At 54.0% G+C, this 57,671-nt stretch carries 48 protein-coding genes, 1 tRNA gene, 1 other RNA gene and 2 pseudogenes (1 of these 52 running past the window's edge); 29 read left to right on the forward strand and 23 right to left on the reverse strand.

What is annotated here, in order from left to right; translation table 11 throughout:
• A pseudogene (locus RHK62_RS04115) lies at positions 1-252 on the reverse strand (IS630 transposase-related protein); the annotation flags it as partial.
• A gap of 139 nt (positions 253-391) precedes the next feature.
• Here RHK62_RS04115 and phoU point away from each other — a divergent pair.
• Positions 392-1,030: a phosphate signaling complex protein PhoU gene (gene phoU, locus RHK62_RS04120; RefSeq protein ID WP_206201030.1), complete on the forward strand. Its 639-nt coding sequence runs from the start codon at positions 392-394 to the stop codon at positions 1,028-1,030.
• A 132-nt stretch (positions 1,031-1,162) separates the two neighbouring features.
• The gene (locus tag RHK62_RS04125) at positions 1,163-3,040 is read left to right on the forward strand and encodes a caspase family protein (protein WP_206201031.1); all 1,878 of its coding nucleotides are present in this window, start codon (positions 1,163-1,165) and stop codon (positions 3,038-3,040) included.
• Here RHK62_RS04125 and RHK62_RS04130 read toward each other — a convergent pair.
• Together RHK62_RS04130 and yqeK are read right to left on the reverse strand one after the other, a co-directional pair.
• Positions 3,037-3,882 carry an ABC transporter permease gene (locus RHK62_RS04130; protein WP_310453316.1) on the reverse strand — a complete coding sequence of 282 codons (846 nt, stop codon included), beginning with the start codon at positions 3,880-3,882 and terminating at the stop codon, positions 3,037-3,039. The genes RHK62_RS04125 and RHK62_RS04130 overlap by 4 nt on opposite strands.
• Before the next feature lie 51 nt (positions 3,883-3,933).
• Positions 3,934-4,584, reverse strand: coding sequence for a bis(5'-nucleosyl)-tetraphosphatase (symmetrical) YqeK (gene yqeK / locus RHK62_RS04135; RefSeq protein ID WP_399377962.1), 651 nt, complete (start codon positions 4,582-4,584; stop codon positions 3,934-3,936).
• Positions 4,585-4,952: 368 nt separating this feature from the next.
• On the opposite strand from yqeK, the gene RHK62_RS04140 reads away from it, so the two are divergent.
• Positions 4,953-6,524 carry a serine/threonine-protein kinase gene (locus RHK62_RS04140; RefSeq protein WP_302678822.1) on the forward strand — a complete coding sequence of 524 codons (1,572 nt, stop codon included), beginning with the start codon at positions 4,953-4,955 and terminating at the stop codon, positions 6,522-6,524.
• Positions 6,525-6,561: 37 nt separating this feature from the next.
• On the opposite strand, the gene nrdJ is transcribed toward RHK62_RS04140, so the two are convergent.
• The gene (gene nrdJ / locus RHK62_RS04145; RefSeq protein ID WP_310453318.1) at positions 6,562-10,926 is read right to left on the reverse strand and encodes a ribonucleoside-triphosphate reductase, adenosylcobalamin-dependent; all 4,365 of its coding nucleotides are present in this window, start codon (positions 10,924-10,926) and stop codon (positions 6,562-6,564) included.
• Positions 10,927-11,082: 156 nt separating this feature from the next.
• Here nrdJ and RHK62_RS04150 point away from each other — a divergent pair, with 156 nt between their 5' ends.
• Positions 11,083-12,321, forward strand: coding sequence for an aspartate aminotransferase family protein (locus RHK62_RS04150; RefSeq protein WP_206201034.1), 1,239 nt, complete (start codon positions 11,083-11,085; stop codon positions 12,319-12,321).
• Here RHK62_RS04150 and RHK62_RS04155 read toward each other — a convergent pair.
• Entirely contained in the window at positions 12,318-15,299 is a 2,982-nt protein-coding gene (locus RHK62_RS04155; protein WP_302678824.1) for an FHA domain-containing protein, read from the reverse strand. The two genes, RHK62_RS04150 and RHK62_RS04155, sit on opposite strands and share 4 nt — an antisense overlap.
• A gap of 232 nt (positions 15,300-15,531) precedes the next feature.
• On the opposite strand from RHK62_RS04155, the gene RHK62_RS04160 reads away from it, so the two are divergent.
• From RHK62_RS04160 to RHK62_RS04175, 4 genes are all read left to right on the forward strand, one after another.
• Positions 15,532-16,284 (forward strand): response regulator transcription factor, encoded by a 753-nt coding sequence (locus RHK62_RS04160; protein WP_206201036.1) that lies wholly within the window; start codon positions 15,532-15,534, stop codon positions 16,282-16,284.
• Positions 16,285-16,319: 35 nt separating this feature from the next.
• Positions 16,320-17,495 carry an 8-amino-7-oxononanoate synthase gene (gene bioF / locus RHK62_RS04165; RefSeq protein ID WP_206201037.1) on the forward strand — a complete coding sequence of 392 codons (1,176 nt, stop codon included), beginning with the start codon at positions 16,320-16,322 and terminating at the stop codon, positions 17,493-17,495.
• Between the two features lie 81 nt (positions 17,496-17,576).
• Positions 17,577-17,783 carry a glycogen debranching protein gene (locus RHK62_RS04170; RefSeq protein WP_206201038.1) on the forward strand — a complete coding sequence of 69 codons (207 nt, stop codon included), beginning with the start codon at positions 17,577-17,579 and terminating at the stop codon, positions 17,781-17,783.
• A 131-nt stretch (positions 17,784-17,914) separates the two neighbouring features.
• Positions 17,915-18,229 (forward strand): DUF5132 domain-containing protein, encoded by a 315-nt coding sequence (locus RHK62_RS04175; RefSeq protein WP_190278082.1) that lies wholly within the window; start codon positions 17,915-17,917, stop codon positions 18,227-18,229.
• A gap of 56 nt (positions 18,230-18,285) precedes the next feature.
• Here RHK62_RS04175 and RHK62_RS04180 read toward each other — a convergent pair whose 3' ends face one another.
• A complete protein-coding gene (locus RHK62_RS04180) occupies positions 18,286-19,176 on the reverse strand; it encodes a universal stress protein (RefSeq protein WP_302678825.1) in 891 nt (296 codons plus the stop codon).
• 560 nt (positions 19,177-19,736) lie between these two features.
• Here RHK62_RS04180 and RHK62_RS04185 point away from each other — a divergent pair.
• Together RHK62_RS04185 and RHK62_RS04190 are read left to right on the forward strand one after the other, a co-directional pair.
• Positions 19,737-20,024, forward strand: coding sequence for a Mo-dependent nitrogenase C-terminal domain-containing protein (locus tag RHK62_RS04185; RefSeq protein WP_149820949.1), 288 nt, complete (start codon positions 19,737-19,739; stop codon positions 20,022-20,024).
• Positions 20,025-20,042: 18 nt separating this feature from the next.
• Entirely contained in the window at positions 20,043-20,756 is a 714-nt protein-coding gene (locus RHK62_RS04190; protein ID WP_310438049.1) for a ComF family protein, read from the forward strand.
• Here the strand turns inward: RHK62_RS04190 and cobS are convergent.
• The 6 genes from cobS to RHK62_RS04220 form a co-directional block, all read right to left on the reverse strand.
• Positions 20,687-21,418, reverse strand: a complete 732-nt coding sequence (cobS, locus tag RHK62_RS04195) for an adenosylcobinamide-GDP ribazoletransferase (RefSeq protein ID WP_310438050.1) — start codon at positions 21,416-21,418, stop codon at positions 20,687-20,689. The two genes, RHK62_RS04190 and cobS, sit on opposite strands and share 70 nt — an antisense overlap.
• A complete protein-coding gene (locus RHK62_RS04200; RefSeq protein WP_310453319.1) occupies positions 21,415-23,046 on the reverse strand; it encodes a pitrilysin family protein in 1,632 nt (543 codons plus the stop codon). Before RHK62_RS04200 ends, cobS begins: the two co-directional genes overlap by 4 nt.
• Entirely contained in the window at positions 22,935-25,772 is a 2,838-nt protein-coding gene (polA, locus tag RHK62_RS04205; protein ID WP_302678828.1) for a DNA polymerase I, read from the reverse strand. The genes RHK62_RS04200 and polA overlap by 112 nt, the downstream gene beginning before the upstream one ends.
• Before the next feature lie 81 nt (positions 25,773-25,853).
• Complete coding sequence (locus RHK62_RS04210; RefSeq protein ID WP_310438052.1) at positions 25,854-28,994, reverse strand: FHA domain-containing protein; 3,141 nt, start codon at positions 28,992-28,994, stop codon at positions 25,854-25,856.
• A 40-nt stretch (positions 28,995-29,034) separates the two neighbouring features.
• Positions 29,035-29,274, reverse strand: coding sequence for a hypothetical protein (locus RHK62_RS04215; RefSeq protein ID WP_206201046.1), 240 nt, complete (start codon positions 29,272-29,274; stop codon positions 29,035-29,037).
• Positions 29,271-29,942: a PHP domain-containing protein gene (locus RHK62_RS04220; RefSeq protein WP_225901640.1), complete on the reverse strand. Its 672-nt coding sequence runs from the start codon at positions 29,940-29,942 to the stop codon at positions 29,271-29,273. Before RHK62_RS04220 ends, RHK62_RS04215 begins: the two co-directional genes overlap by 4 nt.
• 120 nt (positions 29,943-30,062) lie before the next feature.
• Here RHK62_RS04220 and ffs point away from each other — a divergent pair.
• The 4 genes from ffs (at position 30,063) to nadA (ending at position 33,434) form a co-directional block, all read left to right on the forward strand.
• Positions 30,063-30,159, forward strand: an RNA gene (ffs, locus tag RHK62_RS04225) — signal recognition particle sRNA small type.
• 23 nt (positions 30,160-30,182) lie between these two features.
• A complete protein-coding gene (gene hisIE / locus RHK62_RS04230) occupies positions 30,183-30,827 on the forward strand; it encodes a bifunctional phosphoribosyl-AMP cyclohydrolase/phosphoribosyl-ATP diphosphatase HisIE (protein ID WP_149820934.1) in 645 nt (214 codons plus the stop codon).
• 78 nt (positions 30,828-30,905) lie between these two features.
• Positions 30,906-32,402, forward strand: a complete 1,497-nt coding sequence (gene crtD / locus RHK62_RS04235; protein WP_302678829.1) for a C-3',4' desaturase CrtD — start codon at positions 30,906-30,908, stop codon at positions 32,400-32,402.
• A 72-nt stretch (positions 32,403-32,474) separates the two neighbouring features.
• Entirely contained in the window at positions 32,475-33,434 is a 960-nt protein-coding gene (gene nadA, locus RHK62_RS04240; RefSeq protein WP_206201049.1) for a quinolinate synthase NadA, read from the forward strand.
• Between the two features lie 19 nt (positions 33,435-33,453).
• Here nadA and RHK62_RS04245 read toward each other — a convergent pair whose 3' ends face one another.
• The 6 genes and pseudogenes from RHK62_RS04245 to RHK62_RS04270 form a co-directional block, all read right to left on the reverse strand.
• Positions 33,454-34,341: a hypothetical protein gene (locus RHK62_RS04245; protein ID WP_302676834.1), complete on the reverse strand. Its 888-nt coding sequence runs from the start codon at positions 34,339-34,341 to the stop codon at positions 33,454-33,456.
• Between the two features lie 10 nt (positions 34,342-34,351).
• On the reverse strand, positions 34,352-34,852 hold the full coding sequence (locus tag RHK62_RS04250) for a hypothetical protein (RefSeq protein WP_302676832.1): 501 nt from the start codon (positions 34,850-34,852) through the stop codon (positions 34,352-34,354).
• 53 nt (positions 34,853-34,905) lie between these two features.
• The gene (locus RHK62_RS04255) at positions 34,906-35,610 is read right to left on the reverse strand and encodes a lipoate--protein ligase family protein (protein ID WP_225901641.1); all 705 of its coding nucleotides are present in this window, start codon (positions 35,608-35,610) and stop codon (positions 34,906-34,908) included.
• Positions 35,607-38,270 (reverse strand): annotated as a pseudogene (gene adhE / locus RHK62_RS04260) (bifunctional acetaldehyde-CoA/alcohol dehydrogenase); the annotation flags it as partial. The pseudogene adhE and the gene RHK62_RS04255, both read right to left, overlap by 4 nt.
• A 33-nt stretch (positions 38,271-38,303) precedes the next feature.
• A complete protein-coding gene (pflA, locus tag RHK62_RS04265) occupies positions 38,304-39,068 on the reverse strand; it encodes a pyruvate formate-lyase-activating protein (RefSeq protein ID WP_206201054.1) in 765 nt (254 codons plus the stop codon).
• Between the two features lie 489 nt (positions 39,069-39,557).
• The gene (locus RHK62_RS04270) at positions 39,558-40,223 is read right to left on the reverse strand and encodes a 1-acyl-sn-glycerol-3-phosphate acyltransferase (protein WP_302678833.1); all 666 of its coding nucleotides are present in this window, start codon (positions 40,221-40,223) and stop codon (positions 39,558-39,560) included.
• Positions 40,224-40,296: 73 nt separating this feature from the next.
• Here RHK62_RS04270 and RHK62_RS04275 point away from each other — a divergent pair, with 73 nt between their 5' ends.
• Complete coding sequence (locus RHK62_RS04275) at positions 40,297-42,240, forward strand: ABC transporter ATP-binding protein/permease (RefSeq protein WP_206201056.1); 1,944 nt, start codon at positions 40,297-40,299, stop codon at positions 42,238-42,240.
• Here the strand turns inward: RHK62_RS04275 and RHK62_RS04280 are convergent.
• Positions 42,237-43,622, reverse strand: coding sequence for an NAD-dependent succinate-semialdehyde dehydrogenase (locus RHK62_RS04280; RefSeq protein WP_310453320.1), 1,386 nt, complete (start codon positions 43,620-43,622; stop codon positions 42,237-42,239). The two genes, RHK62_RS04275 and RHK62_RS04280, sit on opposite strands and share 4 nt — an antisense overlap.
• Before the next feature lie 162 nt (positions 43,623-43,784).
• Between RHK62_RS04280 and RHK62_RS04285 the strand changes: the two genes are divergently transcribed.
• Positions 43,785-44,234 carry a fasciclin domain-containing protein gene (locus RHK62_RS04285; protein ID WP_302678835.1) on the forward strand — a complete coding sequence of 150 codons (450 nt, stop codon included), beginning with the start codon at positions 43,785-43,787 and terminating at the stop codon, positions 44,232-44,234.
• A gap of 4 nt (positions 44,235-44,238) precedes the next feature.
• On the opposite strand, the gene RHK62_RS04290 is transcribed toward RHK62_RS04285, so the two are convergent.
• Positions 44,239-44,478, reverse strand: coding sequence for a hypothetical protein (locus RHK62_RS04290; protein WP_310453321.1), 240 nt, complete (start codon positions 44,476-44,478; stop codon positions 44,239-44,241).
• Positions 44,479-44,621: 143 nt separating this feature from the next.
• Between RHK62_RS04290 and queF the strand changes: the two genes are divergently transcribed.
• The 5 genes from queF (at position 44,622) to hisG (ending at position 48,093) form a co-directional block, all read left to right on the forward strand.
• Entirely contained in the window at positions 44,622-45,020 is a 399-nt protein-coding gene (gene queF / locus RHK62_RS04295; protein WP_149820908.1) for a preQ(1) synthase, read from the forward strand.
• A 19-nt stretch (positions 45,021-45,039) separates the two neighbouring features.
• A tRNA-Gly gene (locus RHK62_RS04300) sits at positions 45,040-45,111 on the forward strand.
• Between the two features lie 168 nt (positions 45,112-45,279).
• Positions 45,280-46,221: a DnaJ domain-containing protein gene (locus RHK62_RS04305; RefSeq protein WP_302678837.1), complete on the forward strand. Its 942-nt coding sequence runs from the start codon at positions 45,280-45,282 to the stop codon at positions 46,219-46,221.
• A 6-nt stretch (positions 46,222-46,227) separates the two neighbouring features.
• The gene (locus tag RHK62_RS04310) at positions 46,228-47,454 is read left to right on the forward strand and encodes an ATP phosphoribosyltransferase regulatory subunit (protein ID WP_206201061.1); all 1,227 of its coding nucleotides are present in this window, start codon (positions 46,228-46,230) and stop codon (positions 47,452-47,454) included.
• A gap of 3 nt (positions 47,455-47,457) precedes the next feature.
• A complete protein-coding gene (gene hisG, locus RHK62_RS04315; protein WP_206201062.1) occupies positions 47,458-48,093 on the forward strand; it encodes an ATP phosphoribosyltransferase in 636 nt (211 codons plus the stop codon).
• Between the two features lie 2 nt (positions 48,094-48,095).
• On the opposite strand, the gene btpA is transcribed toward hisG, so the two are convergent.
• The gene (gene btpA, locus RHK62_RS04320; RefSeq protein ID WP_149820900.1) at positions 48,096-48,986 is read right to left on the reverse strand and encodes a photosystem I biogenesis protein BtpA; all 891 of its coding nucleotides are present in this window, start codon (positions 48,984-48,986) and stop codon (positions 48,096-48,098) included.
• Between the two features lie 69 nt (positions 48,987-49,055).
• Here btpA and folK point away from each other — a divergent pair, with 69 nt between their 5' ends.
• Complete coding sequence (folK, locus tag RHK62_RS04325) at positions 49,056-49,637, forward strand: 2-amino-4-hydroxy-6-hydroxymethyldihydropteridine diphosphokinase (RefSeq protein ID WP_206201063.1); 582 nt, start codon at positions 49,056-49,058, stop codon at positions 49,635-49,637.
• Here folK and tadA read toward each other — a convergent pair.
• A complete protein-coding gene (tadA, locus tag RHK62_RS04330; protein ID WP_302678838.1) occupies positions 49,558-50,052 on the reverse strand; it encodes a tRNA adenosine(34) deaminase TadA in 495 nt (164 codons plus the stop codon). The two genes, folK and tadA, sit on opposite strands and share 80 nt — an antisense overlap.
• Before the next feature lie 79 nt (positions 50,053-50,131).
• On the opposite strand from tadA, the gene RHK62_RS04335 reads away from it, so the two are divergent.
• Together RHK62_RS04335 and RHK62_RS04340 are read left to right on the forward strand one after the other, a co-directional pair.
• Positions 50,132-50,272, forward strand: coding sequence for a photosystem II reaction center protein K (locus RHK62_RS04335; RefSeq protein ID WP_011056031.1), 141 nt, complete (start codon positions 50,132-50,134; stop codon positions 50,270-50,272).
• 85 nt (positions 50,273-50,357) lie between these two features.
• A complete protein-coding gene (locus RHK62_RS04340) occupies positions 50,358-51,110 on the forward strand; it encodes a YebC/PmpR family DNA-binding transcriptional regulator (protein WP_310438055.1) in 753 nt (250 codons plus the stop codon).
• Between the two features lie 290 nt (positions 51,111-51,400).
• Here RHK62_RS04340 and recJ read toward each other — a convergent pair whose 3' ends face one another.
• Entirely contained in the window at positions 51,401-53,653 is a 2,253-nt protein-coding gene (recJ, locus tag RHK62_RS04345) for a single-stranded-DNA-specific exonuclease RecJ (RefSeq protein ID WP_310453322.1), read from the reverse strand.
• Positions 53,654-53,798: 145 nt separating this feature from the next.
• Between recJ and RHK62_RS04350 the strand changes: the two genes are divergently transcribed.
• The 5 genes in view from RHK62_RS04350 to RHK62_RS04370 are tightly spaced (at most 23 nt apart) and all read left to right on the forward strand, a layout consistent with a single transcriptional unit that may run on beyond the window.
• Positions 53,799-54,248 carry a hypothetical protein gene (locus RHK62_RS04350; RefSeq protein ID WP_206201067.1) on the forward strand — a complete coding sequence of 150 codons (450 nt, stop codon included), beginning with the start codon at positions 53,799-53,801 and terminating at the stop codon, positions 54,246-54,248.
• Positions 54,249-54,260: 12 nt separating this feature from the next.
• On the forward strand, positions 54,261-55,250 hold the full coding sequence (locus RHK62_RS04355; protein WP_310453323.1) for an o-succinylbenzoate synthase: 990 nt from the start codon (positions 54,261-54,263) through the stop codon (positions 55,248-55,250).
• A gap of 23 nt (positions 55,251-55,273) precedes the next feature.
• On the forward strand, positions 55,274-56,587 hold the full coding sequence (locus tag RHK62_RS04360; protein ID WP_310453324.1) for a nicotinate phosphoribosyltransferase: 1,314 nt from the start codon (positions 55,274-55,276) through the stop codon (positions 56,585-56,587).
• Positions 56,584-57,144, forward strand: coding sequence for a nicotinate-nucleotide adenylyltransferase (locus tag RHK62_RS04365; RefSeq protein WP_302676822.1), 561 nt, complete (start codon positions 56,584-56,586; stop codon positions 57,142-57,144). Before RHK62_RS04360 ends, RHK62_RS04365 begins: the two co-directional genes overlap by 4 nt.
• Positions 57,141-57,671: the 5' portion of an NrtR DNA-binding winged helix domain-containing protein gene (locus RHK62_RS04370; protein ID WP_206201071.1), read on the forward strand. 180 nt of this gene lie beyond the right edge of the window; only the first 531 of its 711 coding nucleotides appear in the window; the start codon lies at positions 57,141-57,143; the stop codon falls past the right edge of the window. The genes RHK62_RS04365 and RHK62_RS04370 overlap by 4 nt, the downstream gene beginning before the upstream one ends.

The following is a 57,671-nucleotide window of genomic DNA, read 5'->3' on the forward strand; positions in this document are numbered from 1 at the left end:
GCCCATCCGGTTGAGGGCGTAACTAATGGTGGAAACTTGGACGCCAAATCGCTGGGCACGGTCGATTAAACGGTCATCGGGATGGGCAGCAACATCGGCTGCTAAGGCCGCCCAATCCAGTTTCCAAGGACGACGGGGGACAACCGTGGGCGCTAAGTTCTCTCGCTTCAGCCAGCGATGGATGGTGGCGCGGCTCACCTGAAAAATTTGAGTCGCTTCACTGATTTTGCCACCTTGCTGGATGTAGGAGACAACCCGCTCTCGTTAGTCCAAGCTATAGCTCATATTCTTGAGTAACATTCATGACGCTTTGAGTATAGCCTATCCCTCTTGAAAATATCTCACTCTCTTTCGAAATAGCTATAATGTTACAAAGAGCTGGTCTGAGGCCGTGGCCACCCATTTTGAACGGCAATTACAACGTCTGCGCAGTGACTTGCTGCGACTGGGAACACTGGTGGAAAGTGCCTGTCAGTTGGCCTATGGTGTCTTGATTGAGCGACATCTCCTCAGTGTCGAGCAGTTGATCCAAAGGGAGCGGGACATTGACCGCAGCGCCCAAGAACTCAATCGTGAGGCGATCGCCCTGCTGACATTGCAAGCTCCTGTGGCCGAGGATCTCCGATTTTTGGTCATGCTCTCGCACCTCTGCCGCGATCTAGAGCGGATCGGCGATTATGCCCTTGAAATTGGCCGTGCGGGTCAAACGCTGCTGCGCTATCCACCCCCACCCTACCTTGAGGACATCCGCTTGATGTTCCAGCGATCGCAACTGTTACTATCGGAAGCCCTATCCGCCATTGCCAATTTGGATCCTGAGGTGGGGCTAGCCCTTGCCAACTGCGATGATGCCGTCGATGCCGACTATCAACGTCTTTATGAGCGACTCTGCACCCCTTTGGATCCGCAAGAACCAGTGGAATTGCGCTTAATCCTCCTGCTGCTGATTCGCAACCTAGAGCGCATTGGTGATCATGCGGTAACCATTGGCCAGCGCGTCTGCTTCATTGTGCGGGGGGAAGACCCCTAGGAAAAATTGACGTTTTATGCTCGCTGTGCGCTGAATTGCGTCCACAACCTTTGAGAATAGAACTAGTCCTAATTCATAAGTGTTGTCGTGCCTGTGCTCGAATCTGAGGATGGGCCTGTTGGGAGGTAAGGCATGAGGTTAAGCCGTCGTTCTTTTTTGTACGGTGCTGCGGCACTGACACTGATGCCGTGGGTTTGGCAAACGGCAGGCGGCTCCTTGGCAGACTCTCTTCGTCCGTGGCGAGCACTCCTGATTGGCATTAACCACTATCCCCAGTTAGTGGGTGTGCCCCCTTTAGGCGGTTGTCTAACGGATGTTGAGCTAGTGAAAAACCTATTGCTAGATGGCTGGGGGCTAGCGGACAGTGACATTACGCTACTGACGGAACAGGCGGCAACCCTCGATGCGGTTCAAGAAACCCTAGGGGTGCTGGAGCACGCGGGTCAGCCCCTGTTAGTTTACTTTAGTGGCTACGGCACGCTTTGGCAGCAACAACCAGCACTGGTTTTCGCCGATGCCACAGCAGCAGGTGAGGGCATCTTACCGCTTGCTGAATTACTGCGTACCAAAGGGGTACAGGTATGGCTCGACACCCGCTTTAGCCCGCCACCCATTGAGGGGGAGATGTTGCGCTGGCGATTTGTGCCGTTGCAGCCTGTAGAGAGCCGTGGCGCAGGCCGAGTTCCCAAGGATCATCTGCTTTGGGCCGATTTGGGGGTAGAAACGCACCTGAATGGCGTTCCTATGGGACTCTTTACTGCTAGTTTGAGCCATTATCTAGCGGCTTTGGGGGGCGATCGCCCTTTGGCGACGAGCCTGATGTACACCGCCGATGAACTGCGCTGGCAAACCGGGGCAGAAATTCATCTCGTCAGCGATAGCTTGCCGGGGAATGTCCCCCTATCCCACGGCTTTGACGGTGTGGTGCAAAGTACCGGTCACGACCGCGCCCTTCAGGTTTGGTGTGGCGGCCTCAGTCCTTGGCTATTAGCCCATTGTCATCCCCACAGTCGTTGGAGCACTGCTGACGGTGCCACGGTCGTTGACATGGTTAGTTTTAATGGCATCATGGCTCAGGGGGTAAGTGGTCAGCCCCTGCAAGTGGGCGATCGCCTCTATGAGCAACAACGGCGCCTAGGGAAAAATCTGCAGGTACAAGTGGCACTAGACCCCAAGCTGAGCAAAATTGAGCGCGTAGATGCCATCAATGCCCTGACCAACGAAGAGAACGTTGCTGTGCTCAACGGCAGTGAGTCGCTGCCAGATGTGGTTCTCACCAGAAGTGCCACAGGGGGTAGCTATGGATTGGAATGGCCGGTGGGAACATTGCTTCAACACAGTTGTAGTGGTACCAATGAAGCTGCTAAAGCCGGCATCCGCCGCTTGAACCCCCTGCTGAATGCCCTGCTAGCTCAAAAATGGCTGACACTGACCTTGAACCCCACCTCTAGTCAGGTGGCCGTGTGTACAACCCTTGAGCAACTATCGCCAATGGCAAAACTCTTAAGCCGCCAATCCCCACCCCGCAGCCCCAATCCCCTGCCAGATGTCCTGAGCACCAAGCTGCCAGCCACGAACTTAGACACGCCCCTCACCTTGGCCAAGGGGGATACTTGCCGCTGGAGCCTCTACAACTATGGCGATCGCCCCCTCAACATTGTCGCCTTTGCATGGGATAGCAGTCAGGGCATTCTCCTCCTGCCGCTGCAAACACAGTCGTGGCAGTTGGCGGTTGCGCCGGGCTTGAATATTCCCCTTTATACGTGGACGCTGAATCGCCCTTGCCAATGGCTGAAGGTTTTTATCATCAGCAGCCACCGCCCCCTGACTCGTTTTAGTCAACTGAGTAGCCACCCTAGCCATTCAGAGCCATTGCTAATTTCTGGTGAGGATAGTCTTGCCTTGGTTCTCGGTCTGCTAGGGGATCTCAGCAGTGAACCGGAAGGGAATGAGTTTTGCTTGGATGTGCGGGAGTGGTGTACCCAAGGCTTCACGCTGCGGGTGGTCTAGGCCAAGCGCCGCCGCAACAGGGGTTGAATGAGTAGGCTCATCCCCACGGCAACCGCCAAAAGAATCAGCAGCGCTGCTCCCAAGCTTAGGGATCCCCAAGGCGCCACCATGACCACATCACTAAACTGCCAGTCAGGATGTAAATAGACATAGCGAATCGGTTCAATCGCCAAACTGAGGGGGTTGAGGCTGGCAATCCACTGCAACCAGCGCGGCATAAACGACAGGGGCACCAAGGCAGTACTGGCAAAGAGTAACGGCAGGTTGATCACAAAAATCACCGCCAACAGTTCAATGTGACCGGGCAAGGCAAAGGTGAGTCCCAGACTCAAGGCTGTCACACCAAAAACCAAGATTAGTACGGTGGCCAAGACAACTCCAATGCCCGCTAAATTCGGTAGCCCCGTTCCTAGCAGCACCCCTAGGCTGGCGATCGCCACCACCTGAATCAAACTCAGGGTTGTGATGAACAAAGCCGAGGCCAACACAATTGAAAACCGCGAAGCCAATGGCGCCACCAACAGCCGATTCAAAAAGCCAAACTCACGGTCAAACATCACCGGCAGCCCCGCATTGAGGGCACCACTAAAGGCGGTAAACACAATAATGCCGGCGCAGAGAAACTGGCCATAGTTGGAACTCTCGCCAAACAACCCCTGCGGCACATTCTGGAAGAGAGCCCCAAAGAGGATCAGCCAAATCAAGGGTTGTACCACCCCGGCCACTAGGGTTGAGGGGCGGCGCTGTAGTTGGATAAATAGGCGACGGGTTAAAGCGAGCGTTTCCTGAACAAATTCCCCTGAAAAGATACCCGGAACAGCCGTTGCTGAAGAAGGGGTCATAACACAACTCCCAGATCGAACCTGCTTTCTAGGGTAGCAAGGGGTGCGGTTCTAAACCTTGGCCGTGCCCTTCTTGGCGGTCTTTTTCGGCTTGGCGGGTGCCACCTGCATTGCCCAGTTGCGGGTGAGGATCATGCGGGGGTGAATTAAGCGGTGCTGGTCAACCAACCACAACAGCGTGCGATCGCACACCCGCCACACTGCCTCCTGTAAATTTTGGTGAGCCACCTTGCGCAATTCCTCTAGCTCCACTGTCTGGCCTCGCCCCGGCTCCAAGCTATCCGCGAGAAACACAACACAACTCAAGGCATCCATTCCCGGTTGACCCAAGGTATGGTTGGCGACGGCTGCTAAGACCTGTTCATCGGTAATGCCAAATTGCTGTCGCGCCACAAGGGCACTCACATCCGCGTGAAGCAGGTGGGGATCCGCCTCATCCACCTCCGTAATTGGCAGCCCCGCCTCCCGTGCCATGCTCAATAGCCGCTCCGGCGGAAAGTACTTTGCCAAATCGTGTAATAACCCCGCCCACGCCGCCCGATCCACATCCAAGCCATGGTGGAGAGCCAGCTCCGCCGCCATTGTTTCTACCCGCAGGATATGTTGGAGTCGGGGTGCCGGCACATTCTCCGTCAACCACGCCAAAACCTGCTGGCGATCGCACAGCGAATCTTTAGCATCAGTTGTCACAAGCGGGGTCATAGCCAAAGCCACAGCAGGGATGATGAAGTGCTACCCTTGTATCATAACTAAGGTTCTTTTCACAAGAACGGAGGATCGTCAAAGCCCCCAAAACACCCTAAGAGAGGCTGAAATCTGCCTTACGGATTTCAAGTTCATATAAATCTGTAGAAGGAAGTGTAAAGTTTTTGAAAAAACTTCCGTAGTTTTACGGATGGGGTCAGGCAAAGCAAAAAGAGTATTGTAAAGATGAGTTACTCATTCTAAAGCGCAAGATAATTCTATGAGTATGGGATCGACCTAAATGCAATGGTTCCTGCAAGCGCTAACTGCAAAATAGGTCACCTTTTCCTCCCTGCTAACTGTGCTGTTCGTCCCCTTGGCTGCCTATGAGTTACTGCCTAAACCCAAACTGTGTCAAGCCAGAAAACCCCGATGATTTAGAGGTTTGCCAATCCTGTGGCAGCAAATTGTTGCTCAACGATCAATACAAAGCCATTAAAGTGCTGGGGCGAGGGGGGTTTGGCACGACCTTCTTGGCGATTGATACAAAGTTGCCCGGCAATCCCAGTTGTGTGATTAAACAATTACGGCCAGCCGCCACCGCCCCCCATATCTTGGCTATGGCGCGGGAACTCTTTTTGCGGGAAGCGACCACCCTCGGCAAAGTTGGCAATCACCCCCAACTGCCGCGTCTGCTTGGCTACTTTGAAAATGAAAATGAGTTCTATCTCATCCAAGAATATGTGGGTGGCCTCACCCTGCAACAGGAGGTCAAACGCTTTGGCCCCAAAAGCGAAGAAGAGGTGAAGCAGGTTTTGCAGGAAGTGCTGCCCATCCTTGATTACCTACACAAAAATGGTGTGATCCACCGTGACATTAAGCCTGCCAACTTGATCCGCCGTGATATTGACAACAAGCTAGTGCTCATTGACTTTGGTGCAGTCAAAGACAAAGTCACCCAGGCGATGGTGGAAAATGCCCCAGAGCTATCCACATTTACCAGCTTTGCCGTGGGAACGCCCATGTATGCGCCGCCGGAGCAAATGGCCATGCGTCCCATCTATGCCAGCGATATTTACGCTCTGGGTGTCACCTGTGTTTATCTCCTCACTGGTAAATCACCCAAAGAGATTGAGCGAGATCCGCACACGGGGGAATGGCATTGGAAGCGGTACGTCAAAAATATCTCCCCTGAGTTTGCCGCTCTCCTCGACAAAATGCTGGAGGATAGCGTTAAAAACCGTTACCAAAGCGCGATCGATGTCCTAGCCGATCTCCAGCTCCTTGATTGCCAAGAAACACCTGCGCTGGCTGCCCCTACCGTTACAGCAGAGGATGATGACCTCAGTAATGCCCTTGCAGCCCCTCCCAGCCAAGGCCGACCCCGTGGATCAGCTCAGTCCTCTAGTTATGCCTCTTCTGTGCGTCAAAATGCTGCAGCAGCTCGGTTGCGCCAATCGCGGATGACAGGATCTCCATGGGGTGGGCCGCCAGTTGTGGGGGTAGGCTCGGGTCAGCATCTGCGCCCCAAAGTCACCGTACGGATGACGGCTGCCCAAGTGCTAACGGCCTATAAGCGGGGAGAACGGGATTTTGTGGATGTCGATCTCTCCAATGTGGTATTGCGCAATGCCGATCTCTCCGGTGCCAATTTTGCCAATGCCAATTTTACCAATGCTGATTTGAAGGGTTGTATCCTCACCAATGTGGTCTTGCGGGAAGCCAATCTTCAGGGGGCCAACCTGAGTGATGCCAATCTCTGCGGTGCCTATCTGGTGCAAGCCAACTTTGAGCGGGCAAATTTGAAGGGAGCAAAATTGCAGGATGCCTCGATCTCAGGAGCCAACTTTACCAGTGCCGATATTTCTGGGGCAGACTTCAGTATGGTCTCTGGAATGGTTCAAGGCCAACTCGATCGCGCCAAAAAGAATTGGTTTACAAAGTTGCCTAAATACTAAACCCGAACTCAATCAGGGGGGCATCCCCCCAGCTGTCCTAGGATGTGAGACACTTGTCGGAGTCACAGCCGGCAGGCCCTGCTTCCATCACGGGCTGGGTATAGCGGGAAAGGGCTGCATGGAAATCATGGATCCGCTTGCGCCGAGCAACCGCAGCGACTTCTTGCTCGTACCGTTCTTTGCTAATGGGTTCAAAGGGCAGACGCGGGAATGTTTCATGGGCATCAAAGCGTGCCAAGAGCGCCGCAGAGATATACCCTTGATCCTGCTGAATCGCTGTATAAATTGCATGGGCTAGGGGTTCAATCTCCTGTTCTCGCAGTTCGATGGTGGCACTGGTGTTGTGGGTGGTGTAGTGCTGCTGCACCTGCATATAGAAGTCAAACTGCGCCAAGGCCGAAAACTGGCTAATATCAATCGTGTCTGCCCCCGGCAGATCTGCCCAAGAGACGGCAACGGGAATTTCCACTAGCCACTCGGTACACCGTGGATCAAAGGGATCATCAAGAAGTTTCCCTGTCTCATCCTTATCGGACTGGGAGGGAATGATATTGTAGCCAAAGTCATAGCAGGCCATGGCCACGGGGTCGCCCTTGCGGAAGGTAATCCGTCGAATAAAGCGTTGGGCTTTGGGGGGATGCCAGCCGGGAGAGGCACCCGTCAACAGGGATTTGGTACCGGAGGGTTGGACGGTGGTACAGCGATTGGGGCGCTTGAGGCCGTGGCGATCGCAATACTCCCAGACGGTCTCATGGACAATTTGCCGCCAGTGTTGTAGGAAGGCTGCCTCTTGGGCTTTGAATTCGCGCCCTTGGGGGGTATCCGGTCGTCCTGCGGCCCACCATTCCAGCCAAGGCACACCAAAGGCATGAACACAGAAGTCAAATAGCCCCGTAAAACTGACGCCAACAATGGGATCAATCGCGCGGGAGTATTGATAGCGATCGACAACAAAGCGATGGTTCAACAGCGCTGCCACTGAGACCGCACCAGCCTTGAAGGCTTTTTCCTGTGTGATCGTATCCGCTGGATCAATTTGATTCAGGTGGATTTCCGCAAGGTTGCAGTGGAAATCAGCACCAATAATTTCACCGCAATTGTGAGCAACAAAGCCATTGGCATCAAAGCAATTCGGGCCGGGCACGGTACAGTCATACACTGGCTCAATGCCATCGGGAGTAATTGACTCAACGACAACTGTAAAGCGTTCGGGAGGTAAGGAGTCATTATGGGCGATCGCCCCCAATTCCAGAACCCGAGCCAGCGTTGTGAGATTATCCCCTTGGATAACTAGGGATGATTCTGCAACCACCGAAACGATTCCCAAACGCAGTAGCATGCGCTGAATAAGTGAGGCTAGTTGTCGATCCCCCAGTGTGACATGCAGCCGTGGTATTGATGTTAACTGAGTCGTAACGAAAATCTCTCGGAGGAACCCGCAGTAGAATGCATAGCTGCCTTCTTCGATCGTGATTAGGCGAAAGTTCTTTTCTAAGCTATGGGGGAGTACAGCTATCCAGTCGTTTTGGCGGTGTTCAATCCCTGTGAAACAGCCTGCTGCTTGGGTTTGCACAGCAGCGCTTCCTATGGCAACTTGATAAAGGGCTTGAGCGGCGTAACGGCCTTCTTCCCAAGTTCCCTTACCACCCCAAGGGGTTAGATCACGGTGATTGTGCAAAAGAAGGCGATCGCCCGCGTGCAATTGACCTGCTTCTACCCATTCCGTGTATTGTCTTTTCGGGGTTTGGGCGGTCACTTTCAGCAAACGATGGTTCGCGGTGAGCCGTAGGGTATAGCCTTCACGGGTGGTAAGTTTGAGAACTGGCTGGATACCACTCAGGAAAAAGCCAGCGGCGGTGGTACTAAACAATTCGCCATTGACATAGGTGCCGTGCTGTTGGCCGATCAAATCTTTGACTTGGCGCGGCCCTACTTCTGTGAGTACCCACGTATCGCTTGTAACACAGGGATTGAGGCCATAACGACCCAAGCGGTGAGCCAGCTCCCGCTGATCGATAGTGGGCAACAGTTGCCGCAAAAACGCCTCCCCCTGTTGATTTTCATAGGCACGGAGGAAGGCCTGCTTGAGATCCGCTGTAGTCAAAAGATCGGCATTGGCGCGGGCGATCGCCTCCCCGGCCCATTGAATGGCACCTTCTCCTGAATAGAACTGACTGCGCACGGCATTGATACATTCTTCGAGGCTGGGCTTGGTGTGAAAGACACGGGTGTGGTTGGCCATCCGCAGCGCATCCCGCTTCGGATCAATTCGCCAATTGCCTTGCTCATCCTGTTGCCAGAGATTTTGTTTAGCTTGGGCAAAAGCCTCATCCTCACTTGCCCCCTGACGCATACCAGCGCTGTTGTGCATCAGATAACCATCACAGTAAAAACAGTGGGCATCTTCGACCTCAATATCATAGGTCTGAACATAGTCATAGCTGCCTAGTTCCTTTACTGTTACGGGAATATCAAGACTAACTTCAGCTTCAGCAATATACCTCTTGTAATTGGTATCCACGCTTCGGGAACCTTCAAAACCCATTTCCTGCATTTGGCTATAGGTATAGGTTTCCCGCATCATAGTTGCAGGAATTGTAAAGCCATGGGCTTCCTGTCCTTGATGAATTTGGCCTTTCAAGGAATACGGTGCAATGAGACTGTTGTAGCGAGCCTTAAAAGCCGGTAGTTTAAGGTGATATTTGAGTTGCCAATGCTCTTTTTGGGGGAGTGTGACACCGATTCGAGTAGCAATTCCCAAACTAGATAAAAGAGCGCTAACTTGACGAGCAAATTTAGGATATACAGTCGTTAATAGGTAAGGTGGCCGCCCACAGACAGAACCGTCACTATCCACTAGACCTGCTAAGTAAGCGCAACGCACCTCAACCGTTCCCTGCAAGATAAAGCTAGGGACTTCTAACGGTTGTTTAGGTTGCTTAATATAGCGGTGAAAGTATTCTGCAAGATGAATAGAGGTTACTCGCGATCGCAAGGTATTCTCACCTTCAACACACTCTTGTCTGGCTTGTACACCGAAGAGAGTAAGAGCACAGTTGATTTTAGTATGAATCTGCTGAGCAAGCTTGGAATCTAAACTGTTGTAAACCCAACAAATGCTACCAAAGGGTTTGTTGTACTTGTTGCGTCCCAAGCTAACATAACCATCCCCGTGGGTAAAGCCAATTAACCAAGCAACATCAGCCGTCAGTTCTGGAATAGTGATTGCTTGAGAAGTATGACTACCGCGTGGTCGAGAATCAGTCAAGTCTGATGGCAAATGAGTAACTGTGCCGGGTAAAACTTGAGTATTGTGAAGCAGGCGATCGCCCGGGTTTAAGGCATTGACAAATTTCCAGTGAATTCCCCCTGAAACATCCGCAAGAGTTGCAATCCGATGGTTTAGGGTAGCTCGCAGCAAAGGACCATTGGTTATTACTTCATAAGCCTCTTGGTAGCCTTGGTCAAATTTCTGGGTTACTTGCCGAAACCCTAAGGGCGTTTGCACCCAGTCCCCCACTTGGATGTCTTTGATCGGGATCAGTCCCTTGCTTGTGTGTACCAAAGCATCCTCAGGCAAACAACGCCTCACATTGCCAGCAACAACCACAACGGCTGCCTCATCAATCAGCAGACAACACTCCACAGAGGTCAACTGGCGACCCACCGCCGCATTCAACAGTGCCGCGCAGCGATGGTAGAGGTCTGGCAGCTTTACTGGATTGGCAACTCCCCCAAACCCCTTGAGCCGCTCACCGGTGGGACGCACATCACTAATGTCAATCGTCACCTGAACTAAACCACCGAGTTGAGGGTTGCTGGCGAGTTCAAGCAGCGTTTGGTAGGACTTCACCCACCCTTGGCGGCTATCCCCCACTTTGATGTGACAGGTCTGCCCCGTGAGTATTACAGTTGTTTGCTCTTGACGCGCTTCCTTGGGGGTTTGACCAATTTGACCAATGACAGTCACCTCAAGGCGATTGCAAATCGGCGGCAACTGGGAGATGTATTTCTGCTCTAAGATCGCCCCTGTGCCACAGCCCTGCATGGCCAGATCCATCATCAGGCCAAAGGAATCCCAATCTACGACATTGGTGCTGGTGCAGTTGTAGGCACCGGAAAAGTTCTCGGGCTGGCGCACCCAATCCGTTCCTCCGACCCACAGCCAGCGCCCAGAGGGCAACGCCTTTAGCGCCTGCTGCATTTCCCGAAGAAGGGCAACTTCTGCTGCGGTGAGGTGCCCCACTTCCTGTAGTCCTTGCAGGGTGCGATCGCACACCTGTTGCCAACTCTCCCGCTCACCCGCTTCATTTTGGCGGCTGTAGGTGCGGTAAAACACGGGATAGGCGGTGGGAGCCGTAGCGGGGAAGCTAGTTTGAGGACGGGGAGGATTTTGCACCATAGGGGCAGGACTCAATGGCGAAATACTAGGTGTAGTGTACCGAAGCAATCCTTGGGGGTCAATAAGCACTAATTCTAGAGCGACCCGTAACTCCCCTGCCACAGCGAGAGGGAGATGCTAAGATAGCAGGAAGTTTTTGCTTTGAGTCCAGAGTCAATGGTTGCTGCTCCCCCAACGTCCTTCAGTACCGATGCCTTTGACCAAGTGGTGATGACCACCTATGGTCGTTTTCCCATTGCGCTGCTGCGCGGTGAAGGCTGCCGCGTTTGGGATGATCAAGGCCGCAGCTATCTGGACTTTGTGGCGGGGATTGCCACCTGTACCTTGGGTCATGCCCATCCGGCCTTGGTGGAGACGGTCAGTCGGCAAATGCAAACCCTGCACCATGTTTCCAATCTCTATTACATTCCTCAACAGGGGGCGCTAGCGCAGTGGCTTGTGGATCACTCCTGTGGCGATCGCGTGTTTTTCTGCAATTCCGGTGCCGAAGCCAACGAAGCGGCCATTAAACTGGCGCGCAAATATGCCCATACGGTTCGCCACATTGCCAACCCGATCATCATTACGGCGCAGGCTAGCTTCCACGGACGCACCCTCGCCACGATTACTGCTACGGGTCAACCAAAATACCAACAACACTTTGACCCCCTGGTGCCCGGCTTCGCCTATGTTCCCTACAACGATTTTGCGGCATTGCAGACTCTTGTTGAGCAACTAGATCAGTCCCAGCCCCAAGTGGCCGCTATTCTGTTGGAACCGTTACAGGGAGAAGGGGGAGTCCGTCCTGGCGATCGCCCCTACTTTGAGCAGGTACGCCAACTCTGTACCGAAAAAGGCATTCTCCTGATTTTTGATGAAGTGCAAGCGGGCATGGGGCGCACGGGTTCCCTGTGGGGCTATGAAACCCTCGGTGTTGAACCCGATATTTTCACCTTGGCCAAAGGCCTAGCGGGGGGAGTTCCCATTGGTGCCATGATTGCCAAGGAGTTTTGTGCTGTCTTTCAGCCGGGGGATCATGCCAGTACCTTTGGCGGTAACCCCTTGGCCACGGCAGCAGCGCTCACGGTTTGTGAAACCCTTGAAAAAGAGAATCTCCTCGAAAATGTGCGCGATCGCGGGCAGCAACTGCGGACAGGACTACGCGAACTAGCAGCAACCTATCCCCAGCTCATTGCTGAGGTGCGCGGCTGGGGACTGATCAACGGTCTGGAACTGCAACCCGACACCCCCCTCACCGCTGCTGAAGTCGTCAAAGCTGCCCTTGCTGAGGGGCTATTGCTGGTGCCCGCGGGGCCGCAGGTGGTGCGCTTTGTCCCTCCTCTCATTGTCAGTGCTGCCGAGATTGATATGGCCTTAGGGGCAGTGAGCCGAGCCTTTGCCCACTTAGCAGCCTAAAGCACATCCTTGCGTTTTTGAAAAACCCCCACTAGTCCCAGCATGAGGGCAATAATGCCCCCTAAGCGCAGGTTATTGACGGTGACATTGGCGTTGAACGTGTGCCCCTGAAGACTCCAAAAGCGATCAATAAGAGCTTCACCGCTGGCGATCGCCCGCCCCCGCTGCTCTTTCCAGAGGGCAAATTGGTCTTGCCAGCGCTCCATGGCCGCCTGATAGTCTTTGACCCGTTGATTGTATTCCTCGACGCGATCGCGATAGGCCTGATCAAACTCTAAGACCGAATTGGGCAGTGGCGGTGGATCACCCGGTTCCGGAGGTTGTGGGGGTTCGGGTTCATCTACAGCGGGGTGGTACTCCTTGCGCACGCCGGGAAAGCGGCAACGTTGAAAGAGGTTATCATCAAAACACGGACATTGCTCTAGGGCTTCAGGACTGAGTTTCTCCCGTTCAGATTTGGATTGCTGCCAGCAGGCATCCCGCGCCACATCCTGACCAAAGCCGAACAGGGACACCACATTGGCATAACTCCAGCGGGTCAGGGTGACATCGCTGATCAAATTGCCCACGCCCCCTAGATCCTTCAGAGGAATAATTGCTCCAGCAAAGGTAATCTGGGGTACCAAAAAGAGAATCGTTAACAAGGGAGCCACGGTTTGCGTCGGCGAGAGGGCAGAGACCAATAACCCCATCACCATGCCACCAAAGGTGGCCAGAAACAGCGTTAGATACAAGCCAGCGATCGCCCCAATACCGAGGCTCAGATCGATCGCCAAAAACTTCACCGCCAAAAAAACCGCTGCTTGGTACAGTGCCAGCACCACTGCTGGGCCAAGCTTGGAGAAAATATAGGGCCACAGCCCCAACCCCACCATCCGCTCCCGGCGATAGATCTCCAGTTCCTTAACAATTTCCCGCATTGTCGCTAGGCTGCCCACCATCACCGCAATCAGCACAGTAACAAAGGCCATCGTAAATGCCTGCCCCGCATCCCCCTGATCCGGATCGAGAATCGTTGGCTTCCAGAGGACAAAATCCAAGGCTCCCAAAATCGGCGCGAGGGAGAGCATGAGAATGAGTGCCGCCCGATCCTGTCGCAAAATGGCCAAGTTTCGCTGGGTGAGAATCCACCACTGCCGCCACGGTGCCACTTGGGGAATCGTTGCTTTTTGGCGTTGGGGTTGGACTTGTCGGGTTGCCCCCGTATCCACGTTGAGGGGACGCTGCCGCTCCACCACATAGGTTTGATACAGATGAGACTGGCGATAGCGCTGCTGCCATACGGCTGGATTAGGTTCGCTCTCAATCTTGAGGTAAATTTCATCAAAATCTTGGACATCAAAATAGTTGAGGGCTTGATCCGGTGGCCCAAAATAGGCAAGGTGGCCGCCCCGTGCTAAAAACACCACCAAATCGCAGAGCATCACATTTTTAGTGGCATGGGTAATCAGTAAAATTGTTCGCCCCTGATCTGCCAACTGCCGCAACAGCCGCATCATCTGGGTTTCCGTGCCCGGATCCAAGCCAGAAGTGGCCTCATCCAAGAAAAATAAACTGGGGCGGGTGAGCAATTCCACACCAATCGACACTCGTTTGCGCTGACCGCCACTCAGTTGTTTCACCAGTACATTGCGGCGAGATGTTAACTCCAATTCCGCAAGGACGCGGTTCACCTGTTCCTGTCGCTCTTGATCGCTAAAATCAGCAGGTAAGCGCAGTCGTGCCGCATAGTCCAAGGCCTGAGCCACCGTTAGCTCACTGTGGATAATGTCATCCTGAGGCACATAGCCAATCTGGGTGCGATAGGTGCCAAAGTAGCGGTACAGATCATAGCCGTTGACGAGTACCGTACCCGCCGTAGCAGGACGAAAGCCGTTGAGGGCATCGAGGAGTGTTGATTTACCGGCACCACTGCCGCCAACAATCGCGACAAACTCGCGGGGCAAAATTGAAAGGGAAATATCTTGCAGCAGCTTTGCCCCCTTGGCGGTGGTTTTGCTGAGGTGGATGGCATCGAGGCGCAGATTGCCACTGTCGTTGTGGGGAACAATGGTTTCATCGGGGGTAAACAGCGAGCTATAGGGGCCAATGCGCACCAAGGCCCCCGTGGGTAAAGGCATAGGTTTGCGGGGTTCAAGGCGCTGGTTATTGATGAAGGTGCCGTTGGCAGAGTCGAGATCGACAATGTACCACTGTCCTTCCTGAAGGTAGAGGCGGGCATGAAATCGCGAGACGACCGGATGATCCAGCACCATATCGTTACTGGGGTCACGGCCAATCCGAATCTGCTGGCGATCGCGCAGTTGGAGGGGGCGCGTTTGCTCCACAACCTCCGTGGCGGGCATCAACAAGTAGGTCAGCCGCAGGAATTCCCCCACATGGATCACATCCCCCGGTGCCAAGGCATGTTCGCTAATCGTTTTTCCGCGCCAGTGGAGACCATTTTTGCTGCCCAAGTCAATAATTTTGTAATGCTCTCCCGATCGCACCAGCTTGGCATGGTGAAAGGACACAAAGGGATGGTCAATGGTGATGTCCGCCTTCGGATCCCGACCGAGAACCAGTTCCTCCTTCAGCAGCGGAAACTCCTGCAACCACTGGGGCGTCGCCACCTGCAAGATCGGCGTACTGGCAGCCCCCATCACCACCGTGCCCGGCAGTTCCGTTGTTGCTATGCCATCTGGATCAAAAATGGCTTCAAACTCACCGATTTGTAGGCGATCGCCCGCCTTCAGCGCCACAGGGGTGCGTGGCCGCAGCTTCGTACCATTCAAAAAAGTGCCGCTGGCGCTCCCGAGATCCGCCACTTGATAACCCGTCTCCGTGGGAATAATCAAGGCATGGTGGCGGGAAATCCCCTCACCGACGAGAATCACTTGGCTTTGGGGGTCGGTACCGATAAGCAGGCGATCGCGCCCCAGTTGAATTTGCTGTCGTGAACCATCAGCCGCTAAAAGGTTGAGAATGGGCACTGCCATACCGCTTGTTTAGAAACCCCACTTCATTTTGTCACTAGAGCCAGAGTAAGAATTTTCTATTACAGGAACAAGAAAAAACCCTAAAGTATTAGTCGTTACGAAATCATTGGGATTAAATTTGCTAAATTAGCATCCAATTCATCCAGACATTGCCACTCTGTTGCACCTTCTCCCAGACATGTAGAAGAAATCTCTTTTTCCTGTACTCCGCCGTTGTTGTGGGGATGTATTGATGTTGATGCACGTTGAAATTATTGAAAGTAACCCCCACCTGCGTTCCCTCCTTGGCTGGCACCTACAGCAAGTGGGGCACATCGTTCATCTTGCCAGTGGTTGTCAACAGGGGCAGGAAGTATTTCAACTGCGACATCCCGATTTGGTTGTTCTCGATCTGGACTTGAATGAGGGCAATGGTTTGGAATTATGCCGCTGGCTTCACTACCAAAACACTGTTTTGATTTTAGTTCTTTCTGGCCATGAGGATGAAGCGGATGTGGTGACGGCGCTGCGGGCGGGTGCCGATGATTACTTGGCCAAACCCTTTGGGATGCAGGAATTTCTTGCCCGAGTCGAGGCCTTGGCACGGCGAGCACGCCCCTGTTTACCCAGTGTCCTGAACTTGGGTGAGTTACAAGTCGATTTAGTGCAGCGGCGAGTGGTGGTACGCAATGTGCCAGTGGATTTGACACCGCAGGAATTTAGCCTACTCTATGTTCTGACGCAAATGGGGGGCACACCTTTGAGTCGTCAGGAATTGCTGCGGCGAGCTTGGCCAGAGAGCATTGACAACCCTCGCACCGTGGATACGCATATCTTATCTTTGCGTAAGAAAATCGAAGTGGATCCGCAGCAGCCGCGCCTAATTCAAACCGTGCGCAATGTCGGTTATCGACTGCACCTTGAGCCATTGAATGGGCGCTACCAGCAGAATGGCAATAAACCCCATTCCCGTCCCCCGCGATCGCCCCGCCACGTATTGGTTTAGACTTTGTCCAGTCTTCCTAAAATATTCTCTCTCAAATGAGCGATCCCTTTGCGTGGCTAGAACCTGCCCTAGATGCCCTGCACCGTGCCCATTGGTATCGCCAACCCCTTCTCAGTAGCGCACCGGGGGCAGTGGTGAGTGTTGGCGAGCCGCCCCGCCCATTGATTAACTTTTGCAGCAATGACTATCTGGGTCTGGCCAACCATCCGCAGGTGAAAGCAGCCGCCATTAAGGCGATTGACGAATGGGGTACTGGGGCGACCGGGTCTCGCCTTCTGAGTGGTCAACGTTGTCTTCATGAACAACTAGAGCGGGCGATCGCCCAGTGGAAAGGCACAGAGGCTGCCTTAGTCTTTAGTTCGGGTACTGCCGCCAATCTCGGTACCATTGCTGCCCTTGTGGATCAGCGGGACTTGGTGCTTGGGGATGCCTACAACCATGCTTGTCTCAAAAAAGGTGCCCGTCTCAGTCATGCGACGTTCTATGAATACCCCCACAACGCTGTCGCTGCCCTTGTCCAACTCCTAGAAACCCATCGCTGCCAATACCGCCGTTGTCTGATCCTCACGGATGGTGTCTTCAGTATGGATGGGGATGTCGCCCCCCTAGAGGAGATATTGGCGCTAGCCGAGACCTACACAGCCATGGTGCTAGTGGACGATGCCCACGGCACAGGGGTCTTGGGAACCAATGGTGCCGGTACCTTAGTCGCCTTGGGGCAATCGAGTCCGACCGTCATTCAAATGGGTACCCTCAGCAAAGCCCTTGGCAGTTTAGGGGGATACATTGCTGGCTCCCAAGCTCTGATCTCCTATCTGCAACACCGTGCCAGCACATGGATCTATAGCACTGGACTTTCACCAGCGGACACTGCTGCTGCCCTTGCTGCCCTTGAGCAACTACAAACAGAGCCTTCCCTACGCCAAGCCCTTGAGGAGCGCATTCAACAACTCGAAGAAGGACTGCAAGAATTGGGTTGCCCCGTTTTGCCCCGTCCGCTACCGACCCCCATCTTTTGCTTGCCTGCTCCCGATCCAGCCACTGTTCTCCAATGGGGTCAGAAATTACAAGAGGCTGGATGTTGGGTGGCGGCGGTACGGCCACCGACCGTGCCCTTTAGTCGGCTGCGCATCACCCTAAGAGCCGATCACACCCCTGAGCACATTGCGCAATTGCTGGCAGCATTGGCTGAGTTGTTAAAGTGCTGTTAAGAAGGGCTGACGGTCTCGGTGTATTTCGCCTAGGCTGGAGATAGTTCTGTGAAATCGGCAAACTGCGCCAAGGAGTGAGCGATGAGGATTTGGGTAAGCGAGCAAATTGATCCCTCTGGCCTGCTTTATGCCTGTATTGCCTGTCGTGATGAAGCTCAGGCGAGGGAGTGTGTGCAGTCTTTTGAGAAAAACTTAACAACAGAACAAAAAGCCGCCGGTTGGCAAGTGCGTCTGCGTACGGTGGCCTCTTGGGATGAGGTTCCCAGTACTGCCCTCAAGCTCTGCTAATCTTTTGGCTCAGCCCTGCATAAGAATCTCAGTGGAGCGATTAAGCCAGTGGGGACGTTGCCCTCTCTGCACCTTTGCTATCATGGGTGCGATGTGCTCATCATTGCTTTTCCTTTGGAGGATGCCGCAGAATGGAGTTTGAAGCCCTGTTACTTGGTTTAGAACCACTTACCGTGCTTGCCCTTGGGGTGGGTGCTGTTGCTGTTGCCCCCGTTGTGGGTGCCGTTGACTCAATGACTGGTCACAACTTGGCAGAGCAAGCTCGCAATGCGGCAAAATCAGGCTTGATGTGGGCGTTTGAAGCCTATGAAAAGGCACAGACGGCTGTCGCTGAAGCCAGTGAGTCTTTCCAAGACTTGGTTGCCGAAGCCCGCTCAGAAATGATGGAGCAAAAAGCAGCAAAGGCCGCCGCGCCTGAGGAACCCCGCCAAGTGACGATTAGCTAAGTTTTACTTTTAGTGCCTAATTGAAATGCCTTTGGGGTAGTTCTGCTGCCCCATCTTTATTTTAATGAGCGACCAGCGGGCGGGAAATAGATCACGGGAAAGACGCAACGACGAATGATCTCCCCGGCAAAGCTAGGGATTGATAATTCCCAAATTTTACCGACGGAACCAGAGGAAACGGCAATCCCATAGATGTCGCGATCGTGGGCTGCCAATTGTGCTTCGACCACCGGACTACCAAAGCGAATCTCGGTTTCAATGCTCAGGCCATAGCCAGTGAATTCTTGCTTTAGCTCGGCAAGAATTTTTTCAGCCTTCGGACGTTGCTCGCCAACTCCCAGTTCCCCTTTGCCGGCATCGCTGATAATCCAGCAGAAGGTCAGTGCAGCAATGCTCGTTTGATCGCGCTTTTGCACGCCTTCCCGCAGTTTTTGAACAAGGTGTTGGGCAGAGGGGCTGTGGTCGTAGGGCACTAGTAGGTGGCGAAAGAGATTTTGACAGCGGAGATTCAGTTCTGCGGTTGTCATCACCCACAACAGTTGCGGGCGCATAATCATCACTGGCACTTTAATCCGTTGCAGCACCTCAATGGTTGTACTGCCGAAGAGCTTCTCGTCCAAGAGATTGCGAATGGGACGGCTGGCCAGCACCAAGTCAATTTGATGTTTTTCAACGGTGTCCAGAATGGCATCGGCGGGGCGGCGGTTTTCGATGATCACTTCTGCTTTAAGATCCGCTGGAACTTTTGCGGCGTCGATTTTGAGTAATTCGCGTGCCTGTTGCAGCTTTTTTTCCCGCAGCCGAGGCTTATCGCCATCCTCGTCAATGGGGCGGGCATGGAAGAAGATCAACCTGCGAGCACCCGCTGTTTGCAGTGCCTCAAGGTAGTGGGTCAGTTTGGGGAGACCATCATGGAGATCGGTTGGAATCAATATGTTCTTGAACATGCCAGTGCTCCCCAATGCCAAACTCTAATTGCAGATTACCTTAGAAGGGGGAGGCGCGCTACTCAGTTCTTTTCTCTTTTTAAGGAATAAAATAATTACCCCCTCGCAAGCCGCAGGGGTCTCTGCTAGCAAATGGCAAGGGCACTGCCAAAGTCTTGGGGGCAGTTGCGCGACCCTATACAGACAACTGATAGAGAAGAAAACGGTTGCTTAGGGGCAACTTTTCGGAAAACCCCATCGTCAACTTCAACAGGAGTCACTAAAATAGGGATGGGTACAGAGTCATCATTAAATTCAATAATGTATCCATTACTACTAAATCCCTGTGAAACAAGGAGATTGTCTATCGTGATGCGATTTTCATTGAGATTTTTCTGGGATTTCGCCCCTTGCTAAGAGCTGTTAAATCAGAATCGCAACGACTTTTTTCCCATCGAATGCAGCGACACATTTCCCCTTCTCAAGAAAGGGTTTTAAGTAACTGAAATTGCCTTCTTAAACAGTTGAGGAAGGGGAGCTTTCGCTGCCAACTTCAATGATTGAGTTGAGGTGTTGAGTTGATGACAATTTTGACGTTGGGGCAACGCATGCTCCGCACAATTTTGTGGCCTGTCCGGCAGTGGCTAGAGCATCTAGAAGTGCACGATCGCCAGCTAGCGCATCGTCTATGCCGCTTGATCCCCGCCCAGTGTCCCTTTGAACGCGATATTGTGGTTGCAAAATGGCATATTCACATTCCGCCTTTGTGCCACCTCAATCCCCTTTACGAGGAGCTCATGCTGTTGCGCTACCGTGCCCTCTGCTACTTGGCAGATGAGTGCCATGAAGATATTAGTGCCTACTGTTAGCACCTAGGGGGTGTGCTGGTGTGGCGATCGCTAGCCTCCTTCCTATTTCAGCAACCCTGTCCCTGTTGTGGTCGAGCCAGTCCCCAAACGATCTGTAGGGATTGTGAACGGCGGCTGAGGTCATGGGAAGTGCGCCAACGCCAACGCTACTGGCGGGGCAGTCTCCCCCTTTTTCCCTGGGGGTATTATCAGCAAGACCTCAAGCGGGCGATCGCCACCATGAAATACAACAATCACCCCGAACTAGGTACCCTCTTTGGCCAATGGTTAGCCCTGAGTTGGTTGGAAGCGAAGATCGCCCAACGCCTCCCGTTGCAGATTGTGCCTATTCCCCTCCATCGCCATAAATTGCAGAGCCGCGGCTTTAATCAAGCAGCGCTCATTGCTGAGGGGTTTTGCCGTGCCCTTGAGCTACCCCTTGCCCCAGTGGGACTAATCCGCCAAAGAGCAACCCAGTCCATGTTTCAGCTTTCACTCACAGAACGCCAAGCCAATCTTGAGAATGCCTTTCGCCTAGGGCAGGGGCTGCAGCGACGGCGCTGGCTCCTTTTGTGCGATGACATTTATACCACGGGGACAACGGCACGAACTGCAGCCGCAGTATTACGGGGGGCTGGCTACAAGGTCTTGGGGATCATCACCGTGGCCGTGGCGCTGCCGGATCAACTGGTCGATGCCACCGTGAAGGCAACCAACATCAAGGCTTCTGTCCACTCAACAACCGCACCATAGGTATCCCCCGTGTGACCGCCCAACTGCCACTGAAACCATGCCGGGATCAAGGGGATGAGGAGCAAACCAAAAAGCAATTGTCCGAAGGGAAGCGGTAGCAGGAAGCTGAGTAATAGCACCAGTAAACCACTCGGCCAAAAATCGCGGGGAAAGGTACAACTGGCTTTATGGATCTGACCCGTGCCTTGGGGTTTCAAATAGGGATAGCGGGCGATCGCCCACACCTGAGCAAGGCGCCCGATCACCAATACCCACACCAAGACCTGACCCCTCTCTAAACTGCTCAAGGCCGCTACTTTTAAGAGCAAAATGACGAGTCCTGCCATGACGCCAAAGGCACCCGTGCGGCTGTCCGCCATCACCTCAAGGCGCCGTTGTTGATCCCTGACGGCTAAACCATCGGCCGTGTCCATGGCACCATCCAAGTGCAATCCCCCAGTTAATCCTAGCCAAAGTGCCACAACCAAGACACTGGCCACGAGGGGGGGAACGTGCAAAAATGCCAGCAACTGGTGGGTTCCCCAAAGGAGTACGGCCAGCAATAGCCCGACCCAAGGACACCACTTGGCAGCTCCCGCCAATTGCATGGGGCAGTTAGGGGGAATGGGCAAACAGGTATAGAAGGCGATCGCCCCCAACCATTCCATCCAAAGGGTCTTCATGAACGGGTTTGAATTTGCGCCACTGTCCGCTGCTGGGGTTGCAGGGATTGAGCCACCCGCTGAATGTCCGCAGGGGTAATGTCATTAATGGCCTCTAAACGGGCAAAGAGTTGCTGCCAGCCGCCGCCTTTTACAGCATACTCCGCCAAGAGTTTGGCCATCCCCTCATTCGACATTAGGTTTTGCAGCAGTTCCATCCGCAGTTGCGCTTTTACCCGATCCAGCTCTGCCGCCGTCACGGGTGTTGTTTGCAGTGCCTTGAGTTCTTGGGCAATACCTGCCGCAAGGGCAGCCGTCGTTTGACCCGGTGCTGGTGCCCCGTAGATGAGAAAGCGATTGGGGTATTTATTACCGGGAAACCCCACGTAGGCTTGCACGTTGAGGGCTAATTTTTGCTCTAGGACAAGGGAACGGTAGAGACGGGAGGTGCGACCGCCACTGAGGAGACGTGTCAAAATTTCATAGGTGAGGTACGCGGGATCCCTCAAAGGTGGACAGGGATAGGCTTCAATATAGAGGGGTTGACTGGCCAATTCGAGGGTAATCTGCCGAGGTTCCGTTTGCGGCGGTTCGGGGGGAATGGCTGTGGTTTTGCCCGTGCCCTTGGGATAGCGACTAAAATAAACCTTGGCCAATTCCTTCACCTTCTGGGGATCAACATCTCCGACAAGCACCATGGTCATTTTGTCAGGTGTGTAATACTGGCGAAAAAACCGTTCCACATCGGCGCGGCGCAGGTTTTGAATATCCTCACGGTAGCCAATGACGGGTCGGCGGTAGGGATGCTGACGAAAGCTGGTGGCCAAAAAGGCCTCAAAGAGTTGGCCAGTGGGGGAATTTTCAGTGCGTAGCCGCCGCTCCTCAAGGATGACTTCCTTTTCTTGATAGAAGTCGCGAAAGACGGGTTCCAAAAAGCGTTCCGACTCTAGGGACATCCACAGTTCCAATTTGTTGGCGGGAAAACTGTAGAAGTAACGGGTGGCATCGGCAGATGTGGTTGCATTGAGACCCACGCCCCCGGCCTGCTGGACAATTTGGCCATATTGATTGCGAATCACATAGCGATCGGCAGCCTGCTGCACAGCGGCAAATTCTGTAATCAATGCCTGACGTTGCCGCTCATCCGTCGTGGCTTGCAGTTGCTCAAAGAGGCGATCCAGTTGGGCAAGTTTTTCTTTTTCAGCGGCATAATCCGTCGTCCCAATGCGGCGGGTGCCCTTAAAGGCCAAGTGTTCCAGATAGTGCGCCACACCGGTCTGGCCTTCCGGTTCATCAACGCCCCCCACATCCACGTAGGTGAGAAATGACACTATCGGGGCTTGGTGTTGCTCCATGACAATGAAGTGCATCCCATTGTCAAGATAGAATTCACTGATTTGATCCATGGCACGGTCAATGTAGGGGCGAATCGTTTGGGCGTTGGCCGGCAAGGAGAGGGCGATCGCCCCCAAAACAAGGCAGAGGAGAATTTGCCAGAAATAAACTTGCCAGTGGCGTTGCTGCCGCATCAACAAACCTAGTTGGCCTCCAGCCAGTTGGCCGCCGCGTAAATGTCCACCGCAAGGGGCACACTCAGGGGTACTGCTGTACTCATGACTTCGGGAATTGTAGTTTGCAGTTGTTCCCACGCTTCAGGGGTCATCTCCAACACCAATTCATCGTGGACTTGGAGCAGCAGGCGGACTTCTTCAGGGGAAAGTAGGGGAGCCAGTTTCACCATCGCACACTTAATAATATCGGCACTGGAACCTTGAATCGGGGCATTGGCTGCCGCCCGCAATAGTCCCCGCTCGTAATTGCTCATTTTTAGTTTACTGGGATCGACATCGGCTAGCGCCTCTAAAGGCTTGCGCCGCAGGGCTTGCAGTTCAGAACTCTGAAATTCAAAATAGCGCCGCCGTCCCAAAATGGTTTCCACATAGCCTTGGCTGAGGGCAAGCCGTTCCATTTGCCGCAAATAGTCAAAGACGCGTGGATAGCGATCGTAAAACCGCTGAATAAAAACCTTAGCATCGGCCACACTCACCCCGGCTTCACGGGCAAACCGCTGTGCTCCCATCCCGTAAATGACGCCAAAGTTAATAATTTTGCCCAAGCGTCGCTCGCTGGAACTAATGTCGGTTTTTTCTAGGAGAAACTGAGCTGTGAGATGATGGACATCCTCCCCTTTTTGGTAGGCCTCTAGCAGGGCCGGCTCTTGACTCAGATGAGCAAGGATGCGCAACTCAATTTGGGAATAGTCCGCTGCCACCAGCAACCAGCCCGGCTCGGGAATAAAGGCGCGGCGAATTTGCCGACTAAACTCGGTGCGAATGGGGATATTTTGCAGATTGGGATTAGAGGAGGAAAGGCGCCCCGTAGCGGTCACCGCTTGGTTGAATTCCGTATGTACACGGCCTGTGTCCGGACGCACCAAGGTTGGCAACACATCCACATAGGTGGATTTGAGCTTGGCGAGGGTGCGATGGTTCAAAATGAGTTCAATCACAGGATGATCTCCCCGCAGTTTTTCGAGGGTTGCGGCATCGGTGGAGTAGCCCAGTTTTGTTTTATGGGTCTTTTTCGTATCTAACCCCAAAATGCCAAAGAGCAGTTCACTCAGTTGCTTGGGGGAGGCCAAGTTAAAGGGTTGTCCCACGGCATCCCATGCTTGTTGTTGCAGTGCTGCCAGTTGCTGTTCGAGTTCTTGGGAGAGTTGCCGCAAATAGTCACTGTCAATGCGAATCCCCGTGGCTTCCATTTCCGCCAGAATGGGTTCGAGGGGCAATTCCACCTCTAGGAGGAGTTGGCGCAGGCGGGGGGGCAAGTCGGCCTCTAGTTTGTCCTTGAGAAGATAGGTGGTATAGACATCGAGGCCACAGTATTGCGCTACCACCGCAGGGGGGAGATCCGCAAGGGTTTGATCTTTGCCCACCAGACTACGGTAGGTTTGGGCTTGAAGGGGCAGATAGCGTTGACACAGATCCTTGAGGTTGTGACTGGCTTCGGGATTAATCACATAGCTCGCCAGCATCGTGTCAAATACGACACCTTGTAATTGAATCCCCTGAAACCGCAGCACCAAGCGGTCAAACTTGGCATTTTGCAAGACTTTGGGGTAGCGATCGCCCTCAAGAATCGGTCGCAAAGCGGCGAGGGTCTCTGGTAGGGGTAGGTTCTGCCCCTCTTTGTGCCCCAACGGTAGATAGGCCACCTGATCAGGCGCTGCGCCCCAACAGCAGCCCAAGCCCACCAAGGCAGCATCGCGGGGGTTCAAGGCCGTGGTTTCCGTGTCCCAAGCCACGGGATGGTTCGCATCGGTACAGGTTTCTAACTGGGCGATCAGCCATTGCAGTTGCTCTGGCCTCTCAATGAGTTGCACATTCAAGGGGTCAGGGGTATCCGTCGGCGCAAAAAACCATGTTGCATCCGCATCGCTCTCTACATCCGGCAGTGTCCCCCCCAAGCGGAGGTGCCAGTCCTGAAGTTGCATCCGCAGGGCACGAAATTCCAAGTGATCCAATAGCTGATCCAGCGTTAGCCACTCAAAGGGACTCAGATGCAGTTCCTCTAGGGGCAGTTCCAAGGGGACATCGAGGATAATTTGAGCTAGGGTGCGGGAATGGCGGGCATCGGCCTCCCCATTGATCAGCTTCGTTCTTAGGCTAGGGGGCGTAATCTCATTAATGTGGGCGTAGATTTCCTCTAGCGTGGGGTACTGATTGAGTAACTGCACCGCTGTTTTTGGGCCAATCCCCTTAATACCGGGAATGCGATCGCTGGCATCGCCACAGAGGGCTTTATAGTCCACAATTTGCTCGGGCCAAACCCCCATTTTTTCCTTGACCTTGAGGGCATCAAAGACCTCCAGACCCTGCTTGCGTTGGCCAAGGGTATTCCCCAGATACAAGACCTGTACTTGACCTTCGCGATCAATCAATTGAAAGAGGTCGCGATCGCCACTGACAATGGACACCCGCCATCCTTGGGGTCGCAAGCGATGGGCCACCGTACCAATCACATCATCGGCTTCATAGCCCGGCTGACTCAACAGGGGTAGACGCAGTGCCCGCAGCAACGCCTGCAAATTGGCAATATCGGTAATAAAGTCCTCGGGCGTTTCTGCCCGCCCCGCCTTGTAGTTTTCGTCGGCTGTGTGGCGAAATGTCGGCTCCCCCAAGTCAAAAGCAATGGCCACATGATCCGGCTGCTGCTGCTCCAGAATCTCCAGCAGCGTCTTAAGAAAGCCAAAACACACACTAGTGGGAATCCCCGTGGAGGTACGCAACCCCCCCTCTCGCCCCTTACTAAAGGCGTAGTAGGCACGAAAGGCCAAGGAATGACCATCAATGAGTAAGAGATTGGCAGAAGGCATGGGGACAGGAAACGGCGGGGGATAACTTTTCCATTATTCAAAAAATTGGTCTAAAACCCCACCCCTGAAAATGGCAGCGTATCAACGGCTAAAGTCACGGCGTTTTTGGCAGAAGGGCAAAGCCACTAGCATTGCCAAGATGAGAATGCTTTGATCGCGCCAATGGCGTTGCACATCTACGGTAAACATGTAGCCTTGATCTCGTTGGAAGCGGCTGATAATGCCTTGGGCTTCATTGATGGCACGACTGCGTTGGCGGTTCCACTCAGAATATTTTAGTTCCCACTCATCCATGGCTGCCTGATAGGCTTGCAGCCGTTGCAGATAGTCTTGGAGCGCTGCTGGATCATTGGGGGGATCGCCCGGAGACTCTGGCCGCGGCGGTGCGGGTTCATCCACTTCGGGGACATACTTGGCGCGGATACCGGGGAAGTTACAGGTCTTAAAGAGACCGGGACCATAGCACAGACAAAAATCCCGCTGCATCTCCTCGGTCATTTTTTCCCGTTCCTCCTCTGGTTCGCGCCAACAGGGGTCATTGGCAATGTCATCCCCGATGCCTGTGAGCTTGACCATCGCCTCAAAGGGCCACTTAATGACCGTCAGATGGTTAATAATCTGCCCCGGTAACCCGAAGGAAGAAACGGGCTGAATCCCGCCACTAAAGATAATTTGGGGCACTAAAAACATCAGCACCAGCAGCGGCACAATGTTCTGGCTAGGGGCAAAGGCAGAGACTAAAAGACCCATCGCCATACCGCCAAAAATGGCAAGGGCAAGGGTGACGTACATGGCAAAAGTAACCCCCCAATCTCCCGGTAAATCCACCGCCAGCTTTGTCACCGCAAGGTAAGTGGCCGCTTGATAAAGAGCTAGCCCAAGGGCGATCGCCCCCTTGGAGCCAATGTAGGGCAACAGCCGCAGGCCAATCATCCGCTCCCGCCGATAAACCTCCACCTCCTTAACCAATTCCCGCATCGTTGTCATTGCGCCAATCATGACGGCAATCAGACTGGTGACAAAAATCATCGTCAGGGCTTGACCCGCATTCCCCGTTTCCGGATTAAAGAGATCCCGCTGCCAAGAAACAAAACTCAAACTCCCCAAGAGGGGGGCTATTAAGAGGGTCAGCAGCAGGTTACTGCGATCTTGGCCAAGAATTGTGAGATTGCGGCGGGTGAGAATGAGAAATTGTTGCCAAGGGGAGATTTTCGACTTGGGTTCACTGCTGCGACGGGATTTGCCCTTGGTGCGCCGTTGACTTTCATCGGGCATGTGAGCTAGCACCTGCTGTCGCCCGACCACATATTCCTGATAGAGGCGCGATCGCCGGTAGGCTTCCTCTAGTTCTGCCGAAGTGGGGGCATTGGGGTTTTTCTCTTTGTCTAGGGCACGATAGATGCCAGAAAAATCCTCGAGCTTAATGCCACTAAAGCGATCGCCAAAGGTAGCTCGGAAATAGGGCAGCAGTTGATCAGGAGGACCAAAGTAGGCCAGCCGGCCGCCCTCCGCTAGATAGATCACCAGATCACACTCCCGAATATTTTGGGTGGCGTGGGTAATGATCAGAATCGTTCGCCCCTGATCCGCCAACTGCCGCAGCAAAAACATCAGGTCGGCTTCCGTGCCCGGATCTAAGCCAGAGGTGGCCTCATCGAGGAAGAAGAGACTGGGTTGCGTGAGCAATTCGGCACCAATACACACCCGCCGCTGCTGACCGCCACTGAGGCGGGAAATGGGCACATCGCGACGATGGTTCAGTCCCAATTCTGTTAACACCTCGGTCACCCGCTGTTGGCGTTCCGCTGGGGTTGTATCGGGAGGCATGCGTAGTTTTGCCGCGTATTCCAAGGCTTGGGCGATCGTCAGTTCCTCGTGGATGATATTCTTCTGCGGTACATAGCCCAATTGCGCTTGAAAGGCCTGATAGTTGCGGTAGAAATTTGTGCCATTGACCAGTACCGTGCCCGTTGTTGCTGGCCGCAGTCCATTGAGGGCATCGAGGAGCGTTGACTTGCCGCTACCACTAGGCCCCAAGATGGCCACAAACTCCTTGGGCATGATCGATAGCGAAATATCGTGGAGAATTTGCGTTCCCTTGCCCACCACCTTACTGAGGTTGATGGCATCTAGGCGCATGTGACCCGATTCGGCATATTGGGTCAGGGTTTCATCAACATTGAGGACAAGGCGATCGCTACCAATGCGAATACTGTCCCCCACCCGCAGCAGTGTGGGTTCTTCTACCTCGCGGCCATTGACAAACGTGCCATTACTCGACCCCAGATCCGTGAGCAGGAAATCGCCATTGCGGCGCTCAATTTTGGCGTGGTGACGGGACACCGTTGGATGCTCAATCACCAGATCATTGCTTGGATCGCGGCCAATCGTGAACGTGTTGTATCCCACCAGCGAAATCGTCTTCACGGGGACAGTGGATGTCGCATCGGCCTCAGGAATCGCCAGTACTGTTGCTGTGCTCAACTCCGTCGCGGGGCTAAAGACAACGGCATGACGCTCTGTGTCAATGCGATCGGGCAACTCCTGCCCCACATAGGTCAGCGTCACAAATTCCATCAGGGCATAACTCTCCCCGATTCCCAAATGCACATTCATTGCCGGCTGCGGGTCACTGAGATCTACCACCTGCAAATGCTGATCCGCAAAGCGTAATTTCAAGTGGCAGGGCAAAAGTTCAGGGGTATCCACCACCACATCGCAGGCGGGATGGGTGCCTAAAAGCGTCGTTTGCTCCTGTAGCCCCCAGCGTTGCTGCCATGTTTTGGTGCGCACTTCAATCACAGGGACTTCAGTCTCTTTGCTGACCTCAGTGGTACGGGGTTGATAGTCGTGGTAGTGCCAGATGAGGCGAAAGCGCACAGCAGAGTTGCCCAGCGTTATCAAGTCGCCATCTTCAAGGGGAATGGGGGTATTGGGCACAACCGGTTGGCCATTGAGATGGGTGCCCGCTTTACTGCCGAGATCTACGAGGTGAACTTTCCCTTCTTGCCACTCCAAGAAAGCGTGGTAGCGGGAGACGGAAAGATCATTGAGGACAATGTCATTATCGGGGGCACGGCCAATTTTGAGGCCGCTGGCGGGTAGCTGAACCCCCTGCTCACTGACGGATTTGACAAGTTCTAACCATGCTGTTTGAGTCATGACCTTGGGGCAAAGGGGCTTGATGCCGGTCAGTTTACTGGATTCTGGCCGATCTGACAAAAGACGCCCGCCAAAGCTCAACCGGCGCAGAAACCTATCATTATTGCGAGGAGGGCAAAGAAGGCATCGGCAAATAACTCGCCACCTGTGACCATAGAAACTGTGCTTGCTCCCACAGGCGATCGGGACCAATACCAAAAAAGAGTTGCAACAGGAAAACAATCAGGGCAATTTTAATCGCCGTACCGAGAGTGACCTTGAGGACAGTGATCAGCCAGCGGAGCACGAACCAACTGATGGCGATCGCCCCTAAGGTGATCAGGATTTCAGTCACGGTCATCGCCGCACCAAGATATCTTGGCCATGGGTATCCGTGCCGCAGGTCTCCAGCAACTGGTGTTCAACGGCCAAAGCATGCACAAGGGCGGTTGTTTCAGGGGTGGGTTCCCACACATCGGGATTGCTGTAACAGTAGTAGGTTTCCACCCCATCAATCCCCCGCGCCACAGCTGCAGGAATCAATTGTTCAGCAGGCAAACGATAGCGCGCCGGGTGTGCCAAAATCGCCAAGCCTCCTGCTTCATGGAGTGCGGCAATCACCCGTTCTGCCTGTGCCAAGTCCCCTTGGGGGGCAGTGCCCATTGTATAGAGATGCAGGATCGGCGCATAGGGGTCAAAGCCATAGCCCAGAATATGCACCTCAGTACCCAAGAGTTGAGCCGTAATTTCAATGCCCGTGTAAACTTGGGGGCGATCCGTTCCTGGATAGGCTTCTACGTAGGTTCGAGCCTGAAAATAGCCCTCTAGGGCATGGTGATCGGTAATGGCAAATCCCTTGAGGCCATGGATCATTGCCTGTTGCGCCACTTGCTGCGGTGTCAGTTGCCCATCGGAGCAGATGGTATGGAGATGAAAGTTATAGCGATAGGGACAACTGGTTGCCGTCAACATCCGAAAGAGACCACGGAGAGTCTCAGCCTGCGTCACCATCAGTGCAGCAAGGGTCATAGGCATTACCAAATCTTACGCTGTTACCTCTTTAATATAAACTTTCTTTAAGAAACGAGAGATAAAGATTCCTAATAGGGCGATTTATGTACCTCGATGGGGTGTGCTAGGATACAAGTTGGCTCGGAATCATGCGATCGCAACGCCTCAACCTTGTCAGGTCCGGAAGGAAGCAGCAATACGGGATGCTTGCGGTAGGCGTGATCTCCGGGTCACCCTCTTGAGACCTGCGAACGATTCATGCCTGTCACTACCCTTAGCCTCCCCCTCGATGAGATTCGCTACGATGAACGGGGTTTAGTGCCAGCAATTGTCCAAGACTATTTGGACGGCACCGTGTTGATGCTGGCGTGGATGAATCGGGAATCGCTACAGAAAACCCTTGAAACCGGTCGTACGTGGTTTTGGAGTCGTTCGCGCCAAGAACTGTGGCCCAAGGGCGAAACCTCTGGCCATGTCCAGTGGGTCAAAAGTATCCGCTACGACTGCGATAGTGATGCCCTGTTGTTAACAGTAGAGCAAGTGGGCCAAGTCGCTTGCCACACGGGGCAGCGCAGTTGTTTCCACCGCCATGGGGAGGCCGGACAACGGGTAGAAGACCCACCAGCAGATACCCTTTCGCAAGTGTATAACGTGGTCTGTCAACGGCGCGACTTTCCGCAGCTACAGTCCTACACTTCCAGCCTGTTCACAGCCGGTGATAATAAAATTCTCAAGAAGCTGGGCGAAGAAACCGTAGAAGTGGTGATGGCCTGCAAAGACGATGACCCCGAGGCGATCGCCAGTGAGGTAGCGGACTTGTTTTACCACACGCTAGTTGCCCTTGCCTATCATGGGGTGTCCCTGCGGCAGGTCTATGAGCAGCTTCAGTTGCGGCGGCGCTAGTTGCTTGCCGTTTTCCTTGTCAGCACTGGCTCAACGTCGTTAAAGTGCTAGATACAGGTAATTTACATAACTATACAAATGGCAAAGCAGGTGGTCGTCATTGGCGGCGGCATTGGGGGTCTGACCACAGCGGCATTGTTGGCACGACGGGGCTATCGGGTTCAGCTGTTTGAGCAGGCAGCCCAACTGGGGGGCTGTGCCTCCACATTTCAGCGGCGGGGCTTTACCTTTGATGTTGGCGCCACCCAAGTGGCTGGCCTTGAGCCGGGGGGAATTCACGCGGCGATTTTTGCTGAATTGGAGATGCCTCTGCCAGCAGCAACCCCCTGCGATCCTGCCTGTGCGGTGTATCTGCCGCAGGAAATGACGCCCATCAATGTTTGGCGCGATCGCGATCGCTGGCAACTGGAACGTCAACGCCACTTTCCCCACAGTGAGCGGTTTTGGCAAGGCCTTGAACACCTCTTTGCCATTAGTTGGCGATTTCAGCAGCGGCAGCCCATTTTACCCCCGCGCAATGGCTTTGATCTGTGGCAATTGGTGCAAGCCCTGCGTCCGGAGACGCTTCTCACGTTGCCCTTTAGCCTGATGACGGTGACCGATTGGATGCGTCTTTGCGGTGTCGGGGGCGATCGCCGGCTGCGGCAATTTCTGGATCTTCAACTCAAGCTCTACTCCCAAGTAGATGCCAGTGAAACCGCACTCCTCTATGCCGCCACCGCCCTCTGTCTGTCCCAAGACCCCCACGGCCTCTACCATCTCCACGGCAGCATGCAGGTGCTCAGTGATTTACTCGCCAATGCCTTGCAGCGCGATGGCGGTCAAATTTACACCCGGCATTTGGTGCGTCACATTGAAGTCGAGCGGGGGCGTGCCGTCGCTGTCCAAGTGGAGAACCTGAAAACAAAAACCTTGCACCGCGTTGCAGCGGATCACATTGTGGCCAATGTCCCTGCCCAAAACCTGCCCCAACTCCTTGGCGATGCCATTCCCACTGGCTATGCCCGCCGCCTCAAAACACTGCCGCCGGCCGCCGGTGCCTTTGTGATTTACCTTGGCGTTAAAGAGGCCGCCATTCCCGAAAGTTGTCCACTCCACTTGCAGTTTCTCTACGATGCGGAAGGGCCGATTGGCGAAAATAACTCCCTGTTTGTCTCTGTGAGTCAGCCGCAGGATGGGCGTGCCCCCAGAGGCTATCGTACCCTGATTGCCTCCAGCTTTACTGAACCGAATTTTTGGCGTCAGCCCGACTTAGACTATGCCGCCACCAAGGCGCAATACACCCAAACAGCTCTTGAACACCTCGGGGAATTCTTTGATCTGCGGCCTGAGCACATTGTTCACTGTGAAGCGGCGACCCCCCGCACCTTCTGGCGCTATACCGCGCGGCTAGATGGCATTGTCGGGGGCATTAGTCAACGCCTGAGCACCTTTGGCCCCTTTGGCTTGGCCACCCGCACCCCGATTCCTCACCTGTGGTTAGTGGGAGATTCCGTGCATCCGGGGGAAGGTACGGCCGGTGTCAGCTATGGTGCCCGTGCCCTTGTGCAGCAACTGCTCGCCAATGATGCCTAAGGGATTCCTATTTTGGTGAAAATCACTATAATAGAGAGACTCGTTACCAATTGCGAAAGGAACCCACTGCCTGTGTTTGCGACTCTCGCTGCCCCCCAACCGTCCCTGCCGTTGGATTTAATTGCGGCCATCCAAGACCTGAAGCGGGAACTGAATGCAGTGATTCTAGCCCACTACTACCAAGACCCCGCCATTCAAGATGTGGCCGATTACATTGGTGATTCCCTTGGGCTGTCGCGGCAGGCCGCCAGTACCAATGCCGATGTCATTGTTTTTGCTGGGGTGCATTTCATGGCCGAAACCGCCAAGATTCTCAACCCCGATAAGCTGGTGTTGCTGCCGGATTTGGCGGCGGGCTGTTCTTTGGCAGACAGTTGTCCTGCGGACGCCTTTGCTGCTTTTAAGGCGCAGTATCCTGACCATTGGGTGATTTCCTACATTAACTGCACTGCTGAAATCAAAGCCCTGAGTGACATTATTTGCACCAGTTCTAATGCAGTGAAAATTGTGCAGCAGTTGCCTGCGGATCAGCCCCTGATTTTTGCCCCCGATCGCAACCTTGGCCGCTATGTCATGGCACAAACCGGACGGCAGATGGTGCTGTGGGACGGCAGTTGCATTGTCCATGAAACCTTCTCCGAGCGACGCATCCTCGAACTCAAGGCCGCCTACCCCACGGCCCAGGTGATTGCCCACCCCGAATGCGAAGAAGCCGTACTCCGCCATGCCGATTTTATTGGTTCGACAACGGCTTTGCTCAACTATAGCCAACGCCAAGATCACGATACCTTTATCGTTGTCACCGAGCCAGGGATTCTCCACCAGATGCAGCGGCGCAACCCAGAGAAAACTTTTATCCCTGCGCCCCCTCAGGATCAGACCTGCAATTGTAATGAGTGCCCCTTTATGCGCCTGAATACCCTAGAAAAACTCTATTTGTGTATGCGCGATCGCCAGCCCCAGATTGAACTACCAGAAGACATCCGCCTTGCGGCGCTCAAACCCATCCAACGCATGCTGGAAATGTCCTAAACCAAGGGTGTCAGCTCCCTTAAATCTCAGCAACTGCTCGCTCAATCAGGCGACGAGCTAGGGTCTGAACGCCCGTATGGTAGTAGTAGTTGGTGCTCATGTCCAAAAAGGCTCCCAAGTAGTCGAGGTTATCCTTCGAGAGTTCAATAAAGCTTTGCAGACTATTGATCACCTTTTGCGGCGTTAACTCGTGGCTGCTGACAAATTGATGCATCCACCCCTGCACGGCATTAAAACTTTCGACAATAAAGCCCAATTGACCGCTGGGATTGCCCCCCGGCACGACACTGCCAATTGCTTTGAAGGTGGGGTTTTCCTGTAGATCATTGGGTTGCAAGCTTTGCAGTGTGCCCAAGCATTTGAGAAGAAAGTCAGGCCCTAGGGGAATCAGGCCATCAAAGCAGATGAGGGCGGCCATCCGCATCAGGGATTCACCACTGTAGTCGGCAAGGGCACGCAGGAAGTCGCCGAGGCTGTCACCGGGAATGCCATTGATTTGACAAAAGGCCAGAATTTCCACAATCAGCTTAATGCTGAGGTCAATGGACTGCGCCCGCTCTGGCTTGGGCGTCATTTTATCCAAGAAGCCGAGGAAGGAAATTTTCTCGCCCACTTTGTTGGCAAGGGCAGCCGCTCCTAGGAGAGCATCGGTGTTGTCCACGGTTTGATAGAGCCACAGTGCCCGCTGATAGCCTTGGGATTTGTCATTAAAGAGCCGCACGGCGCGATCGCCAATTTGGCGGATCAAGGCAGGATCCGTTTCTCCAGTCACATGGCGGATCGTGTTATCAAAACCAACGATATTTTGCCACTGGCCGGGAATGATGAAATCCAAGGACTTGAGGGCCATAACGGTGATGCCCCCAGTGGGGAGTTGATCAACAATTTTGTAGATAGCTGCGCTCACGGTGGTCTCCTTAGGGGGCAAGTTGGGCTAAACCAGCAAGATCAAATTTTTCAATCCATTCGCGGCGATCGCTGGCGGTAAAACTGGGATCACGGGAGAGTACCTTCACCTGATAGCGGTTGGCCACCAGAATGGCCGTTTGTGTGGTTCCCACCTCTACTGCTGGATAGCCAGCAATCTGCATCGTACTGTTTTGAAACTTGGCGGCAGCCTCAGGGGTGCTAATCGTATCGGAAATGGCCAGCATCGCTAGTTCTTTGCCCTCTTTTTTCAGCTTAGCCTCGGCAAAGCCCTTTTTCTCTTGGACATAGATGCGCTCAAAGCCATTCCCCTCGGGCGGAAAGAAGCGATTAAATTCACTCCCTTGGGTGGCTTCACGACTCACTGCCGGTGGTGCATTGCGCTGAGTGCTTTCCTGTTGCACCTGCTCATAGGGAGAGGGCGGGGTAGGGGCGCAACCGGTAATGAGAAGCGTCAGGGTTAAAATAAGCGCAGTCAGCCAGCGTGCCATGTGAATCCCCAAGACAACAAGCCAATCATAGCCTAGAGGGGGAAGCCACAGCCCTAGTTTGATACTTTGTTAATTTCTGCATTAATCTCTTGCCACTCGCGATCGCTCAAGGGTTCCGGGGTCAGTTTCACTTGCCACTGCGCCTCAAAGGCGTCCAAGAGAGCCGTTTGCACCACCTCTAAAGGGGGAAGGGACTGCCGATGGGGAACACTGCCAAATACCTGCTGCCATAGATCGAGGTCAGGGGTCAGGACAATTGAACCATGCTGCAGGACGCGATCGCCCCGCCAAGCTTGGGCACTACCAATGACTTTCTCGCCCGTAGGTAAAACCAAATCGGCCACGGTGGCTTGGGCAAAGCAATTGATCGGCGCTTGAGAGGAATAGGGGTCTTGTCCCAACTGCAGAGGCCACCCTAGGCGCTCAAACCCCACCCTCAGGAATTGACACAGATCGGTATAAACCTGTCGCCGCCGTTGCCCCAACCCCCACACCACTAGACTGTAGGTGAGATCCCCTTGGTGCAAAACAGCCCGCCCCCCCGTGGGTCGCTGCACCAGTTCGATGGCTTGCCCCTGCCAGGGCAGATGTTGCCAGTGCTCTGGAATTTGCCGCTGACTGTAGCCAAGGGAGATGGCGGGCGGTGACCAAGTGTAAAACCGCAGACAGGGGCGATCGCTAGACTGCCACAACCACCGATCCACCGCCATTTGCACTTTTCCCGGCGCCCCAAAGGGGGGAATATAACGCCACTTCATTGAGAAGCTGCTTCTGCCGGATGGTAGGCTGCCGCATCCCGCCGACACCCCATATAGGCAAGGATATACAACTCCTTCAGGTCTTGAATCAGCGGATAGCGGGGATTTGCCCCCGTGCACTGATCGTCAAAGGCCAGTTCGGCCATGCTTTGCACCTGTTCATAGAAGGCTTGATCCTCACTGTTGAGGGCTTCCTTAATGGTGGCTGGAATCTCTAACTGCGCCTTCAGGTCTTCAATAGCGGCAATCAGGCGCGCCACTTTTTCCTCTGGCGTGCTACCACCCAATTCAAGAAAGTCGGCAATTTGGGCATAGCGTTCCTTGGCCTGGGGATACTTGTACTGTGGAAAGATTGCCTGTTTCAGGGGGGCATCCGTGGCGTTATAGCGGATGACATGGCAAATCATCAGCGCATTGGCAAGGCCGTGGGGCACGTGGAAGGTGGAGCCAAGTTTGTGGGCCATCGAGTGGCAGACCCCCAAGAAAGCATTGGCAAAGGCCATGCCGGCGATCGTGGCGGCATAGTGAACTTTCTCGCGAGCTTCTGGGTCAGCCGCCCCCAAGCGATAGGCACGGGGTAAGTACGTAAACAGCAGTTTGATTGCCTCTAATGCCAGTCCCTCAGTAAACTCCGTCGAGAGCACCGATACATAGGACTCCAAGGCATGGGTTAGGGCATCAATGCCGCCATAGGCCGTGAGTTTCTTGGGCATGTGCAGCACCAAGTCGGGATCCACAATCGCCATGGTGGGCGTGAGGGCATAGTCCGCCAAGGGGTATTTAATCCCCACGCGATCGTCGGTAACCACTGCAAAGGGCGTCACTTCGGAACCCGTCCCCGAGGTCGTGGGAATTGCCACCATCATGGCTTTTTGACCTAAGGGGGGCAGTTGATACACCCGCTTGCGAATATCCATGAAGCGCATGGCCAAGCCGTCAAACTCCACCTCTGGATGCTCATACAACAGCCACATCACCTTGGCCGCATCCATGGGTGAGCCACCCCCCACGGCAATAATCACATCGGGCTGATAGTCTCGCAGCAGTTCTAGGCCGCGATTCACCGTACTCAGGGTCGGGTCTGGCTCCACTTCATGGAAGATGTCGTGCTTGATGCCCAGTTCTTCGAGGGTGTGCACAATCGGGTCAGTGATCCCCAAGTCAAAGAGGGGTTTATCGGTAACCAAGAAGGCGCGTTTTTTCCCTTCTAGCTCTCGCAAGGCAATGGGTAGGCAGCCGGGTTTGAAGTAAATTTTCGGCGGCACGCGGAACCAGAGCATATTTTCGCGGCGATCGCTCACCGTTTTGATATTCAACAGGTGATGGGGACCGACATTTTCCGACGTGACATTACCGCCCCACGTCCCACACCCCAAGGTCAGCGAGGGATCCAACTTGAAGTTGTACAAATCCCCGATCGCCCCTTGGGAAGAAGGGGTGTTAATCAAAACCCGTGCCGTCTGCATGCGGTATTTGAAGTAGGCAATGTCATCTTGGTTGCGGGGATCGGTGTAGAGCACAGAGGTGTGCCCCATGCCGCCAAAATTCACCAACTGTGCGGCAATTTCCACCCCTTTATGGAACTGGGGTGCCCGATACAAGGCCAAGACGGGACAGAGTTTCTCATAGGAAAATGGCTCCTGCGACCCCACTTCACTCACTTCACCAATGAGTACCCGCGTTTCTGGCGGCACTTGGATATTGGCCATTGCAGCAATAGTGGCTGCTGATTGACCGACAATCGCAGGATTGAGGCGACCATCCTTCAGGAGCAGTTGTGCCACCCGCTGCCGTTCCTCAGGGGAGAGAATGTAGCCCCCCCGCCGTTGGAACTCCGCTTTGACGGCATCATAGATCTCATCAACGACAATCACCGCCTGCTCCGAGGCACAGATCATGCCATTGTCAAAGGATTTACTGAGGAGAATCGAACTCACCGCTGTGGGAATATCGGCTGTGGCATCAATGAGCACCGGGGTATTGCCCGCCCCGACCCCGATCGCCGGATGACCAGAGGAATAGGCGGCCTTCACCATGCCTGGCCCACCCGTGGCCAAAATCAATTTAATTTGGGGATGCTGCATCAGGACTTGGGAGAGTTCAATGGTTGGCTCATCAATCCAGCCAATAATATCGCGGGGTGCGCCAGCGGCGACTGCTGCATCCAACACCACCTTGGCTGCGGCCACCGTACAGACCTTTGCTCGGGGATGGGGCGAAAAGATAATGCCATTGCGAGTTTTCAGGGCAATCAAGGCCTTAAAGATGGTCGTCGAAGTTGGGTTCGTCACCGGCACCACACCGGCAATGATTCCCACGGGTTCAGCAATTTTTTGGATGCCAAAAATGGGATCATCCTCAATTACGCCGCAGGTTTTCTCATGTTTGTACTTGTTGTAGATATATTCCGAGGCAAAGTGATTTTTAATGACTTTATCTTCGACAACCCCCATGCCCGTTTCGGCAACGGCTTGTTTGGCAAGGGGAATCCGCGCTTGGTTGGCCGCCATGGCCGCTTGGTGGAAAATGTGATCCACCTGCTCTTGGGTAAACTGAGCATACTGGGTTTGTGCCCTTTGGACGCGCTCAATGAGTGCTTCGAGATCGGCAATGGTTTGAACGGGTTGAGAATGAGTTAAGGCTTGGGCAGTCATGGGCGACTCCTGAGGAAAGAAATTTCTTAAATGGGCAAGTTATTGAACGTTGAGATCATATTCACGGAAAAGGGCGATCGCCCGTTGGACATCTTTGGGACTCGCTGCTGGGGTATCAAACAGTTCATAGGGCAGCCCTAATTGCTGCCATTTGTATTCCCCCATTTTGTGAAAGGGCAACACCTCCACTTTCTCCACGTTACGCAGACCCGCCACAAATTGCGCCAATCCCCGAATATTTTCGGGATCATCCGTCAGCCCCGGTACCAAGACAAAGCGGATCCACGTCGGTTTGTGGATCTCATCTAGGTACTTGGCCAACTCCAAGGTGGGGGTAATCGTGACACTGGTGACCCGCCGATAGGTCTCCGGCAGAAAGGATTTAATGTCCAGCAGAACCAGATCCGTTGCCGCCACAACCGGTTTAGCCGCCTCCAAGACCACATAGCCCGACGTATCTAGGGCGGTGTGCAATCCTAATTCGTGGCAGCGCTCAAAAATTTCACGCACAAACTCCGGCTGCATCAGTGGTTCGCCGCCACTAACCGTTACGCCCCCTTGGCGCAGATAGGATTGGTAATGCTGAATATCGGCAATCAGTTCATCCACGGTTACGAGCTTGCCCTGATGGGGTTCGCGGCAGTCGGGATTGTGGCAGTACAGACAGCGCAGTGGACACCCTTGGGTAAAAATCACATAGCGAATGCCGGGGCCATCTACCGTGCCACAGGTCTCAACGGAGTGAATGTAACCTGTCACCTTTTGTTTTTCGGGTTGTTTTTCAGGGAGTATGGAAACCATCATTGAAACCTCGGTGACAACAGATTGCTTGAGATAGCGTTTATGGATTTAAAGAGAACTTTCTAAAAAATTTGCTAAAATTTTAATCGCTTAAGAAAGTATCCCAGTTAACAAAAACTCTGTTTTCAATTCCTCTCTACGTCTTGCCTACGGCCTAGGGGGTACATCTGTTATGTAGCTAGCCATTTTGAACGTGCTCCATTCTTGGGAAAAGAGCAGTACAGTGCTGCGCTTGGTAAAACTATAATTTCAGCATAAAAGCAGAAGCACAATTTGCCTGCTGTCTTAATTAACTTTTAGGATTGGTGGTTGTTTCGCAACGTTGCCTAACTTAATAAAGAGTCTTTAAGTACACCCCTATTGGTGGGCGATCGCTTGCTCAAAGCTTGGAAAATATCAAGATTGAGGCTTTTGAGGACTTGTTCAATCTTGTCTTTATTCTACAAAATTCTCTTGATCTAGGCCAATTGTGTGATTAGTGACAAAGTAGCTCTACTCGCCCTGCGATCCCGCACATTTGCGGGCCTCAAGCACGGCTGCATGTAAGGCTGCTTCCAGTTGCTGGGTCAATTCCTGTGCCTGTTGTTTGAGGTTGCCCTCGCGCTCAGCGGGCGTCCACAGGGGCGCTCCAATCCAAAGGGCTACCCGCGCACGAAACTGCGGCTGTGGATCGTAGGCAATGCCAACGGGAAAAATCGGCAGGGGGCGATCGGCCTGCAAGACAAGACGGGCAAGACCGGGCTTCAGGGGACGTACTACCTGATCCGGCACAATCCCACCCTCGGGAAAGATCACTAGGGGCTGACCTGCATTGAGAATCTCCAGCACATGGCGCAAACTACTGGGCTGAGGACGGTTGAGGTTCACAGCAAAGGCACCCAGACGACGGATAAACCAGCCCTGCACCCCGCCAAACTCGATCGCATTGGTCATAAAGCGTAGCGGATAAGGCCACACCAAGGGCAAAATCACCGGATCCCAACGGCTACAGTGCTTGGGGGCAAGCAAGAAATGACCCTCCTTGGGCAACTGCTCGCGACCGACAATCGTAATCCGCGAAAAGTAAAGGGGCAAAAATAGGCGATGAATTGGCCATAACCCCCAATAGAGCCACGGTGAGATATGAGATGTGGTGGGTGCCGTTTTTTTATGGCGCATCCGTTCTCCTCTGTAGCTGCCCCCACTACAATAGTAGGCCTGTAGCCCCTTGCCACTGTCGAGGAACAAGCCAATGTCGCAGCCGACCCATCGCTTTAATCTCCGTGTTTGGGGGCAGTTTCTGCGGATTGCCCAACCCTATTTCTTTCCCCGCGATCGCTGGGGCAGCAGTGTGATCTTTATCCTGCTGCTTTTTCTGGTCATTGCCCTCATGTTTGGTGTTCTCTTTGGCCTGACAGCAGCTATCACCTTTGGCCTCAATGCCCTTGCCCCCGAACTGATGGGACAAATTGCCGGCGGTCTCATGGAGATGATTCAATCCCTGTGGGCACAGCCCCTTAGCCGTAGTATTCTGCTGGGGACGGTGATTCTCCCCTTGGGCGTCTTTGCGCTGCTGCGGCAACCCCTGCTGCCTCGGTGGCAAGCGTGGGCACTCTTGGGGTTACTGCTGATGCTTTCCCTCTCCGTGAGTGGCCTCAACGTGATCATTAGCTTTGTCGGGCGCTTCTTCCAGACGGCACTGGCGGAGAAAAATGCTGAAACCTACTGGCGATTCCTCTTGGTGTATGCTGGCGTTTTTGTGGTGGGGACGCCGATTGTCGTCATTTATCGCTACGTGCGCGAATATCTAGGGTTGCGCTGGCGGGATTGGCTCACCCGTCATTTTTTGGATCGCTATTTCCAGAATCGAGCCTACTACACCATCGAAAACCAAGGCGAGATTGATAACCCTGATCAACGGATCACCGAGGATATCCGCTCCTTTACCCAAACCTCACTCCAGTTTCTACTGATCATTCTGGGCGAAATTATTGACCTCATTGCCTTTAGTGGCATTCTCTGGAGTATCTCCCAAACCCTAACGCTGACCTTGGTTGGCTATGCCATTGTCGGTACGATTGTGACCGTTTTGATTGGACAACGCCTGATTTGGCTGAACTTTAACCAACTGCGGCGCGAAGCCGATTTTCGTTATGGCTTGGTTCATGTGCGCGATAATGCCGAGTCCATTGCCTTTTATCGCGGTGAAGGCCAAGAGTCGGTGCAGGTGCGTCAGCGCTTTCTCGAGGTGCTGCGGAACTTTAACCTCTTGATTGGTTGGCAGCGCAATCTGGAGTTTTTCACCACGGCCTACAACTACTTTGTGGTGATTGTGCCAGCAGCTGTGGTTGCTCCCCGCTACTTTGCTGGTGAGATTGACTTTGGTGCTATTAGCCAAGCCAGCTTTGCTTTCTCGCAGGTGCTGGGGGCACTCTCAATCATTGTGAACCAGTTTACGAACCTCACGGGCTTTATTGCGGGTATTGAGCGTTTGGCAGAGTTTGATGAGGTTTTGACAACGCCCCCAGTGCCCCCCCAATCCCAAATTCAATTGGTGGAGAAGTCCTACATTGCCCTAGAACACGTGGCTGTGGATACACCGAACTTAGCACGGCGGCTGGTGGAAGATGTCACATTTGCCCTTGAGGCGGGGGAAAGTGTGGTGATTATGGGGCCGAGTGGGGTGGGTAAAAGTTCGCTCCTGCGGGCGATCGCTGGACTCTGGCAAAGTGGCAGTGGCCGTATTATTCGTCCCCCCGTAGATGAAGTGCTCTTTTTGCCCCAACGCCCCTATATGGTGCTGGGTACGTTGCGCACCCAACTGCTCTACCCCAGTGGCGATCGCCAAACCCCAGACGATGTGCTTTTGCACGCCCTTAACGAAGTCAACTTGGCACATTTGCCGGATCGCGTCGGTGGTCTGGATGTGGAATTAGCGTGGGATGATGTGCTGTCGCTTGGGGAACAACAACGACTGGCGATCGCCCGCCTGCTGCTGAATCACCGCCCCTACGCCATTTTGGATGAAGCCACCAGCGCCCTAGACTTAGCCAACGAAAAACGAGTCTATGAGCACATTCAGCGCACCACCCGCAACTACATTAGTGTTGGCCACCGTGAGAGCCTGATGCAGTACCACAAGTACGTTTTAGAACTCAAGGGCGATCGCGAATGGAAATTTTATGCCCTCAGTTAGGTATCGCCGTAGCGGCACACTGTTTTAATATTGACAAACTCCAACAGTCCTGCCCGTCCCAGTTCACGGCCATAGCCAGAGGTCTTGATCCCGCCAAAGGGCAAACGTGGATCCGACTTGACCATCGCGTTAATGAAGACGGCACCCGCTTCGAGATCCCGCACGAGGATCTCCGCTTCATCGCTCTCCTGTGTCCAAGCACTGGCGCCTAAACCAAAGGGTGTGGCATTGGCCAGTTCGATTGCCCCAGTTAGGGACGGTACCCGAAAGAGCATCGCCACAGGTCCAAATAGCTCCTGATGAAACACGGGGTTATCTGGAGTGACCTCTGCCAACATCGTCGGCGCAAAGAAATACCCCTGCTGACAATGGCTCGGCAGATCAAGGTTGCGGCGGTAAAAGACCTTGGCACCATGGGCAAGGGCAAGTTCAACCTGGGCGTGGAGTTCATCACGGATGGCGGCAGTAGCAAGAGGCCCCAGTTGTGTGGTGGGTTCCAAGGGATCGCCAATTACCCACGTCTCGAAGGCAGCTTTCATGCCCTCGGCAAAGGTGTCATAGACAGCCTCATGGACAATAAAGCGTTTAGCCGCAATGCAGGATTGGCCATTGTTAATCATGCGGGCTTGGACAGCGGTGGCGATCGCCTGAGGGATATTGGCACTGGGCATGACAATAAAGGGATCACTTCCCCCCAGTTCCAGAACGGTTTTCTTGAGGTGCTGACCTGCTGCTTGGGCTAAACTTTTGCCCGCTGCTTCGCTGCCCGTGAGAGTCGCTGCCTTAATACGCGGATCCGCCACCAGATCAGCAATGGCACTGCCGGGAATCAGCAGGGTTTGAAAGACCCCCGCAGGAAAGCCCGCTTCCCTCAAGAGCTGGGCGATCGCCAGCGCGCACTGAGGCACATTAGAAGCATGCTTGAGCAGAACCACATTCCCCGCCATCAAGGCCGGAGCCGCAAAGCGAAACACCTGCCAAAAGGGAAAATTCCACGGCATCACGGCCAAAATAATGCCAAGGGGCTGGTAATGAATCGCGCTGTAGCTTGCCTCTGTGGGAATTAATTCAGGCCGCAGGAAAGCTGTCCCCTGCTCGGCATAGTAACGACACACCCACGCACATTTGTCAATTTCAGCCCGCGCCTCTGTCATTGGTTTACCCATCTCAAGGGTCATGAGGCGAGCAACCGCATCCCGCTGCTGTTGCAGGAGATTTGCTGTGTTTTCTAGCCACTGGGCACGCTGCTCAAAGGCTGTCAGACGATAGGTCTCAAAGGTCGTCGCCCCTTGGGCAATCGCCCTCTCCACTTCCTCAGCCCCTAAGGGGGAAAAAGTTTTTAAGACCTCAGCGGTTGTGGGATTAACCGACGCGATTGCCATGATTAAATTTCCCTATCTGGCTGACGCCAGCGATCGCTAGCGCCTAGGACGTGGGTTCAGTATGCTAATTCTAGCGTTTGTTACAGTCCCCATCCTCTTGATGAATGGGGCGATCGCAAACCATTGTTGTGCATTTTCATCGCAGTTGTGGGGCACGCTTTTATGGCAACCATTGTTGATATTGCAGTGAATACTCGCGGCTTTTCCACACTAGTGACTGCTGTCAAGGTGGCCAATCTGGTGGAAGCCCTGCAATCGCCGGGGCCTTTTACGGTGTTTGCCCCCAATGATGATGCCTTTGCCAAGTTGCCCGATGGCACCATTACCTCCCTTGTGCAAAATCCTCCCCAGTTAGCGCGGATTCTCAAATACCATGTGGTTGCCGGTGCCTACAAAGCCGCCGACCTGAAAAAGATGGAAATTGTCACTTCCCTCGAAGGTTCCACTATTCCGATTCATGGCGATCATCCCTTGGAAGTCAAAAACGCCACTGTCCTTGCCGCTGATATTGAAGCGGAGAACGGTATTATCCATGTCATTGACACCGTGATCTTGATGGGTCTGAATCCAGCCCACTCCTTTCAGGACACCAACATCCCCTACAAAGTCTAGGGCGTTAGCGAATTTCCCGCACCAAAAGCCCTTGGTGGATTTTCTCCTCCACAAACTGGCGGTAAAGCTCTAGCTCTTCATAGGTGACTTTGCCATCGGCGCGAATTTGTCGCTTGATTTGCGCCATTTCGTCGGCAGTCAATACGCCGTCGGCGATCGCTCGCTCTAGCAGTTGTTTGAGTTGGGCTAGTTCTGCTTTATCGGCCTCTGAGAGAGGGGTTCCATTTGGCTGATAACGTTCCATGGCACTCTCGCCTCAACAACCTCTCTACCCTATTCTCACCCTGCAACGTTGGTGTCGAGGGGCTAGGAACTTAAATCTTGATAAACTTTACTTATGGTCTAAAGAGAATCTCTGAGTCGTTCTCAAGCTGTTGGAACCAAACAATGCAAGTATCAGAAATGAAGTACGGCGAACGCGCCATTCAAGAAGGGCAACTGATTACATTTCCCAATCCACGTCCCGGTCGGCAATACACCATTGAGATTACCCTGCCGGAGTTTACCTGTAAGTGTCCATTTTCTGGCTATCCTGACTTTGCCACGCTTTACGTTAGCTATATTCCCCATGAAAAGGTGGTGGAACTAAAAGCGATTAAGCTTTACATCAACAGCTATCGCGATCGCTACATTTCCCACGAAGAAGCGGTGAATCAAGTCCTCGATGATCTCGTGGCCGCCTGCGACCCCCTCTACATGAAAATCAAAGGGGACTTTGCCCCCCGTGGCAATGTGCATACCGTTATTACAGTCGAACACCATCGCCAGCCGGACAGTTCGTGCTAAAATTATAGACTGCAAGACTGCGGACGTAATTCAGTGGTAGAATGTCAGCTTCCCAAGCTGAACGTCGTGGGTTCGAGTCCCATCGTCCGCTTTCCCTAAAAACCACCAAAATGCGGTACTCTGGGGCATTTCAGAGATTCAAAGCTGCCCTTTCGCGCTAGCGTGGCGGAGCCATGAAGGTACCCAATTGTTTGGCCACCAACCCCCTCTATCAGCAGGTATAATCTAATGATGTTCTGCCCCTGCGGTTTCACTGATTATGCCCTTCGAGATCAATCACGGTCTGGGTCGCTTTAACTCCAAACGGGATCTCCATGCTGCCCTAGGGATTCCATTGTCGGCAGCACCCGGGGAAATTCGCAAGCGGTATCTCAAAATTGCCAAGACACTGCACCCCGACAGCCGTGATGATGAATCGGGCAAAAAAATGGCCAGTGATTTGCTCTCCAAGTTTGTGAATCCTGCCTATGAGGTGCTTTCCCAAGAAAAAGAGCGGGAAGAATATCAAGTCATTTTGCGCTTGCTTGAAAAGCAACTGCTAACGGCCAATATTGTGCCAACGCCCACCTTTGATTTGGCACAGGAAGTCTTTAACGCTGCCAATGTTGAAGAAGCCTATCAAAAGGCGCTCAATACCCTTGCCCAAGATCAGTACAAAGACTTAAACAATGCCCTGAAAATTAGCGAACAAATTAGTGAACTCAATTTGATTTATCTGTGGCGATCGGCAGGCGGCAAGGCAACCACAGCCACGGTTTCTACGCCTGCACCCCCACCCAAATCAGATGAAACCCAAGTGCGTGCCACACCAGCAGCCGCCACAGGGACGACACCGCCGACAGAGGCTCCCAAAACAGAGCAATTTACAGAGCAATACTTCCGACGGGCAGAGGAACTCTTTAATAAAGGCATTTATCTGGAAGCCATTAAAGAATTGAAGGATGCCCTGAAAATTGACCCCCGCAGTGCCCGCTGCAATGCTCTCCTAGGCAAGGTGTATCTGCAACAAGGCTCCCTCAGTATGGCCAAAATTCACTTTAATCAAGCCCTGAAGCTCAATCCTCAAGAGGTGACGGCCATACAGGGACTCGAAGCAATTAGCAAGAGGGAGCGCAAAGCCCAGCAACAGCAAAAAAATACTGAGCCGCCAAAACCGGAGAAAAAGAAATCCTCCTTCTTTGGTCTTTTTGGGAAAAAATAATTCACTATGGTGTATCAACCTGCCTGTGGTGCCCGCGATATTTTGCCCCTTGATGTGGCACGGCAACGGTGGCTAGAGCAGCGCTTGGAGCGCGTCTTTCAAAGCTGGGGGTATCAAGAAATTATTACGCCGACGATCGAGACCTTGGCCACATTGACGGCAGGGGGAACCGTTCATCCAGAAACAGTCATTCAAGTCCAAGGAAGCGGTGATGAACCCTTGGGATTGCGGCCAGAATTAACGGCTTCGATCGCTCGCGCTGCTGTGACTCGTATGGCAGGCAGGCAACTGCCCCAACGGCTCTATTACAAAACCAATGTCTTTCGGCGGACAACCGTGGCAGAGTTGGGCAACCAGCAGGAATTTTTCCAAGCGGGAGTGGAGCTACTGGGGGCAACAGGTTTAGCGGCGGATGCAGAAATTCTCTGGCTGGTGCAGGAGTGCCTTGGGGCACTAGCGGTTGAGGAGGCCTATCTCTTGGTGGGGGATGCCCACCTGACGCAACAGTTGCTCAGTCCCTTTCCAGCGGAGCTGCAAAAAACGGTGCGCCAGTGCTTGGCTAATTTAGACCGCGTGAGTTTGCAGGCTCTCCCTACCCCTTGGCGCGATCGCGCCCTTGCCCTCTTTGATCTGCGGGGCACTCCAAGGGAAGTGGGGGAACGCTTAGCGCAGTGGTCTGACGTGGCAGGGGTGGCCGATCGCTTTGGGGAATTGCAACAGTTGTTGGGCTTGGTGGCTGAGTCTTTGGCGATTACCCTTGATCTCAGCCTTGTGCAGTCCTTTGATTACTACACGGGGATTATCTTTGAGGTCTTAATTCCCACGGAAACGGAACTGCGGTTGGTGGCTCAAGGGGGGCGCTATGATCAACTGCTCAGTATTTACCATCCGGACGGTGCCACGGTGCCGGGGATTGGTTTTGTCTTTAATGTCGAGGCGCTCCTGCAGGCGATCGCCATTCCCCCAGCCGCCCTCTTAGCTCCCCGTAGTCAATGGCTGGTGGTTCCCCGCACAAGCAACGCCCTCGCTGCTGCCCTCCACCATGCCCAAACCCTACGCTTGGATGGCTCGACGCGGGTGGAGTTGGCACTTCTAGATCTGACGCCAGAACAAATCCGCGCCTATGCCCGCGATCGCCAGATTCCCTATATTGCTTGGATTGAGAGTGATGCGCCACCGCAGATCGAAGCCCTCAGTGATGGGGCAACCTATTTGCAGATTCAGAGTGTTTAGGCCATGCTAACGATCGCCCTACCCAAAGGTGCCCTACTCAAAGATAGTATTGCCTACTTCCAACGGGTGGGCTTAAATTTTGAAGCGCTCCTCGAGCCGGGAAATCGCCAACTTCAGGTGCTTTCTCAGGATGGCCGTGCCCGCGCCCTTTTGGTACGTGCCCAAGATGTCCCGGTTTATGTGCAGTATGGTCAAGCGCAGTTGGGCATTGTGGGCTACGATGTGCTGCGGGAAAAAAATCCCCACGTGGCCAAGCTAGCGGATCTCGGTTTTGGTCAGTGTCGGCTATCGGTGGCCGTCAAAGCCTCTAGCCCCTACCGCAGTGCCCGCGATTTGCCCCCCCATTGCCGCGTCGCCTCAAAGTTTGTCCGCTGTGCCGATGCCTTTTTCCAGCAGTTGGATTTGCCCGTGGATATAGTGCCACTCTATGGTTCAGTGGAACTGGGGCCGATTACGGGTATGGCAGAGGCGATTGTGGATTTGGTGTCAACGGGGCGCACCCTCAAGGAAAATGGCCTTGTGGAGTTAGAGCAAATTTTTAGCAGCACGGCCTACTTGATTGCCCATCCCCGCAGCTATCGCCTCAACCTCAATGGTCTTGGACACTACGTTCCGCAGTTAACAGGAGCGATCGCCTGATCTCATTTTTGGCCGTGCACAACCATGGCTGGCAGGGGTTCATTGATCGACCCCCGGCAGTTGCCATTGGCGCGATTGAGTTCCTGAATCTTGTGGTGGGCTCGCTGCCATGCTTCGACAAAACGGCTGACACGAATGGGGTCAATGGGTTGTTCAATCTGGCCATTGCGCTTCAGAGAACTGGCAACAATGACGCCGTTGACGTAGGGCACTAATTGCTCCACATTGTCCCAAGAGGCACCACTGCCAATAAAGAGGGGTTGTCCCTTGGCGGCACTGGCGGCCACGGATAGATCTTCCTCAGTGGGCGGATGTCCCGTTGCCCAACCGGAGAGAATCACCCCATCGGCGAGTCCCCGTTCAAAGGTGTCCCGTACCGCAGTGGCGAGGTTCGGACTGTGGAGCGGCTGGGCGTGCTTTACCATCACATCGGCAAAAATTTTGATGTCTTGCCCCAGTTCGCGGCGGTAGCGCAGGAGTTGATGGGCTTGGCCTTCAATAATGCCTTGATCTGTCGCCATTACCCCAGTGAGCACATTAACGCGGATAAATTGTGCCCCGGTACAGGCAGCGATCGCCAGACCACTGAAGGCATCATTGCGCAGCACATTCAGGCCAATGGGCAAGGCCACCAGATTCTTTAACCGCTGCACCACCAAGGTCATGGCACTGACGACGGCGGCATCCACCCGATCTTTGGTGAAGGGAGCATCAAAGAAATTCTCAACAATAATGGCATTGGCGCCCCCTGAGGCGAGGGCTGTGGCTTCCTGTTCTGCGCGGTCAATAACGGCCTTCAGGCTCCCCCCCCAACGGGCAGAGGTGGGTAAGGGCAGGAGGTGGACAACACCAATGACGGGGGTTGCAGTGTGAAAGAGAGTCTGGAGATCCACAACAATTTCGGCAATAGGTGAACAGTGCAGGTATAACAGGAGGAGTGGCAGGCACTCTACACAGGCACAATGGCAGAATGCACTGACTTAAGTATATCCCCGTCTGACCCCCCCCTCGTGGCGATCGCCCTCGGAAGCAACCTTGGTGAGCCATTGCTACAACTGCGCTCAGCCGTCCAAGTGCTTGCCCAAACGCCGGGGATTCATGTCTTAGCCTGCTCGCCGTGGTATCGCACGACCCCGATAGGCCCCCCGCAACCGGACTACTGGAATGGCTGTCTGATTGCCCGAACGCAACTTTCCCCTTGGGCACTTCTGCAAACGCTGCAAAGGATTGAGACGCAGTTTGGTCGCCAACGGCAAGAGCATTGGGGATCCCGCACGCTTGATCTGGATCTGCTGCTCTATGGCGATCGCGTCATGACCACTGCCGAACTCACCCTGCCCCATCCCCGCTTGGCCGAGCGACCCTTTGTCCTTGTGCCCCTTGCAGCGATCGCCCCCCACTGGCGACACCCCCTACTGGGTGACACCATCCAAACCCTACGGGAGCGAGTGGGGGATGCGGGCATTATTGCCGTTCTCTCTGACGGTGCTGGCGAAACCACGTTTGCAACTGCTGCCGACAGGCCGCCGCCTGAACCCCGCTAATCACCTGAATCCGGTGGAACACCGCTGGGCTTTGCGGAAGTTGCAGCACTGAATCAATGGCCCCAGCTTTTGGATCGGTCGTCCCGTAGATGAGGGTGTGAATGCGGGCTTGAACAATGGCAGCGGCACACATCGGGCAGGGTTCTAGGGTCACATAGAGGCGGCAGCCCGTTAAATACCACGTACCTAGACGTTGACCCGCGCGGCGGAGGGCAATGATTTCCGCATGGGCAGTGGGGTCATGATCTCGCTGGCGGCGATTTTCCCCCGTGGCAATGAGTTCATTCTCGGCACTGACAATCACCGCGCCTACAGGCACTTCATCGGCAGCTCCTGCCTGTGCTGCGAGGGCGATCGCCTGTTGCATCCAAAAGTCATGCAGGTCTGTTTCGGATAAAGGGAGAATGTCTGGCATGGCGATCCCGTTGCCGCAGTGGCTATGGTACTATTTTTTCAGTTCTCTTGCGATCGCTGAATTCTTTTAGGAAAACACCATGATTGATGCTTTAGTTTTGGTTGCTAAACTCCCGGAAGCCTACGCCATTTTTGATCCCCTCGTGGATGTGCTGCCGGTAATTCCTGTGCTCTTTTTGGCCTTGGCCTTTGTTTGGCAAGCCGCTGTCGGTTTCCGTTAAAGATAGCTTCGATCAAAATAACCCTGTTGACTTGCCCCGTTGATTTCAGCGGGGTTCTTCTTGACTTTTGGCATGTGTTTCCCCTATGGCAGGTCACAGTAAGTGGGCAAACATTAAACGGCAAAAGGCGCGGGTGGATGCCCAAAAGGGCAAGACCTTTGCGCGGCTATCGCGAGCGATTATTATCGCGGCGCGGCATGGGGGAGGGGATCCAGCGGGCAACTTTCAACTGCGCAGTGCGATTGAGAAAGCAAAAGCCGCGGGGATTCCCAGTGAAAATATTGAGCGGGCGATCGCCAAAGGGACGGGTACGCTTGAGAGTGATGCCCCCCTAGAGGAAATTCGCTACGAAGGTTATGGTCCAGGGGGTGTGGCGTTTTTGATTGAGGCCCTCACGGATAATCGCAATCGCACGGCAGCGGATCTGCGGGCAGCCTTCAATAAGCAAGGGGGCAACCTCGGCGAAACCGGCTGTGTGGGCTGGATGTTTGAGCAGTGGGGCATTGTTACTGTTACCGCCCCTACAGATGAGGAAGCCTTCCTTGAGGCACTCCTAGCGGCTGATGTGGAAACCTATGAAATGCTAGGGGATGTAGCTGAGGTGCGCTGTCCCGTGCCTGCCCTAGAAACCGTCAGCGAAACCCTGAAAGAACACGGCTACACTGTTCTCGACACCGAAAGCCGCTGGGTCTCAATGAATACGGTAGAAATCACCGATGAAGATACCGCGCGGCGCGTCCTCAAGTTGATGGATGCCCTTGAAGCTCTCGACGATATTCAAAGTGTGGCCACCAACGTCACGATGAGCGATGCCCTCATGGAGGCGATGTACGTCTAGGCATCCGTGGTTTTACGGGATTTTGGCAAAGATTTCTGCGCTGCTGAGACTCAAAAAATTGAGTGGAAACACGGTGGGCAGCCAAAGGCAGCCGTGGGAGCATAAAAGTACGGTTGCAGGCATTGCACCGAGGCACGTTGTGTGTAACCAGACTGAGGCTCTCCTTAGAGCGATCGCTCTTCTTCTCTCAATCAACGTTGATTGCCTGTGTGTTCCCGCCTTTGTGTGTTTCCCCTGTCGGCTCGTGTGTGTTCCTCAGGTTCCCTGCTGAAAAAAGTTGTAGCCAGTTTTTAGTGTGTTTCCTGAAGCGCTGGGAGGGGGGCGGCGGCGAAATAGCGACGACGGAAATTTTCCTCGGCGATCGCTGCTGTGAAGGTCTCTAAGGCCACTGCCGTATGGCGGGAAGATTTCACTTCAGGTGGCCACTCACACCAAAACTCTTCTCCGCTCTGCATAACTTGAACCCCCAGTGTCTCCAGCACATTGAGGGCATAGTTCAAGGTGGCCATTTCAATGCCAAGGTGTTCCCGCAACTCCTCGCGTTGTAAAGATGTTCCCTGCTGACTGGCCTGTTGGCATAACGTCAAAAATGCCTGCCAGACTTTTAGGGCGTCCTGCTCTGGAGGGAGAGAGTAGGCCAGAATTAAAGGTTGCTGTTCCCTTTTCGCTCGCTGAATCCACTGGCGCCAGCTTTCCCGTGATGTCGGGCAAGTTTCGACGCGCAGACTCTTGCCGCTTGCCTCGTGGGGGCGATCGCGATAATCCATGAGGGACTGAAAAGAGGCCGATTGGATGACATTGGTTGCACTGGGTCGCAGCTCTTTAATGATGGCTGATAGGGACTTTTGCCACTGCTCTAGCTCAATCACCAGATCACAGCGTTCTTTGGGACAATCCGCCACTTGATGATCCCACCACTTGGCAGGAAAGGAGGACTTCCCTTGGGGATCGCGAAGCAGCATTGAGACGTATTTTCTGATGTTCTGATTCCCCCTGTTCTGGTTATCTTTGAGGTCAGTAAGTTTCACATTGCGCACCAGCAAGCGGGGGAGAGGATGGTGAGTAGAATCAAAGGGAGCCAGCACTTCTAGTTCCTTGAGCAATCGCTCATTGAGTTGATCCAAGCTCACTTCCAAGTCAATCCTCAAGGGTTTTGGTGTCGCGATCGCCGTGCCCTCTTTTTGTGCCAAGAATTGGTTGAGGGCGGCTTCCAAAAGGGGAATATGCGCCACCTTCAGCCGAAAGCCCGCTGCATAGGGATGCCCGCCAAATCCCTCAAATAAGTGCCGTTGGCTGTGGAGTGCCTCATAGAGATCCACAAAGCCATCGGAGCGCGCTGAACCTGCGGCCATGCCCGTTTCTCGATTTGTCTGAAGTAAAATGGCGGGGCGGCCATAGGTTTTGACAATATCGTTCGCCACCAGCCCCAAAAGACTCAAGGGCCAACTGTCATCAGTTAGCAGAATCACCCGCGATGCTGAGAGATCCAACTGAGCGACTTTGGCATGAGCCATTTTGGTAATCTCTTTTTGGCGTCGCTGCCGTTCTGCATTCACTTTTTTAATGTGCTGTGCCAACTGCCGCGCTTGGAACCAATCTTGGGTGGTCAACAGCGTAATCAAAGGCCGCACATCTCCCTCTACACGACTGACAGCATTGAGGCGGGGTGCGACGGTAAAACTAATCTCCCGTTGCCCAACCGTCGTTTTGGACGCCCCTTCCAAAAGGGCAGCAATGCCGGGTCGAAGGATCTGACACTTTCCGAGTCGTTCTAGGCCGCGCTGGGCAAGGTAGCGGCACTCATCCTTGAGTTCAACCACGTCGGCAATCAGGCCAATGGCCACCAGATCAAGGAGATTTTCAAGGGCATACCCTTGGGTTTTCTCTGGCCATGTTGCGTAAACGGCTTCCAAGAACTTGTAGGCGACGCCAACCCCGGATAAATGGCGCAGCGGATGCTCCAAAGGCAACTGCCGCGGATTAATCAGCGCCACAGCCCCCAGGGAAGCGGGTTCAAGGGTGTGGTGATCGGTAACAATCACATCCATCCCCAACTCACGGGCAAAGGCAATTTCAGCACCGTTTGTGCAGCCGGTATCACAGGTAATGATCAGGGAAACACCTTTTTGCTGAAGCTCCTCAAGGCCATGGCGCGAGAGACCATGGGAGTCTTGCTGGCGATTGGGAATATAAAAATCCACCAATTGTGCCCCCAAAAGGGGTTTTAGCCCTTCCCAGAGGACGGCGGTGGCCGTGACCCCATCGGTGTCAAAGTCTCCCCAAATGGCAATGTTTTCTTGATTGTTTAGGGCTTTCTGCAAACGGGCGAGGGCAGCTTGCATTTCTGGAAACTCAAAGGGAGAGGCAGGTTGGTAGTGTCGCCAATCTAAAAAAGCGGGCACTTGCCGCTTCAGATCACGGTAGCCCCGTTGCCAAAGTAACTGAGCAGTGATGGCGCCTGCATCAGGGTGGAGCCTCTTAACCGCCTCGATGAAGTCTAGGGGGGTGGGGTCAGCAGAATAAACTTGCCAAGGACGTTGCATGGCAGTGAATTTCTCAGAGAAGACTGCAAAGATCTTCTTTGATCATAGCGATCGCCCCCTGCGGCCAGAGAGACTTCCAAAAATTGCTGCTGATCTCTAGCACTGAAAATTGGGGAAGGCTACAATCAGGACAGCCATTGGGGATATGAGAAACGTGAATCATACGTTTTTAGTTGATGGGGGGCGGTGGCTGCTCAAGGGAATGTGGTTAGAGGCAAATCAGGAGCCGATTCCGGTGACGGGGAGGATTCTCGTCTCCTACGGCCAAGATGACTGGTTTTCAATGGCCGCCAAGATCACCTTTCCCGATCAAGTTAAGCCAGAATTAGTGTTGCAGTCGCGGGGGAAGTTGGAAGTGGATGAGCAGGTGTTTACCTATGTGCTCCAACATAGTCTCTTGGGTCGGCTGGAGGGAGAGGGATGGATTACGCCCCATGCGATCGTGCAGCAGTTTATTTTGCTGGGGGATGCCAACCGCTGTACAGGCTTCGAGCACTACTGGCAACTGGATGCCAATCATTACACACTGCTGAGTGGGATTCACAACAGCCATAAGCTCAAACATTTGCTCGAGGCAACGCTTGAACGGGTTTAGCGGCCTGCACGGATGCGCTGGCAATGGCGGGTGTATGAGGAACTCCTTCGAGAACCCTTGGCAACGGCGCAGGGGGTCTGGCGATCGCGCTCAGGAATTTATCTACGCCTTGAAGATGAACAAGGTCAAGTGGGCTACGGTGAAATTGCCCCCCTTCCCGGCTGGGGCAGCGAAACCCTCAGTGCCGCTATTGCCCTGTGTCAGCAACTGCCTTGTCACCTCAGCCCAGAGATCATTGCCGCAATTCCTGAGGACTTACCCGCCGCCCAGTTTGGGTTTGCCACGGCATGGCAAAGTGTCGGGCAATTGCCCTATAGGATTCACCCTTGGCCAATCTGCGCCCTTTTAGGCAGTGGTCCGGCCGCCCTTGAGCAGTGGCAGCAGCCTTGGCAGCGGGGGCAAACCACCTTCAAGTGGAAAGTCGGTGTCCTGTCCCCAGAGGAGGAGCAAGGAATCCTCACGACCTTACTGGCAGCCCTGCCTCAGGGGGCTAAATTACGCCTTGATGCCAATGGGGGTTGGGATTTGGCCACTGCAGAGCGGTGGTTTGCTTGGCTCGATCGCCATGGGAACGGCAAAATTGAGTATGTGGAGCAACCGCTACCCCCTGACCAATGGCAAGCCCTATTGAGGCTGTCTCAGACGGTGATAACCGCGATCGCCCTCGATGAGAGCGTAGTGAGTGCAAGAGAATTGCAGCGTTGGTTAGAGCGCGGCTGGCCGGGACGCTTTGTGATTAAGCCAGCGCTGTTTGGCTCTCCAGAACGCTTGAGTGTCCTGTTGCGTCAAGGTTTAGAACCGCAACGGCTGGTCTTTTCCTCTGCCCTCGAAGGGGCGATCGCCCGCACGGCAATTTTTCAGTGCTTTGAAACGTGGCAACCCTGTCGTGCCCTTGGCTTTGGCGTCGAACGCTGGCGATCGGCTCGCCTACTGAACACTCTTGCGGATTACACAGCGATATGGGATTGCCTTGACAATTATGGTAAAAATTACTATAAATAAAACATCCTTCACCTCTCAAAGCCATGACAGGTTTCACCTTGGCCGCCAGTGATTACAGTTTGCTGACGGACCTCTACCAACTGACAATGGTGGCCACCTACGCAGGTGAGGATTTGGCTTGGACACCCGCTAGCTTTGAACTCAGTGTGCGGCGACTACCCCGAGGATATACGTATTTGGTGGCCATGGGGTTGGCTCAGGTACTGGAATACCTACAACAAGTGCAATTCACCCCGCAGCAAATTGATTACTTGAAAAGTCTAGCGGTTTTTGAGCGGGCACCTGCAGCATTTTGGGACTTGTTGAGCCACAGTGAGTTTCGTGGGGATGTCTGGGCGGTTCCGGAAGGGACAGTGGTGTTTGCCCAAGAACCCCTGCTGCGGATTGAAGCCCCCCTCTGGCAAGCCCAGTGGCTAGAAACTTGTCTGCTCAATATCGTGAACTACCAAACCCTTGTGGCTACCCGCGCTTCACGGCTGCGACAGTTGGTGGGAGAAGAGGTAGATCTGCTGGAATTCGGCACGCGGCGCGCCTATAGTCCCCAAGCTTCCCTATGGGCAGCACGCTCAGCCCTCGCCGCCGGATTTACGGCCACTTCGAATGTCTTAGCAGCACAGCAGTTGGGGGTTTCCCCCACAGGCACGATGGCGCATTCTCTGGTGATGGCGATCGCCACCCTTGCTGGTACAGAACAGGATGCCTTTACGGTTTTCCTGCGCTACTATCCCGAAGGCGCACTGTTGGTCGATACCTACGACACCCTCGCTGCCGTTGCTACCCTTGCCGATCGCCAAGCGGCCGGGGAAATTGTTGTCAAGGCCGTGCGCATTGATTCAGGGGATCTCCTTAGCCTCTCCCAGAAAATTCGCCAGCTCCTGCCCCAAGCGAAAATTATTGCCAGTGGGGATCTCGATGAGGGGGAAATTCGCCGCCTGCGAGCAGCCGGTGCCTGTATTGATGCCTATGGCATTGGCACGAAGCTGGTAACGGGGGATCCTGTCAACGGGGTCTATAAACTCGTGGAAATCAATGGTCAGGGAGTCATGAAGACCTCCAGTGGCAAAATGACGTTGCCAGGACGCAAGCAAATTTATCGCCGTCCCAGTGGGGATTGCCTTGCCCTTGCCAGCGAGGAAAATGTTTGGGGCAAACCGCTCCTCGAACTGGTCATGCAGGCAGGGCACCCCCTCTCTCCCCCGGAGTCCTTGGCGACAATTCGCGATCGCCACCGCGCCAGTTTGGCAGAATTGCCAGAGACGCTCCTCGATGTCACCCAGCCCGTGGTCTATTCCCCTGCCTTGGAAGCCCTGATTCAACAGTTGCGACAGCATCCATGACGATTGCCCTTTTTGGTACCAGCGCTGATCCACCCACCGCCGCCCACGGGGATATTCTCCAGTGGTTGAGCGATCGCTATGACCGCGTCCTAGTGTGGGCAGCCGATAATCCCTTCAAAGGGCAGCAAACCCCCCTGCCCTATCGCCAAGCCATGCTCAATCTCTTGGTGCGCAGCCTCAACCGTGCCAATGTCGAGCATCACCCCGAACTCAGCCACCCCTACACCATCCATTCCGTGGAGCAGGTAAAGCAGCAGTGGCCGAATGAACCCCTTACCCTAGTGGTGGGCAGTGATGTTCTCGCTAAACTGCCGCAGTGGTATCAGGCGGAGAAACTGCTTGCACAGGTGCAACTGTTGGTCTTGCAGCGTCCCGGTGTTGTCATTGACCCCAAGGACTGGCAAGCCGTGCAGCCACTATGTCCCCAAGTGGAACTGGCTGACTATCGTGGGCCGGCGGTCTCCTCGACGACCTATCGGCAACAGCGGGATGAACAACAACTCCTGCCGGCGATCGCCCAGTACATTCAGCAGCAAGGACTCTACTCCCAGCCATGAGCGCCTCCCCTTTACCCCTTGCGGAATTTGTTGTTGGCGTGGACAACGTTATTTTCTCTGTGGATACGGATCAAAATCGCCTTCTTGTGCTACTGGTTCAGCGACAACAGGTGCCCTTTGCCGGGTATTGGAGCCTCCCCGGTACCCTCGTGCGGCAGGGGGAATCCCTTGAAGCCGCTGCCTATCGCACCCTAGCGGAAAAAATTCGCGTCCGTAACCTCTATCTGGAGCAACTGTACACCTTTGGCGAACCGGCGCGAGATCCCCGCGAGGGCACCTATGGCAAGCGCTATCTTTCTGTGAGTTACTTTGCCTTGGTGCGCTTTGCTGATGCGGAACTGATTGCCGCCGGCGAATGTCCCGTGCAGTGGTTTGCCCTAAGTACCTGTCCAGAACTGGCCTTTGACCATAGCAAAATCTTGGCCTACGGTCATCGCCGCCTCTGCAATAAGCTGGAGTACAGCCCCGTTGCCTTTGATGTGCTGCCAGAGTACTTCACCCTCAATGATCTTTACCAGTTTTACAGC

The organism is Thermosynechococcus sp. HY213, assembly GCF_031460975.1.
Classification (GTDB): domain Bacteria; phylum Cyanobacteriota; class Cyanobacteriia; order Thermosynechococcales; family Thermosynechococcaceae; genus Thermosynechococcus.

Bases quoted from the DNA above. Each gene is read 5' to 3' on its own strand.
- RHK62_RS04150 (WP_206201034.1), top strand. From the start codon at position 11,083: ATGGTTGCTGCTCCCCCAACGTCCTTCAGTACCGATGCCTTTGACCAA.
- RHK62_RS04310 (WP_206201061.1), top strand. From the start codon at position 46,228: ATGGTGTATCAACCTGCCTGTGGTGCCCGCGATATTTTGCCCCTTGAT.
- RHK62_RS04170 (WP_206201038.1), top strand. From the start codon at position 17,577: ATGAGGATTTGGGTAAGCGAGCAAATTGATCCCTCTGGCCTGCTTTAT.
- RHK62_RS04155 (WP_302678824.1), bottom strand. From the start codon at position 15,299: ATGGCAGTGCCCATTCTCAACCTTTTAGCGGCTGATGGTTCACGACAG.
- nrdJ (WP_310453318.1), bottom strand. From the start codon at position 10,926: ATGGTGCAAAATCCTCCCCGTCCTCAAACTAGCTTCCCCGCTACGGCT.
- RHK62_RS04270 (WP_302678833.1), bottom strand. From the start codon at position 40,223: ATGCGCCATAAAAAAACGGCACCCACCACATCTCATATCTCACCGTGG.
- RHK62_RS04220 (WP_225901640.1), bottom strand. From the start codon at position 29,942: ATGACCCTTGCTGCACTGATGGTGACGCAGGCTGAGACTCTCCGTGGT.
- tadA (WP_302678838.1), bottom strand. From the start codon at position 50,052: ATGCCAGACATTCTCCCTTTATCCGAAACAGACCTGCATGACTTTTGG.
- queF (WP_149820908.1), top strand. From the start codon at position 44,622: ATGCAAGTATCAGAAATGAAGTACGGCGAACGCGCCATTCAAGAAGGG.
- RHK62_RS04140 (WP_302678822.1), top strand. From the start codon at position 4,953: ATGAGTTACTGCCTAAACCCAAACTGTGTCAAGCCAGAAAACCCCGAT.
- RHK62_RS04305 (WP_302678837.1), top strand. From the start codon at position 45,280: ATGCCCTTCGAGATCAATCACGGTCTGGGTCGCTTTAACTCCAAACGG.
- crtD (WP_302678829.1), top strand. From the start codon at position 30,906: ATGGCAAAGCAGGTGGTCGTCATTGGCGGCGGCATTGGGGGTCTGACC.
- yqeK (WP_399377962.1), bottom strand. From the start codon at position 4,584: ATGACCCCGCTTGTGACAACTGATGCTAAAGATTCGCTGTGCGATCGC.
- RHK62_RS04180 (WP_302678825.1), bottom strand. From the start codon at position 19,176: ATGTTCAAGAACATATTGATTCCAACCGATCTCCATGATGGTCTCCCC.
- RHK62_RS04350 (WP_206201067.1), top strand. From the start codon at position 53,799: ATGAGAAACGTGAATCATACGTTTTTAGTTGATGGGGGGCGGTGGCTG.
- RHK62_RS04130 (WP_310453316.1), bottom strand. From the start codon at position 3,882: ATGACCCCTTCTTCAGCAACGGCTGTTCCGGGTATCTTTTCAGGGGAA.
- RHK62_RS04275 (WP_206201056.1), top strand. From the start codon at position 40,297: ATGTCGCAGCCGACCCATCGCTTTAATCTCCGTGTTTGGGGGCAGTTT.
- RHK62_RS04360 (WP_310453324.1), top strand. From the start codon at position 55,274: ATGACAGGTTTCACCTTGGCCGCCAGTGATTACAGTTTGCTGACGGAC.
- RHK62_RS04355 (WP_310453323.1), top strand. From the start codon at position 54,261: ATGCGCTGGCAATGGCGGGTGTATGAGGAACTCCTTCGAGAACCCTTG.
- RHK62_RS04250 (WP_302676832.1), bottom strand. From the start codon at position 34,852: ATGGCACGCTGGCTGACTGCGCTTATTTTAACCCTGACGCTTCTCATT.
- RHK62_RS04175 (WP_190278082.1), top strand. From the start codon at position 17,915: ATGGAGTTTGAAGCCCTGTTACTTGGTTTAGAACCACTTACCGTGCTT.
- polA (WP_302678828.1), bottom strand. From the start codon at position 25,772: ATGCCTTCTGCCAATCTCTTACTCATTGATGGTCATTCCTTGGCCTTT.
- RHK62_RS04255 (WP_225901641.1), bottom strand. From the start codon at position 35,610: ATGAAGTGGCGTTATATTCCCCCCTTTGGGGCGCCGGGAAAAGTGCAA.
- RHK62_RS04185 (WP_149820949.1), top strand. From the start codon at position 19,737: ATGACAATTTTGACGTTGGGGCAACGCATGCTCCGCACAATTTTGTGG.
- bioF (WP_206201037.1), top strand. From the start codon at position 16,320: ATGAGCGATCCCTTTGCGTGGCTAGAACCTGCCCTAGATGCCCTGCAC.
- RHK62_RS04125 (WP_206201031.1), top strand. From the start codon at position 1,163: ATGAGGTTAAGCCGTCGTTCTTTTTTGTACGGTGCTGCGGCACTGACA.
- folK (WP_206201063.1), top strand. From the start codon at position 49,056: ATGGCAGAATGCACTGACTTAAGTATATCCCCGTCTGACCCCCCCCTC.
- RHK62_RS04285 (WP_302678835.1), top strand. From the start codon at position 43,785: ATGGCAACCATTGTTGATATTGCAGTGAATACTCGCGGCTTTTCCACA.
- RHK62_RS04280 (WP_310453320.1), bottom strand. From the start codon at position 43,622: ATGGCAATCGCGTCGGTTAATCCCACAACCGCTGAGGTCTTAAAAACT.
- RHK62_RS04215 (WP_206201046.1), bottom strand. From the start codon at position 29,274: ATGACCGTGACTGAAATCCTGATCACCTTAGGGGCGATCGCCATCAGT.
- cobS (WP_310438050.1), bottom strand. From the start codon at position 21,418: ATGAAGACCCTTTGGATGGAATGGTTGGGGGCGATCGCCTTCTATACC.
- hisG (WP_206201062.1), top strand. From the start codon at position 47,458: ATGCTAACGATCGCCCTACCCAAAGGTGCCCTACTCAAAGATAGTATT.
- RHK62_RS04340 (WP_310438055.1), top strand. From the start codon at position 50,358: ATGGCAGGTCACAGTAAGTGGGCAAACATTAAACGGCAAAAGGCGCGG.
- recJ (WP_310453322.1), bottom strand. From the start codon at position 53,653: ATGCAACGTCCTTGGCAAGTTTATTCTGCTGACCCCACCCCCCTAGAC.
- hisIE (WP_149820934.1), top strand. From the start codon at position 30,183: ATGCCTGTCACTACCCTTAGCCTCCCCCTCGATGAGATTCGCTACGAT.
- RHK62_RS04290 (WP_310453321.1), bottom strand. From the start codon at position 44,478: ATGGAACGTTATCAGCCAAATGGAACCCCTCTCTCAGAGGCCGATAAA.
- pflA (WP_206201054.1), bottom strand. From the start codon at position 39,068: ATGATGGTTTCCATACTCCCTGAAAAACAACCCGAAAAACAAAAGGTG.
- RHK62_RS04365 (WP_302676822.1), top strand. From the start codon at position 56,584: ATGACGATTGCCCTTTTTGGTACCAGCGCTGATCCACCCACCGCCGCC.
- RHK62_RS04335 (WP_011056031.1), top strand. From the start codon at position 50,132: ATGATTGATGCTTTAGTTTTGGTTGCTAAACTCCCGGAAGCCTACGCC.
- RHK62_RS04160 (WP_206201036.1), top strand. From the start codon at position 15,532: ATGTTGATGCACGTTGAAATTATTGAAAGTAACCCCCACCTGCGTTCC.